54 protein-coding genes, 1 tRNA gene and 3 pseudogenes are annotated in these 44,779 nt (G+C 66.4%); 30 read left to right on the top strand and 28 right to left on the bottom strand.

The annotated features are described in order from the left end of the window. Window positions 1-24: 24 nt before the first annotated feature. The 6 genes from AO501_RS24260 to pgm form a co-directional block, all read right to left on the bottom strand. Entirely contained in the window at window positions 25-264 is a 240-nt protein-coding gene (locus AO501_RS24260) for a hypothetical protein (RefSeq protein ID WP_055580134.1), read from the bottom strand. A 12-nt stretch (window positions 265-276) separates the two neighbouring features. Next, window positions 277-975 (bottom strand): DUF433 domain-containing protein, encoded by a 699-nt coding sequence (locus AO501_RS24265; RefSeq protein ID WP_055580135.1) that lies wholly within the window; start codon window positions 973-975, stop codon window positions 277-279. Window positions 976-1,218: 243 nt separating this feature from the next. Beyond that, window positions 1,219-1,482 (bottom strand): helix-turn-helix domain-containing protein, encoded by a 264-nt coding sequence (locus AO501_RS36280; RefSeq protein WP_082658821.1) that lies wholly within the window; start codon window positions 1,480-1,482, stop codon window positions 1,219-1,221. Window positions 1,483-1,657: 175 nt separating this feature from the next. Continuing rightward, window positions 1,658-2,749, bottom strand: a complete 1,092-nt coding sequence (locus tag AO501_RS24270; RefSeq protein WP_055580136.1) for a tyrosine-type recombinase/integrase — start codon at window positions 2,747-2,749, stop codon at window positions 1,658-1,660. Window positions 2,750-2,826: 77 nt separating this feature from the next. Continuing rightward, window positions 2,827-2,899, bottom strand: a tRNA-Ala gene (locus AO501_RS24275). Window positions 2,900-3,045: 146 nt separating this feature from the next. Beyond that, complete coding sequence (gene pgm / locus AO501_RS24280; protein ID WP_055580137.1) at window positions 3,046-4,689, bottom strand: phosphoglucomutase (alpha-D-glucose-1,6-bisphosphate-dependent); 1,644 nt, start codon at window positions 4,687-4,689, stop codon at window positions 3,046-3,048. 80 nt (window positions 4,690-4,769) lie between these two features. Here pgm and crcB (AO501_RS24285) point away from each other — a divergent pair, with 80 nt between their 5' ends. From crcB (AO501_RS24285) to AO501_RS24295, 3 genes are read left to right on the top strand one after another with little or no spacing between them, the layout of a single operon-like run. Beyond that, the gene (crcB, locus tag AO501_RS24285) at window positions 4,770-5,165 is read left to right on the top strand and encodes a fluoride efflux transporter CrcB (protein ID WP_055580138.1); all 396 of its coding nucleotides are present in this window, start codon (window positions 4,770-4,772) and stop codon (window positions 5,163-5,165) included. After that, the gene (gene crcB, locus AO501_RS24290; RefSeq protein ID WP_055580139.1) at window positions 5,162-5,530 is read left to right on the top strand and encodes a fluoride efflux transporter CrcB; all 369 of its coding nucleotides are present in this window, start codon (window positions 5,162-5,164) and stop codon (window positions 5,528-5,530) included. The genes crcB (AO501_RS24285) and crcB (AO501_RS24290) overlap by 4 nt, the downstream gene beginning before the upstream one ends. Next, window positions 5,527-6,624 (top strand): DUF190 domain-containing protein, encoded by a 1,098-nt coding sequence (locus AO501_RS24295; RefSeq protein ID WP_055580140.1) that lies wholly within the window; start codon window positions 5,527-5,529, stop codon window positions 6,622-6,624. The genes crcB (AO501_RS24290) and AO501_RS24295 overlap by 4 nt, the downstream gene beginning before the upstream one ends. Here AO501_RS24295 and AO501_RS24300 read toward each other — a convergent pair. Both AO501_RS24300 and AO501_RS24305 read right to left on the bottom strand, forming a co-directional pair. Beyond that, window positions 6,618-7,481, bottom strand: a complete 864-nt coding sequence (locus tag AO501_RS24300) for an LLM class F420-dependent oxidoreductase (protein WP_055580141.1) — start codon at window positions 7,479-7,481, stop codon at window positions 6,618-6,620. The two genes, AO501_RS24295 and AO501_RS24300, sit on opposite strands and share 7 nt — an antisense overlap. Before the next feature lie 39 nt (window positions 7,482-7,520). Beyond that, entirely contained in the window at window positions 7,521-8,438 is a 918-nt protein-coding gene (locus tag AO501_RS24305) for an HpcH/HpaI aldolase/citrate lyase family protein (RefSeq protein ID WP_055580142.1), read from the bottom strand. Between the two features lie 173 nt (window positions 8,439-8,611). Between AO501_RS24305 and AO501_RS24310 the strand changes: the two genes are divergently transcribed. From AO501_RS24310 to AO501_RS24320, 3 genes are all read left to right on the top strand, one after another. Beyond that, window positions 8,612-9,079 (top strand): SRPBCC family protein, encoded by a 468-nt coding sequence (locus AO501_RS24310; RefSeq protein ID WP_055580143.1) that lies wholly within the window; start codon window positions 8,612-8,614, stop codon window positions 9,077-9,079. After that, window positions 9,072-10,874 (top strand): sulfatase-like hydrolase/transferase, encoded by a 1,803-nt coding sequence (locus tag AO501_RS24315; RefSeq protein WP_055580144.1) that lies wholly within the window; start codon window positions 9,072-9,074, stop codon window positions 10,872-10,874. The genes AO501_RS24310 and AO501_RS24315 overlap by 8 nt, the downstream gene beginning before the upstream one ends. A gap of 102 nt (window positions 10,875-10,976) precedes the next feature. Beyond that, the gene (locus tag AO501_RS24320; RefSeq protein WP_055580145.1) at window positions 10,977-12,380 is read left to right on the top strand and encodes a flavin-containing monooxygenase; all 1,404 of its coding nucleotides are present in this window, start codon (window positions 10,977-10,979) and stop codon (window positions 12,378-12,380) included. 23 nt (window positions 12,381-12,403) lie between these two features. Here AO501_RS24320 and AO501_RS24325 read toward each other — a convergent pair whose 3' ends face one another. After that, the gene (locus tag AO501_RS24325; protein WP_055580181.1) at window positions 12,404-12,826 is read right to left on the bottom strand and encodes a DUF5994 family protein; all 423 of its coding nucleotides are present in this window, start codon (window positions 12,824-12,826) and stop codon (window positions 12,404-12,406) included. A 247-nt stretch (window positions 12,827-13,073) separates the two neighbouring features. Between AO501_RS24325 and AO501_RS24330 the strand changes: the two genes are divergently transcribed. Together AO501_RS24330 and AO501_RS24335 are read left to right on the top strand one after the other, a co-directional pair. Beyond that, window positions 13,074-13,307, top strand: coding sequence for a hypothetical protein (locus AO501_RS24330; RefSeq protein ID WP_055580146.1), 234 nt, complete (start codon window positions 13,074-13,076; stop codon window positions 13,305-13,307). Between the two features lie 20 nt (window positions 13,308-13,327). After that, window positions 13,328-13,822 carry a nitroreductase family deazaflavin-dependent oxidoreductase gene (locus AO501_RS24335; RefSeq protein ID WP_055580147.1) on the top strand — a complete coding sequence of 165 codons (495 nt, stop codon included), beginning with the start codon at window positions 13,328-13,330 and terminating at the stop codon, window positions 13,820-13,822. On the opposite strand, the gene AO501_RS24340 is transcribed toward AO501_RS24335, so the two are convergent. Beyond that, entirely contained in the window at window positions 13,803-14,360 is a 558-nt protein-coding gene (locus AO501_RS24340) for a TetR family transcriptional regulator (RefSeq protein ID WP_055580148.1), read from the bottom strand. The genes AO501_RS24335 and AO501_RS24340 overlap by 20 nt on opposite strands. A 105-nt stretch (window positions 14,361-14,465) precedes the next feature. Between AO501_RS24340 and AO501_RS40805 the strand changes: the two are divergent. Beyond that, window positions 14,466-14,568: pseudogene (locus tag AO501_RS40805) on the top strand (SDR family mycofactocin-dependent oxidoreductase); the annotation flags it as partial. A 45-nt stretch (window positions 14,569-14,613) separates the two neighbouring features. Continuing rightward, a complete protein-coding gene (locus AO501_RS24345) occupies window positions 14,614-15,816 on the top strand; it encodes a cytochrome P450 (RefSeq protein WP_055580149.1) in 1,203 nt (400 codons plus the stop codon). A gap of 4 nt (window positions 15,817-15,820) precedes the next feature. On the opposite strand, the gene AO501_RS24350 is transcribed toward AO501_RS24345, so the two are convergent. Then, on the bottom strand, window positions 15,821-16,645 hold the full coding sequence (locus AO501_RS24350; protein ID WP_055580150.1) for an LLM class F420-dependent oxidoreductase: 825 nt from the start codon (window positions 16,643-16,645) through the stop codon (window positions 15,821-15,823). Between the two features lie 82 nt (window positions 16,646-16,727). Here AO501_RS24350 and AO501_RS24355 point away from each other — a divergent pair, with 82 nt between their 5' ends. Beyond that, on the top strand, window positions 16,728-17,147 hold the full coding sequence (locus AO501_RS24355) for a PPOX class F420-dependent oxidoreductase (RefSeq protein WP_055580151.1): 420 nt from the start codon (window positions 16,728-16,730) through the stop codon (window positions 17,145-17,147). Here AO501_RS24355 and AO501_RS24360 read toward each other — a convergent pair. After that, window positions 17,144-17,542 (bottom strand): DUF4267 domain-containing protein, encoded by a 399-nt coding sequence (locus AO501_RS24360; RefSeq protein ID WP_055580152.1) that lies wholly within the window; start codon window positions 17,540-17,542, stop codon window positions 17,144-17,146. The genes AO501_RS24355 and AO501_RS24360 overlap by 4 nt on opposite strands. Window positions 17,543-17,588: 46 nt before the next feature. On the opposite strand from AO501_RS24360, the gene AO501_RS24365 reads away from it, so the two are divergent. From AO501_RS24365 to AO501_RS36285, 3 genes are read left to right on the top strand one after another with little or no spacing between them, the layout of a single operon-like run. Continuing rightward, a complete protein-coding gene (locus AO501_RS24365; protein ID WP_055580153.1) occupies window positions 17,589-18,476 on the top strand; it encodes an SPFH domain-containing protein in 888 nt (295 codons plus the stop codon). A gap of 37 nt (window positions 18,477-18,513) precedes the next feature. Then, entirely contained in the window at window positions 18,514-20,235 is a 1,722-nt protein-coding gene (locus AO501_RS24370) for a patatin-like phospholipase family protein (protein WP_055580154.1), read from the top strand. Window positions 20,236-20,264: 29 nt separating this feature from the next. Beyond that, on the top strand, window positions 20,265-20,867 hold the full coding sequence (locus AO501_RS36285; RefSeq protein WP_197419940.1) for a DUF732 domain-containing protein: 603 nt from the start codon (window positions 20,265-20,267) through the stop codon (window positions 20,865-20,867). On the opposite strand, the gene AO501_RS24380 is transcribed toward AO501_RS36285, so the two are convergent. Next, window positions 20,868-21,803, bottom strand: coding sequence for a TIGR03619 family F420-dependent LLM class oxidoreductase (locus AO501_RS24380; RefSeq protein WP_055580156.1), 936 nt, complete (start codon window positions 21,801-21,803; stop codon window positions 20,868-20,870). Between the two features lie 107 nt (window positions 21,804-21,910). Here AO501_RS24380 and AO501_RS24385 point away from each other — a divergent pair, with 107 nt between their 5' ends. Beyond that, window positions 21,911-22,327, top strand: a complete 417-nt coding sequence (locus AO501_RS24385; RefSeq protein ID WP_055580182.1) for an arsenate reductase ArsC — start codon at window positions 21,911-21,913, stop codon at window positions 22,325-22,327. Between the two features lie 8 nt (window positions 22,328-22,335). Here AO501_RS24385 and AO501_RS24390 read toward each other — a convergent pair whose 3' ends face one another. Next, window positions 22,336-22,695, bottom strand: a complete 360-nt coding sequence (locus AO501_RS24390; RefSeq protein WP_055580157.1) for an Rv2640c family ArsR-like transcriptional regulator — start codon at window positions 22,693-22,695, stop codon at window positions 22,336-22,338. Between the two features lie 102 nt (window positions 22,696-22,797). On the opposite strand from AO501_RS24390, the gene AO501_RS24395 reads away from it, so the two are divergent. The 8 genes and pseudogenes from AO501_RS24395 (at window position 22,798) to AO501_RS24425 (ending at window position 28,697) form a co-directional block, all read left to right on the top strand. Next, complete coding sequence (locus AO501_RS24395) at window positions 22,798-23,232, top strand: ArsI/CadI family heavy metal resistance metalloenzyme (protein ID WP_055580158.1); 435 nt, start codon at window positions 22,798-22,800, stop codon at window positions 23,230-23,232. Beyond that, window positions 23,229-24,173, top strand: coding sequence for a TauD/TfdA family dioxygenase (locus tag AO501_RS24400; RefSeq protein WP_055580183.1), 945 nt, complete (start codon window positions 23,229-23,231; stop codon window positions 24,171-24,173). The genes AO501_RS24395 and AO501_RS24400 overlap by 4 nt, the downstream gene beginning before the upstream one ends. Further along, window positions 24,170-24,589 (top strand): metalloregulator ArsR/SmtB family transcription factor, encoded by a 420-nt coding sequence (locus AO501_RS24405; protein WP_082658818.1) that lies wholly within the window; start codon window positions 24,170-24,172, stop codon window positions 24,587-24,589. The genes AO501_RS24400 and AO501_RS24405 overlap by 4 nt, the downstream gene beginning before the upstream one ends. Next, window positions 24,586-25,641, top strand: a pseudogene (arsB, locus tag AO501_RS24410) (ACR3 family arsenite efflux transporter); the annotation flags it as partial. The gene AO501_RS24405 and the pseudogene arsB, both read left to right, overlap by 4 nt. Before the next feature lie 20 nt (window positions 25,642-25,661). Continuing rightward, on the top strand, window positions 25,662-26,426 hold the full coding sequence (locus AO501_RS24415) for an LLM class F420-dependent oxidoreductase (protein WP_055580161.1): 765 nt from the start codon (window positions 25,662-25,664) through the stop codon (window positions 26,424-26,426). Between the two features lie 87 nt (window positions 26,427-26,513). Continuing rightward, complete coding sequence (locus AO501_RS24420; RefSeq protein WP_055580162.1) at window positions 26,514-27,080, top strand: hemerythrin domain-containing protein; 567 nt, start codon at window positions 26,514-26,516, stop codon at window positions 27,078-27,080. A gap of 7 nt (window positions 27,081-27,087) precedes the next feature. Continuing rightward, window positions 27,088-27,222: a hypothetical protein gene (locus tag AO501_RS40350; protein WP_269435189.1), complete on the top strand. Its 135-nt coding sequence runs from the start codon at window positions 27,088-27,090 to the stop codon at window positions 27,220-27,222. Between the two features lie 20 nt (window positions 27,223-27,242). Then, window positions 27,243-28,697 (top strand): protein adenylyltransferase SelO, encoded by a 1,455-nt coding sequence (locus AO501_RS24425; RefSeq protein ID WP_055580163.1) that lies wholly within the window; start codon window positions 27,243-27,245, stop codon window positions 28,695-28,697. Here AO501_RS24425 and AO501_RS24430 read toward each other — a convergent pair. After that, entirely contained in the window at window positions 28,673-28,900 is a 228-nt protein-coding gene (locus tag AO501_RS24430; protein ID WP_055580184.1) for a hypothetical protein, read from the bottom strand. The two genes, AO501_RS24425 and AO501_RS24430, sit on opposite strands and share 25 nt — an antisense overlap. A 55-nt stretch (window positions 28,901-28,955) precedes the next feature. Between AO501_RS24430 and AO501_RS24435 the strand changes: the two genes are divergently transcribed. Next, window positions 28,956-29,381: a GAF domain-containing protein gene (locus AO501_RS24435; RefSeq protein ID WP_371934966.1), complete on the top strand. Its 426-nt coding sequence runs from the start codon at window positions 28,956-28,958 to the stop codon at window positions 29,379-29,381. Here the strand turns inward: AO501_RS24435 and AO501_RS24440 are convergent. The 3 genes from AO501_RS24440 to AO501_RS24450 form a co-directional block, all read right to left on the bottom strand. Beyond that, the gene (locus tag AO501_RS24440; protein WP_055580165.1) at window positions 29,378-30,307 is read right to left on the bottom strand and encodes a DUF808 domain-containing protein; all 930 of its coding nucleotides are present in this window, start codon (window positions 30,305-30,307) and stop codon (window positions 29,378-29,380) included. The two genes, AO501_RS24435 and AO501_RS24440, sit on opposite strands and share 4 nt — an antisense overlap. Window positions 30,308-30,371: 64 nt before the next feature. Next, window positions 30,372-31,364 (bottom strand): tocopherol cyclase family protein, encoded by a 993-nt coding sequence (locus AO501_RS24445; protein WP_055580185.1) that lies wholly within the window; start codon window positions 31,362-31,364, stop codon window positions 30,372-30,374. An 86-nt stretch (window positions 31,365-31,450) separates the two neighbouring features. Then, on the bottom strand, window positions 31,451-32,128 hold the full coding sequence (locus tag AO501_RS24450; RefSeq protein WP_156452761.1) for a TetR/AcrR family transcriptional regulator: 678 nt from the start codon (window positions 32,126-32,128) through the stop codon (window positions 31,451-31,453). 92 nt (window positions 32,129-32,220) lie between these two features. On the opposite strand from AO501_RS24450, the gene AO501_RS24455 reads away from it, so the two are divergent. Genes AO501_RS24455 through AO501_RS24465 form a run of 3 tightly spaced genes read left to right on the top strand, consistent with a single transcriptional unit; the run spans window position 32,221 to window position 35,408 of the window. Continuing rightward, on the top strand, window positions 32,221-33,249 hold the full coding sequence (locus tag AO501_RS24455) for a Rieske 2Fe-2S domain-containing protein (RefSeq protein ID WP_055580166.1): 1,029 nt from the start codon (window positions 32,221-32,223) through the stop codon (window positions 33,247-33,249). Then, window positions 33,246-34,325 (top strand): dihydrodipicolinate reductase, encoded by a 1,080-nt coding sequence (locus AO501_RS24460; RefSeq protein ID WP_055580167.1) that lies wholly within the window; start codon window positions 33,246-33,248, stop codon window positions 34,323-34,325. Before AO501_RS24455 ends, AO501_RS24460 begins: the two co-directional genes overlap by 4 nt. Continuing rightward, complete coding sequence (locus AO501_RS24465; protein ID WP_055580168.1) at window positions 34,326-35,408, top strand: dihydrodipicolinate reductase; 1,083 nt, start codon at window positions 34,326-34,328, stop codon at window positions 35,406-35,408. It abuts the gene before it with no gap. On the opposite strand, the gene AO501_RS24470 is transcribed toward AO501_RS24465, so the two are convergent. Genes AO501_RS24470 through AO501_RS24485 form a run of 4 tightly spaced genes read right to left on the bottom strand, consistent with a single transcriptional unit; the run spans window position 35,385 to window position 38,972 of the window. Continuing rightward, window positions 35,385-35,831 carry a universal stress protein gene (locus tag AO501_RS24470; protein ID WP_055580169.1) on the bottom strand — a complete coding sequence of 149 codons (447 nt, stop codon included), beginning with the start codon at window positions 35,829-35,831 and terminating at the stop codon, window positions 35,385-35,387. The genes AO501_RS24465 and AO501_RS24470 overlap by 24 nt on opposite strands. A 44-nt stretch (window positions 35,832-35,875) precedes the next feature. Beyond that, window positions 35,876-36,886 (bottom strand): NADP-dependent oxidoreductase, encoded by a 1,011-nt coding sequence (locus tag AO501_RS24475; protein WP_055580170.1) that lies wholly within the window; start codon window positions 36,884-36,886, stop codon window positions 35,876-35,878. Continuing rightward, a complete protein-coding gene (locus AO501_RS24480; RefSeq protein ID WP_055580171.1) occupies window positions 36,883-37,848 on the bottom strand; it encodes an LLM class F420-dependent oxidoreductase in 966 nt (321 codons plus the stop codon). The genes AO501_RS24475 and AO501_RS24480 overlap by 4 nt, the downstream gene beginning before the upstream one ends. Then, on the bottom strand, window positions 37,845-38,972 hold the full coding sequence (locus tag AO501_RS24485; protein ID WP_055580172.1) for an acyl-CoA dehydrogenase family protein: 1,128 nt from the start codon (window positions 38,970-38,972) through the stop codon (window positions 37,845-37,847). Before AO501_RS24485 ends, AO501_RS24480 begins: the two co-directional genes overlap by 4 nt. Before the next feature lie 80 nt (window positions 38,973-39,052). Between AO501_RS24485 and AO501_RS24490 the strand changes: the two genes are divergently transcribed. Both AO501_RS24490 and AO501_RS24495 read left to right on the top strand, forming a co-directional pair. After that, on the top strand, window positions 39,053-39,514 hold the full coding sequence (locus tag AO501_RS24490) for a winged helix-turn-helix transcriptional regulator (protein WP_055580173.1): 462 nt from the start codon (window positions 39,053-39,055) through the stop codon (window positions 39,512-39,514). Window positions 39,515-39,565: 51 nt separating this feature from the next. After that, on the top strand, window positions 39,566-40,006 hold the full coding sequence (locus AO501_RS24495; protein WP_055580174.1) for a hypothetical protein: 441 nt from the start codon (window positions 39,566-39,568) through the stop codon (window positions 40,004-40,006). A gap of 11 nt (window positions 40,007-40,017) precedes the next feature. Here the strand turns inward: AO501_RS24495 and AO501_RS24500 are convergent, their stop codons facing one another. The 5 genes from AO501_RS24500 to AO501_RS24520 all read right to left on the bottom strand — a co-directional run bounded on the left by AO501_RS24500 (window position 40,018) and on the right by AO501_RS24520 (window position 43,471). Continuing rightward, entirely contained in the window at window positions 40,018-40,407 is a 390-nt protein-coding gene (locus AO501_RS24500) for a VOC family protein (RefSeq protein WP_055580175.1), read from the bottom strand. 78 nt (window positions 40,408-40,485) lie between these two features. Further along, window positions 40,486-41,376 carry a lytic transglycosylase domain-containing protein gene (locus tag AO501_RS24505; protein WP_082658820.1) on the bottom strand — a complete coding sequence of 297 codons (891 nt, stop codon included), beginning with the start codon at window positions 41,374-41,376 and terminating at the stop codon, window positions 40,486-40,488. Between the two features lie 139 nt (window positions 41,377-41,515). Beyond that, window positions 41,516-42,079 (bottom strand): VOC family protein, encoded by a 564-nt coding sequence (locus AO501_RS24510; protein ID WP_055580176.1) that lies wholly within the window; start codon window positions 42,077-42,079, stop codon window positions 41,516-41,518. 3 nt (window positions 42,080-42,082) lie between these two features. Continuing rightward, window positions 42,083-42,577: an LppP/LprE family lipoprotein gene (locus AO501_RS24515; protein ID WP_055580177.1), complete on the bottom strand. Its 495-nt coding sequence runs from the start codon at window positions 42,575-42,577 to the stop codon at window positions 42,083-42,085. A gap of 105 nt (window positions 42,578-42,682) precedes the next feature. After that, a complete protein-coding gene (locus tag AO501_RS24520; protein ID WP_055580178.1) occupies window positions 42,683-43,471 on the bottom strand; it encodes a spirocyclase AveC family protein in 789 nt (262 codons plus the stop codon). A gap of 146 nt (window positions 43,472-43,617) precedes the next feature. Here AO501_RS24520 and AO501_RS24525 point away from each other — a divergent pair, with 146 nt between their 5' ends. Continuing rightward, complete coding sequence (locus tag AO501_RS24525; RefSeq protein ID WP_055580179.1) at window positions 43,618-44,262, top strand: TetR/AcrR family transcriptional regulator; 645 nt, start codon at window positions 43,618-43,620, stop codon at window positions 44,260-44,262. Between the two features lie 19 nt (window positions 44,263-44,281). On the opposite strand, the pseudogene AO501_RS38425 reads toward AO501_RS24525, so the two are convergent. Next, window positions 44,282-44,779, bottom strand: a pseudogene (locus AO501_RS38425) (hypothetical protein); the annotation flags it as partial.

Here is a 44,779-nt window from a genome sequence, read left to right on the forward strand (position 1 = left end):
CCCATCTTCGGAAGACCTCGACCCCTATCCCGACAACGACGCGCCGAGCACCCCTACACCCTCATCTGCGAAGAGCCTGATTAGGACCCACCCGTTATCACCCACAATTGGAATCCATTCAGGATCCTCGATACCCTCGGGTAGCAAGTCGTCAAGCGGCTGGGCGGTGAAGCGCGCAGTGTCGCGCCGGATAGTGGACATTCCCTTGCCCAGCCTCTGCAGGTTTTCGTCCACGACGTAGACGACGTCCTCGACAGCAACCATTGTGGGCTCCGCCTATGCGGCGAGCCGATGCTTGTCTGCGTAATTAATAGCAGCGCGCACTTGAGCGATGCTCAGCCCGTAATCGGCAGCGAGATCCTCGACTGACTCGCCAGCTTTATTCATCCCAGCAATGGTCGCCACAGCGACTCGGCGTCCCGCGATTGTGGGCTGACCGCTCAGCCGCTGTGGGTTGATCACAATTTCGGGAAAATCTTCATCAGCCGGCAGCTCGGCGACGTAGCTTTCCCCGCGCTCATCGATCCCGAGTCTCGCCCTTTCGATAAGTGGCCAACCGTCGCCCAGCAGCATTTGACCAGTCCGCACAACCATCTGTGCGTCATCGAGTCCCACTTCGGCGCCGCCAATAACAAGGTCAGTCGCCTCCGCCGATAGGTAAGGGCGCAAATGAGCTAGCGGATAATCGATTTGATAAGTGTCGCGAAGGGCTTGAATAGCTGAGCGTAGCCGCCGCGTCTTAACCTGCTCGCGAAACTCAGCAATGATCCGCGCTTCCACGAATTCACCCCACGTCACCCATTCGGTGTCCCGCGCCTCCACTCGAAGAATTGGCTTATAGTCGACTCCACCCCGCTCGTACCCGTTGATCCACCGTTTCGCCGTCCCGTTCCGCAACCCGATGATCCGATCGACCTCGGCGTACAGATACACCTCTCGGTCCAGCATTGGTATAGCTACCACGCGCGACAGCATGACACACAAGTAGCACCCGGTTCCGACACGCGGCCCAACGTGATCTCAGGCACTTCGTTAGTCCGCGCCTCCGACACCGAGCGGATCACTGCAGCGGCAAACCCGGGCATGCCCACCGGCTCACGTCAAATAATTTGCCCGCACCCTCTACGCCGGGCGGCGTTGCCAGCGGCTAGGTCCGGACGAGGCGCTGCCTGTTCGCCCGACGCGAGAACAAAAGTCGTCACCTCCGCGCGTCCGCTCTCACGACGCGAAGCGACGACGACTTGTTTCGGTCAGGCCTGACGAATTCACATCGGGAGGCTCACACTCCGCCGAAACCTTCTGCGGCACAACACGAAACATCTCGACAGCACTTTCGATGTCGCCGAGGGTCATCCGCCACTTCCTACCGACTTTTCGCCCTTGTAGCTTGCCCGCCCTCAGTTGAGCGGCCAACCATTTCTCCGACACGCCGCCGATTCGCTGGGCGGCCTCGGCAAGATCATATGTCAGCGGCCCAGTCAAGATGGATCCCGTGTCTTTATGAAACCTGTTGCGAGACACGCTGTCCTCACACGAACCGAATGACATCGATTGCCCAAGAGCGTAATCGATGCCGAGAGTTCCATGCATCTACGCTAAGCCCTGGATTCGCTTAACGCGACATCGCTCGCGAACCAATTTTCCGCGCCAGGCGACGTCACGTGGTGGACGTACGCCCGATCTCCAATCGAACGCTGATGGCACTGGCGGCCGCCTGCGCGCTGCGGCGGTCCAGGTGCCCGTACGTCCCCACGGTGGTCTCGATCGACTCATGCCCTAGATGTTGCTGCACGACAGCCAGCGGCACGTTATCAGCGATCATCCACGAGGCACAGGTGTGCCGCAGGTCGTGAATCCGAGGCGTCTTGCCGAGCGCCGCCCGTTTCACGGCCGGCGCCCACACCCGTCGAGTGAACCCCTGCGCGCGAACGTAGTCTCCGACCCGATTAGTGAAGAGCCACTCGCCGGAGTAGTCCAGCTTCGCAAGGGCACTATCGGCGACGTTGATGGTGCGCACGGATTTAGCCGACTTGGGCGGTCCAAGTCTGACGCCCTCGTCATCCGCCTTCCAGGCCCGGGATATTCGCACAGTGCCTTGCGCACGGTCGACGTCGTCAGGTCGCAACGCGGTCGCCTCGCTCCACCGGGCTCCGGACGCGACGAGGAAGGTTACCAACGGCCGCCAGTACTCGGTGACGGCATTGAGCAGGAGGGCGAATTCGGATTCGGTGAGGAACACCATCTCTCGCCGCTCCCATCGAGGCAGGCGCAGGCCGCGACACGGGTTGACGGAGATGTGGCCGCCCGCAACGGCCGCGTTCATCGCTCCGGATAAGAATCGCTGCTTGTTGGCAATCGTCTTGCCGGATGCACCTTGGTCGAACATTGCATTCACCCACAGCGCGATGTCATCACGGGATAACGCCGCCAGCGGCGTGACGCCCAAGACCGGCGCGATGTCGTTGGTCAGATAGGACCGATAGCGTCGTACGGTCCCGGGCTCGACGCCGGTCAGGTGGTCAATGTGATGGCCGATCCACTCTTCGACCGTCAGAATCGAGCCCGCACGTTCTGTCACAGCCATGACCTCAAGGGCCTTAGCCGGGCCCACCTGGTTGACCAGTTCCCGAAACCGGACCGCCAGCCCGTGGTCATCGAAAGACAGCGACGACTGCTTGCCGTCAACCCTGAAAAGCACCGATGTGTAGGAACTACCGTCTTTGCGGGTGCGCAGTCGAAGCGTCGCCATGCAGGCAGAATACGCCCGATGTTGACCGCTGTGTTGACGGGAGAATTAGCGAAACGCTGTGACCTGCGGTTTCTGGGTGGAGCTAAGGGGACTCGAACCCCTGACCCCCACACTGCCAGTGTGGTGCGCTACCAGCTGCGCCATAGCCCCAAGATGTCGTGCTCATCGAAGCTACACCACCAGCCACACGCGTTCAAAGTCGCTGCTGAGCGCAGTGATATCGCCGGCGATATCAAATCCGCAGACATCCCACCACCTGCAAGAAGGTACTGGTGTGACGTATGTGACGCCAAAAGCTACCCGATCACGGAATTGACCAGCTCCCGGGCCACGGTCTGCACTTCCGCCAGGTGCTCCGCGCCGAGGAACGACTCGGCGTAGATCTTGTACACATCCTCTGTCCCCGACGGCCGCGCAGCGAACCACGCGTTGGCCGTGGTCACTTTGAGCCCACCCAGCGGCGCACCGTTGCCCGGCGCCGTCGTCAGCTTCCCCACGATCGGCTCCCCCGCTAACGACGTGGCGGTGACCTCCGACGCTGACAACCGCGCCAGCCGGGCCTTCTGATCGCGGTTGGCGGGCGCGTCCACCCGGGCGTACACCGGTGCGCCGTACGCGCCCGTCAACTGCGCATACCGCTGTGACGGCGTCAGACCCGTCACCGCCAATATCTCCGAGGCCAGCAGCGCCAGGATGATCCCGTCCTTGTCGGTGGTCCACACCGAGCCGTCGCGCCGCAGGAATGACGCCCCCGCCGACTCCTCACCCCCGAACCCGATGGTGCCGCCGATCAGCCCGTCCACGAACCACTTGAATCCGACCGGCACCTCGACCAGTTCCCGGCCGATGCCCGCCACCACGCGGTCGATGATCGAGGAACTCACCGCCGTCTTGCCGACGCCCACCCCCGCCGGCCACGACGGCCGGTGGGTGTACAGCCGGTGGGTGTACAGATAGTCGATCGCCACCGCCAGATAGTGGTTCGGGTTCAGCAACCCCCCGTCCGGAGTGACGATGCCGTGCCGGTCGGAGTCAGCGTCGTTGCCGGTGGCGATCTGGTACCGATCCCGGTTGGCGATCAGCCCCGCCATCGCGTCCGGCGAGCTGCAATCCATCCGGATCTTGCCGTCGTGGTCCAGCGTCATGAACCGCCACGTCGCGTCGACCAACGGGTTGACCACGGTCAAGTTCAGACCGTGCCGATCGGCGATCGCGCCCCAGTAGTCGACGCTGGCCCCGCCCAACGGATCCGCGCCGATGCGCACACCCGCCGCGCGGATCGCGTCGATGTCGACCACATTGACCAGGTCGTCGACATAGGCACTCAGATAGTCATGGCGCTGCACCAGACCCAGAGCCCGCGCCAACGGCACCCGCCGCACCGAGGACAAATCCCGCAGAATTTCGTTGGCGCGCTTGGCAATCAGGCCCGTGGCGGCACTGTCGGCGGGACCGCCGTTGGGTGGGTTGTACTTGAAGCCCCCGTCTGCCGGCGGGTTGTGTGACGGCGTGACGACAATCCCGTCGGCCAGCCCCTCGGTGCGGCCCCGGTTGTAGGTCAGGATGGCATGGCTGATCGCCGGCGTCGGCGTATAGCGGTCCCTCGAATCGACAACGGCCACAACGTCGTTGCCAGCGAGCACCTCCACCGCCGACACCCAGGCCGGCTCTGACAACCCATGCGTGTCGCGGCCGATGAACAACGGCCCGGTGGTCCCCTGGGCCGCGCGGTACTCGACGATCGCCTGAGTCGTCGCCAGGATGTGCGGCTCGTTGAACGCACCCTTCAGCGCCGAACCCCGATGACCCGAGGTGCCGAACACCACCTGTTGTGCGACGTCGTCGGGATCGGGCGTGATCGTGTAGTACGCCGTCACCAGGTGCGGCAGGTCGACGAGGTCTTCGGGCTGGGCCGGCTGACCGGCTCGCGGGTTGGCCATGGTGACCAATTCTGCCCGCAAGCCCCAACACGTTTTAGGCTGCGTAGGCGCACAGTTGGCAGACCGGAAGGAAACAGCCCGTGGCACGGCCTGACTATCGCGAGTTGGCGGCCATCTTCGCCGGCGGTGCGCTCGGTTCGCTGGCCCGAGCCGCCCTGGCCACCCTGGCCGTCCCCGATCCCGGGCGCTGGCCCTGGCCCACCTTCGTGGTCAACATCCTCGGCGCGTTCCTGGTGGGCTACTTCACCACCCGACTGCTGGAACGACTACCCCTGTCGAGCTATCGGCGCCCGCTGCTCGGCACCGGATTGTGCGGTGGCTTAACCACTTTCTCCACCATGCAGGTCGAAACCATCAAGATGGCCGAACACGGTCACTGGGTGTTGGCCGCCACCTACACCGTCGTCAGCATCGTGCTGGGACTCGTGGCGGTATACCTGGCCACCGCCCTGGTACGCCGGGTGCGCATCCGATGACGACGGCCCTGGTCTGGCTCGGAGTCATGCTCATCGGCGGCATCGGTTCGGTGACGCGGTTTCTGGTGGACCGCACGGTGGCTCGGCGGGTGGGCCGCCCGTTCCCCTACGGCACGCTGACCGTCAACATCACGGGCGCGGCGCTGCTGGGGTTCCTCACCAGCCTGGCGCTGCCCAAGGACGTGTCCCTGCTGATCGGCACCGCGTTCGTGGGCGCCTACACCACCTTCTCCACCTGGATGCTGGAAACTCAGCGCCTCGGCGAAGAACGCCAGCTGCTGGCGGCGTTCGCCAACATCGCCGTCAGCGTTCTACTCGGACTGGGCGCGGTGCTCGTGGGACAACGGATCGCGGGGCTGATATGAGCGAGAAGAGCCTGAAGCTCACCGCCTATTTCGGCGAGCGGCAGCGCGCCGTCGGCACACCGCGGCGCTTCCTGGCCGACGAAATGCTGGACCTCTTCGGGGCACGCGGCGTGGCGACGAGCGTGATGATGCGCGGAGTCGCCAGCTTCGGGCCCACCGGCGGCCTGCACAGCGACGTTTCGCTCAGCCTGTCCGAGGACCCACCGGTGACGATCGCCGCCGTCGACGTCGAATCCAAGATCCGTGGCCTCGTCAACGACGTCACCGCCATGACCGGCCATGGGCTGGTCACACTCGAACGTGCGCGCCTGATCACCCGCGACAGCGGCACCGACGCGTTCAGCGAAATCGACAGCAGAACCGGAGACGGCGCCAAGCTGACCATCTACGTCGGCCGGCAGGTGCGCGTCGCCGGAAAACCGGCCCACCTGGCCGTCTGCGAGTTGCTGCACCGCCACGGATTCGCCGGCGCCACAGTGCTTCTCGGTGTGGACGGCACCGCGCACGGTCAGCGAGAGCGGGCCAGGTTCTTCGGCCGCAACGTCAACGTGCCGCAGATGATCATCGGCATCGGGCTGCCTCCGCAGGTGTCGGCCGCCGCCACCGAGCTCGCCACTGTGTTGCCCAACCCGCTGCTGACCATCGAGCGGGTACGGCTGTGCAAACGCGACGGCGAATTGTTCGCCCGTCCACAAGAGCTTCCGCCCACCGACAGCCAGGGACGCACACTGTGGCAGAAGCTGATGGTGCACACCGCCGACGGCGAACGCGATGACGGGCAGCCGATCCACCGCGCGATCGTGCAACAACTGATGCGCTCCCGCACGGCCCGGGGAGCGACCGTGCTACGCGGCATCTGGGGCTTTCATGGCGATCATAAACCGCACGGCGACAAGCTTTTTCAGCTCGCTCGCAAGGTGCCGCTGATGACCATCGTGGTCGACACCCCCGATGCGATCGCCCGCAGCTTCACCATCATCGACGAGCTGACGGCCCGCCACGGACTGGTCACCAGCGAGATGGTCCCGGCGGCCACGTCACTGGACGGCACGCCGCGCGCACCTGAGACGCCGCTGGCCGAGTACGACTACTGAATCCATTCGTCTGCCAGAGTCGAAATCCATTCGGGCACAGCGTCGGCACTGTCCGGTGGCGCCTGCACCAGTACCAGCTCGTCGACGCCGAGCTCGGCCAACGCACCGGCATCGGCTGCCCGGGGTGCTGCCAGGGCCACTGCAACCCGCACGCCCGCCCGGTCACGACCCGATTCCTCGAGCAACTTCTCGAGCCGGCCGATCCGGTGCCGAACCTCGTCGATCCCGTCGAGGTTGAAGCCGTACCAACCATCGCCCCAAGCGGCGACACGGCGCAGCGCGGCGTCGCTGTTGCCACCGACCACAATCGGGATGCCTTTTTCGGCAACAGGTTTGGGATTAACCCGGATCGAGTCGAAGGCGACGAACCGCCCAGCGAAGGACGCGACGTCCTCGCGCCACAGCGTGCGCATCGCGGCGACGTATTCCGCGGTGCGCGCAGCGCGTCCTTCGAACGGCACCCCGAGTGCCTCGAACTCCTCCCGGGACCACCCGACGCCGATGCCCAGCGTCAGCCGGCCGCCGCTGAGCCGGTCCAGACTGGCCGCCTGTTTGGCCACGATCACCGGGTTGTGCTCGGGTAGCAGCAGCACACCGGTCGCCAGCCGGATCCGCGACGACGCGGCCGCGGCGAAGCTGAGCGCGATCATGGGATCCAGCCAATCCGCCTCCGCGGGAACGGCAATCGCGCCGCTGTCGGAGTACGGGTAGCGGGACGTGGAGTCGTCCACCATCACGACGTGTTCGCCGGCCCACAGCGTGGCAAACCCGTGGTCCTCGGCCGCCGAGGCCACGGCGTCGATCACCGTCCGGTCAGCGCCAGGCCCGATTCCCAACGCATGCAATCCCAGCTGCATGCAGCGATCCTCTCACCTGCGGACCGCGGGCACGATCGATCAGTAGTGGTAGGTGTCCGAGGGAGCCGGCGAGTGCACCTGTTCGTCCTCGAATTCCGACGCCACGATCCCGTAGGACCGGGCCAGGTCGAGGATCTTGGTGGCGCGGGCGATACGGGGCAGGTCCGACCCGTTGCGGATCTCTCCCCCGTCCCGCTCGAACTCAGCGAAAAACTCTTTCGCCCAACCGATTTCGTCCTGCGACGGGGACAGGCCCTCGTTGACGACGGCGCACTGGTCCGGCGACAGGCAGATCTTGCCGGTCATGCCGAACTCGACGGACACCGCGGTCGCCTCGATCAGCTTGAGCGGATTGGAGCCGATGGTCGGGCCATCGATCGCGCTGGGTAGGCCCGCCGCCTTGGCGGCGATGGTGAACCGCGACCGCGCGTAAGCCAGCGTGGCCGGCTCTTCGCCGAAGCCGGTGTCACGCCGGAAGTCGCCGATGCCGAACGCGAGCCGGAAGGTGCCCTTGGCCGCCGCGATCTCGGTGATGCGCTCGAGTCCGCGGGCCGTTTCCACCAGCGCGACGATCGGCACGTTAGGCAGGCGCTTGGCGGTCTCGGTGACGTGGTCGACCGATTCGACCATCGCCAACATCACCCCGCCGACCGGGGTATCGGCCAACCGCGCGAGGTCGTCGGCCCACCAGGGCGTGCCGAAGCCGTTCACCCGAACCCAGTCGTTCTTGTCGGCGCCCAACCACCGCACCACGTTGTCGCGGGCACTCACCTTGTCTTTGGGCGCCACCGCGTCCTCGATGTCGAACACCACGATGTCGGCGCGCGAGTGCGAGGCCGCCTCGAATCGGTCGGCGTGCGTGCCGTTGACCAGCAGCCAACTGCGGGCCAGAACCGGATCGATGCGTGAGCCGACGTCGGCGGGATCCGTCGCGTCGAAATTCGCTTGGTCATACATTGCGTGCTCTGCCGCCTTCTCGTGCCGGTCGGTGTCGGACTAGTCGCCCATTACCGTAGCGACACCCGCCACGAAGCAACCAGACCTCCCCTTCATCGCGGACGCGCGTGAAAAAGCGCTGGTAGCGGGTGTGCGCGCGCCGCTCGGCCCGATCGGCCGACAGGACTGGCGTCATGGTGTTGGATGGCGGGGTGGGAGATATCAGCCGCAGTCGGACCATAGCGGCGCAGCCGCAGGCGATTTGGGATGTCCTCGCCGACTTCGGAGCGCTGAGTTCCTGGGCGGACGGCGTCGACCACTCGTGCATCCTCAACCACGGGCCCGACGGCGGGCCGCTGGGCACCACCCGCCGGGTTCAGGTGGGGCCGAACACCTTGGTGGAGCGGATCACCGACTTCGATCCGCCCGTGACCCTCGCCTACGACATCCAAGGACTGCCGGCCCGGTTGCGCCGGGTCGCCAACCGCTGGACACTGCGCCCGGTGGGTGCCCAGACCGCCGTCGCCCTGATCAGCACGGTCGAGGTCGGGACCGGTCGGCCGGCCCGCATGGCCGAATGGGTGGCGCTGCGGGTCCTGGCCAAGCAGTCCGATGCGCTGCTGGCCGGCCTGGCACAACGAATGGAGAACGCGCATGTCTGACCGCCCCGACATCGTCATCGTGATGACCGACGAAGAGCGGGCGGTGCCGCCGTACGAATCGGACGAACTCCTGGCCTGGCGACAGCAGACGCTGACCGGCCGGCGCTGGTTCGACGAGCACGGCGTGAACTTCACCCGGCACTACACCGGCTCGCTGGCCTGTGTGCCGAGCCGTCCGACGATCTTCACCGGCCAATACCCCGACCTGCACGGGGTCACCCAGACCGACGGCATCGGCAAGCGTTTCGACGACTCGCGGCTGCGCTGGCTGCGCGCCGGCGAGGTGCCGACGCTGGGCAACTGGTTCTGCGCGGCGGGATACGACACCCACTACGACGGCAAGTGGCACATCTCGCACGCCGACCTCGAGGACCCGGCGACCGGCGGGTCGCTGGCAACCAACGATGACGACGGCGTCGTCGACCAGGCAGCGGTTCAGCGCTACCTCGACGCCGACCGGCTCGACGCCTACGGCTTCTCGGGCTGGGTTGGCCCCGAGCCGCACGGCGCCGGGAACGCCAACAGCGGCTACCGCCGCGACCCGCTGATCGCCGATCGGGTGGTTGCCTGGCTGGAAGACCGCTACGCCCGCCGGCGTGCCGGCGACGCGGCCGCCCAACGCCCGTTCTTGCTGGTGGCCAGCTTCGTCAACCCACACGACATCGTGCTGTTCCCGGCCTGGGTGCGGCGCAGCCCGATCCAGCCCTCCCCGCTGGACCCGCCGCAGGTGCCGCCGCCGCCCACCGCGGATGAGGATCTGTCCACCAAGCCGGCCGCGCAGATCGCCTTCCGCGAGGCCTACTACTCCGGGTACGGCCCGTCACCGGCCATCAGCCGGTCTTACAAGCGCAACACGCAGCGCTACCGCGACCTGTACTACCGGCTGCACGCCGAGGTGGACACACCGATCGACCGGGTCCGCCGGGCGGTCACCGACGGCGGCTCCGACAATGCGGTGCTGGTGCGCACCTCCGACCACGGTGACCTGCTCGGTGCGCACGGCGGGCTGCACCAGAAGTGGTTCAACCTCTACGACGAGGCCACCCGGGTGCCGTTCGTGATCGCCCGCATCGGTGCGAACGCGACCGGGGCGCGCAGCGTGGCGGCTCCGACGTCGCACGTCGACCTGGTGCCGACGCTGCTGGGCGCGGCCGGCGTCGACGTCGAAGCGGTGGCGAAACAACTAGCCGAGTCGTTCTCCGAGGTGCACCCGCTGCCCGGCCGCGACCTGATGCCGGTCGTCGACGGCGCGCCCGCCGACGAGGACCGCGCCGTCTATCTGATGACCCGCGACAATGTGCTCGAAGGCGACACCGGCGCTTCCGCGCTGTCCCGCCAACTGGGCCGCGACGTGAATCCGCCTGCGCCGCTTCGCATCAAGCTTCCGGCGCACGTGGCTTCCAACTTTGAGGGCCTGGTCGTGCGGGTATCGGACGAGGACGGCGGGTCGGGGCATGTGTGGAAGCTGGTTCGCACCTTCGACGATCCGGCCACCTGGACCGAACCCGGTGTGCGGCATCTCGCGGCCAACGGGATCGGTGGCGAGGCCTATCGCACCGACCCGATCGACGACCAGTGGGAGCTTTACGACCTGACCGCCGATCCCGTTGAGGCACAAAACCGTTGGACCGACCCCGACCTGCACGAGTTGCGGCAGCACCTGCGGATGCAGCTCAAGCAGGCCCGGGCGTCGTCGGTGCCCGAGCGCAATCAGCCGTGGCCGTACGTCAACCGGCAGCCTCCGACTGGTGAGTCCGAGGGTCTGGTGCGCCGGGTGCTGGGGCGCTTCAAGTAGGGCCGTTCGCCGAGATCGCCACAGGGTTCGCGCCGGCGTGCGCATCGCGACCAAGGGTGCAATCTCGCCGATCCGAGGGCGCGGTGTGGGACAGTTCCCTCTGTGCCAGACAGCGTGGCGGTGATCGGGGCCGGTCCCGGCGGGCTCGTCGCGGCGCGCTGGCTACTGGCGCAGGGCTTCGACCCGACCGTTTTCGAACAGGCGCCGACGCTCGGTGGCCAGTGGGCAGGCCTGCAAGGCAGCAGCGGCGTGTGGCCGGCGATGCACACCAACAGCAGCCGGATCGTGACCGCGTTCGGCGACCTGGCACCCGAGGACGGCCCGGCCTACCCGTCGAATCACGACGTCCTCGCCTACCTGCACCGCTACGCCGACATGTTCGAGGTCACGCCGCGTATTCGGTTCGGCACGCGTGTCGACCGGCTCCGGCAGGTGAACAGGGGCTGGCTGCTTCGCCACTCCGGCACCGACGAACGTTTCGATCGCGTCGTCGTGGCCCCCGGCCGGTTTCATGTGCCGGCTATCCCGAATGTTCCTGGGCTGGCAGGCTTTTCCGGCTATCTCGGTTGCGCGTCCACCTATCACTATCGCGGGCCTGCGCGTTACCAGGGTAGCCGTGTGTTGGTCGCCGGCGGTGCGATCAGCGCCCTCGAGGTCGCGACGGAGCTCGCCCAGAGCGGTGCCGCTCAGGTGACGGTGACGCAGCGACGGCAGCGCTACGTCCTGCCGAAGTTCGTGGCCGGCGTGCCGTCGGATCACCGGATGTTCACCCGCTACCACGCCTTGGCCGGCGAATCGCTACCACCGGACGAATTCGACTGCCTGATAGAGCAATTGGTGATCGATGCCGGCGGAAACCCGGCGGACTACGGGGCACCGGCACCCGATCCGTCGATCGCCGTGGCCGGCCTCACCTTGAACGACGGGTATCTGCCGCTGGTCGCCGCGGGCCGAATCACGTTGCGGCCGTGGATAACATCGGTCACGGAATCGCGCGTGACCTTCGCCGATGGACATGCCGAGGAGTTCGACGCAATCCTGTTCGGCACCGGCTACCGGCTGAGCCTGCCGTTCCTCGATGAGGCCATCAAGGCGGTGCTCAACGCCGGCAGTACCTCCTTCGACGCCGACCGCTACACCTTCCACCCGGATCTGCCCGGGTTGGCGTTCGTGGGTCTGTGGGATCAGTCCGGCGGCTACTTCGTGCCACTGGAGCTTCAGGCCCGGTGGATCGCATACACCTGGGGCGGCGCGATCCCCGCTCCGGCCGAGCCCATCCGGCGGATCGAAGCCGGCGGAGGCAAGACACGCATGGACCGCGTCGCGCTGACCTTCGCCCGCGCGGCCGGAGTGGAGCCGCAGCTGGACAACTGGCCGCAATTGCGGCGCGCGCTGCTGTTCGGGCCGCTGGCACCGAGTTCGTTCCGGCTCGAAGGCCCCGATGCCCGACCCGACGCGCCAGAGCAATTCGCCCGCGACGCCGCCGCGTTCGGGGCGATTACGTGACCTGAGCCCGGCCGGCCCGCAATTCAGGTGGTCGCGCGTTGCTGGCGCGCCGCGTAGAGGATCGAGCCTGCGGTCTGGAACGGCACCGTGTCGCGGTGGGCGGTGGCGATGGGCAGGTCGGCGGCCCGGCGCAGCATCATCAACGCCAGCGTGCCGTTGGTGGAGTACGGCACGATCAGGACGTTGGCCAGCGCGTCGGCACCCGTCACCGTCATCACGTGCTGCTGCTTGTGCTGCCAGCCCTGCCAGTTCAAGTCGGGCGGTCGTTGCAGCGGCGGCCAGTTGACGGCGATGTTCGTGATCTCACCAAGTCGCGCCCGCAGCGCCAGGATGAGCTCGGGTAACTCAACGCCGATCCGGTCGGTCCGTGGCCACCAGGCCCCGTCGATGTCATTGCCCAGCTCGTTCGCCAGAGTGAGACGTATCGGGGTGGACTGGCGTCGCATCCCCAGCGAAGGGTTGACGGTGCTCACCGGGGCTCTTCCTTCATGCTCGGCATCGTCCGTCCCGCGGGTGCGGGACGACGGAGGAATCGCATTGCCCTGAGGCACGGCCCGTAGCTGGCTACTGGTCACCATCGCTGACAACGAAAAGGCTCGCGCCTGACGCTACGCCACCACCCGGGCACTTCCACCGCGGGCCATGAATAGGGATCGGCGACGATCACCTGCGCACATAGTGGAGGATGGGTGCATGCCCACAGACAATTGGTGCGATGCACCCGAGATTCATCCATCGGAGATCCGGGTAGGTGACACCATTGGCACGGTGGACTCCGAACATCTCCCTTACCAGGTCAAGATGATCAGTACCCCGCAGGCCGGATCGACGAGGTGGACCTTTTTCGGTCGCGACAAGAACGGCCGGGACCACTCCAGCACCTTCCGGGAAGGCCAACTGGTTCGCCGGTACGCCAAGGCGTCGTAAACAAGGGACCGATAAGTCAGATGCCGAAATTTTCGCTGCCCGAAGAAAAACCCGAGGGCCTGGCCTCTCCGGCGACGGCCAAGATCATCAAGTACTCGGCCAAGGCGCACGTGGCGGTCTTCAAGCTGACCAACGGCCGCATCGGCAACAAGTGGCGCATCGGCGCCGGCTTCGACAAGCCGGTGCCGACCCTGCTTCTCGAGCACCGGGGCCGCAAATCGGGAAAACTGTTCACCACTCCCCTGCTCTACATGCGCGACGGGGACGACTTCGTCATCGTCGCCTCGCAGGGCGGCCACCCCAAGAATCCGCAGTGGTACTTCAACCTCGTCGCCAACCCCGACACCCGTATCCACGTGAAAGGGCAACGCAATCTTGAGGTTTCGGCGCATGTCGCTTCGCCGGAGCAGCGCGCCGCGTTGTGGCCGCGGTTGGTCGATCTCTACGCGGACTTCGAGAAGTACCAGCGGTGGACGGACCGGGAGATCCCGGTGATCATCCTCTCGCCGCGTTAGCGGTCAGCCGGAACAGGGCGCGGTCCAGCGTCGGCAGGATCTCGGTGATCGGGATTTCTCCGGCGGCGAAGCGTGCGACCAAACCGTATGCGAGGTTGGACACGATCGGCGGCAGCTCCTCGACCAGATCCGGTTCCGCACCTGCGAGCACGGCCATCGCGGCGGGTATCACCGCATCCAGACCGCGGCTGACGAGACGTTGCCCACCCGGCGCCGACCGCGCGCGGAAGTAGGCGCGCAACATGTCGGGATGACGTTCCCAAGGCTCGAAAATGGTCCGGAAAACCTTCGTCAGGCCGTCGTATACGGATTCGCCGGGTTCAGGTGTCTGCGAGGCCAGACCGGCATACCGGTTCTCGTCCATCCAGCGTTGCAGGGCGGCCAGAATCAACGCGTCCCTGGTGGGGTACCGCTTGTAGATGGTGGTCAGCGAGGTGCGCGCACGCTTGGCGACTTCGCGCAGTTGCACGGCGTCATAGCCCTCGGTTTCCAGGATCTCGACGACGACATCAAGGATGGGGTCGGATTCCTCGGTCACAACCTCAGCGCTAACCACGTCCGCCCTTGCCTCGAGTCTTGCCCTAACTCAGTAACGGAGTTACTGTACCGGGAGTAACGAGGTTACTCAACGAGGAGGGTGCCGATGCCCGGCCGAGTGGCAGGCAAGGTCGCGTTCGTCACCGGCGCGGCGCAGCGGCCAGGGCCGTAGCCACGCCGTACGACTGGCGCAAGAAGGCGCCGACATCGCCCGTGGACGCGGGAAGTTGCCTGAAGTAGCGAAAGGACCCGCCGTGACCATCACTTCGGACACCGACGTGTATTACGACCCCTACGACGTCAACATCACCGCCAACCCCTACCCCACCTTCGCCCGGCTGCGCGACGAGGCACCGCTGTATTACAACGAGCGCTACAACTTCTGGGCGATCTCCCGGCACGCCGACGTCGAGAAGGCGCTGTCGGATTGGGAAACGTTCTCCAACAGTCGAAGTGACATCCTGGAGCTGATCCAGTCCAAGTTCCCGATGCCGCCGGGTGTGATGATGTTCGAAGACCCGCCGACACACACCGTGTTGCGCGGGGTCATGTCGCGGGTCTTCACTCCGCGCCGGATGGCCGCTATCGAGGACCAGATCCGGGCCTACTGCGTCCGGTGCCTGGATCCCCTGGTCGGCTCGGACGGTTTCGACATCATCGCCGAACTCGCGTCCATGATGCCGATGCGCGTCATCGGCATGCTGCTGGGCATTCCCGAGGACGACCAGATCGGGGTGCGCGACGCCAACGACGCCAATCTGCGCACCAAGCCCGGCACGCCGATGAAGGTGGCAGACCCGGACTCGATTGCCGACGGGCGCATCTACGCCGACTATGTGGACTGGCGCGCCAAGAACCCGTCCGACGATCTGATGACCGCGTTGCTCAATGTCGAGTTCGAGGACGAGAGTGGCGTGACACGCAAGCTGACCCGCAAGGAAGTCCTGCACTACACCCAGGTCGTCGCCGGCGCCGGTAACGAGACGACGGGCCGGCTGATCGGCTGGCTGGCCAAGGTGCTCGCCGAGCACCCCGATCAACGCCGGGAAGTCGAGCAGGATCGTTCCCTGTTGACGCGCGCGGTGGATGAGACGCTGCGGTTCGAGCCGACCGGCCCGCACGTCGCCCGCTACACCATCCGCGATTTCGAGGCCTACGGCACCACCGTCCCGGCGGGCAGCGCCGTCCTGCTTCTCTTCGGGTCCGCGAATCGGGATCCGTTGCGCTACAGGGATCCTGACACTTTCGACCTGCACCGGGACAGCATCTCGCACCTGACCTTCGGCAAGGGCGTGCATTACTGCCTGGGGGCCAACCTGGCCCGGCTGGAAGGCAGGGTCGCCCTCGACGAACTGCTGAACCGGTGGCCCGAATGGAACGTCGACTACGACAGCCTCAAGCTCGCGCCGACGTCGACGGTGCGTGGCTGGGAGCGGCTGCGCATCGTCTTCGCCTGAAACGTCAAGCTAATCCAGCGATCCCGGCCAGCTCGTCCAGGCTTCGCAACGACTCGTCGCGCGGCGCTGTCTCCAGCCCGAGCAGAACCCGCTCCACCCCCAGCGGCCCGTAACCCTCCAGGGTCTGGGCCGTGGCGTCACCCCACTGGCAGACGGTCACCGGAACGTCGGGACCGGCGATCGCACGCAGCTCCTCGAGCGGACCCGCCAGCAACTCCGGCGTCGGGGTTATCGCAATCCATCCCGCGTTCAGCGCCGCGATCCGCTTGAAGCTCGCCGGACCGCCGCCGACGTAAATCGGCGGATGAGGCTTGCTCACCGGCTTCGGCCAGCTATAGATCGGGTCGAAATCGACGTGCTTCCCGTGGAATTCGGCCTCCTCCCGTGTCCAGATCTCGATCATCGCGCGTAGCCGTTCATCGGAGACCCGGCCACGTACCGCGGGATCGACGCCGTGGTTGGCGACCTCCTCGCGCAGCCATCCCACGCCGACACCGAAGATGAATCGGCCGCCCGACAACAGGTCCAAAGACGCGACTTCCTTGGCAGTCACGATCGGATCCCGCTCCGGGACCAGAGCGATTCCGGTGCCCAGCAGCAGAGTTTCGGTGGTGACCGCCGCCGCGGTCAACGCCACGAACGGGTCCAGCGGTCGATAGTACTTCCGGGGAATCGGGCCACCGCTGGGAAAAGGGCTGTCATGGTTGACGGGGATGTGGGTGTGCTCGGCAAGAAACAGCGAATCAAAGCCGCGCTGCTCGAGCGCGCGGCCCAGCTCGTCGGGCCTGATGCCCTCGTCGGTGCTAAAAGTCAGAACCCCGTAGCGCATGTCGTTCCCTCTCGCCGCGTCCACTCTGACGTGAAGACCTCCTGGTGGGAATTAATTCCTGACCGCGGCGGTAGAACAACGCATGAAGCTCAACGACGCGGCACGTGAACTGATCGGCAAGGGCGCCGACGCCACCCTGGTGACCCTCAATCCCGACGGCAGCCCCCAGGTGAGTGTGGTGTGGGTTGCGCTGCAGTCGACGCCGGACGGAGACGAACTCGTCACCGCCCATCTGGCCGAACACAAGAAGGTGCGCAACGTCCGCAACGATCCCCGCGTTGCGGTCACCATCGTCTCGACCGATGACCCGCACGGCGACATGCGGCCGTACCTCGCGATCAACGGGACGGCACGCATTGTCGAAGGCGGTGCGCCGGAACTGTTGCGCGAACTCGCGCAGACCCTGTCGGACCCGGCCGTGTTCCCGCCGGCCGGTGCACCGCCGGGATTCCTGACGCGCATCCGCATCGACAAGGTCGGCGGAATCGGTCCCTGGAGCTAATCGGCCGCGGGCGGTAGCTCAGCACGCTTGGCCGGACGCGCCGCACCCCAAAGTCCCACTCCGACACCGACAATCGCGCCACCGAGGCCGATGACCTGTTGTGGGCGCGTCAAGTCGTGATGCACGCTCACCCCACCAAGCAGGTCGGCCGCGTCCGCTCCACCGGACGCCAAGAACCAGCCGCGGGTGTTCTTGCCGCGCAACGCGGCCGTGGCAAGCAACCCGCCGATCAATGCGTCGCGGTATCCCATGGAGCGCAACAGCAGTCGCGCTTGCGCGTCCGGCTGGTGCGGAGTGCCCCAGAGCCGGTTCGCACGGTCGGGGTCGACGAGGAACGAGATCCCCGACGCGAGTCGGATACTGCCGGCAATGAGCGCGGCACGATCGATGGCCATGGCGGCAGCTTAGAGTCTTCCCACACCACAGGAAAAGGAGTCCGGGATGACGTGGCAGATCGTGATGTTCGTCGTGAGCCTGATCGTGGCCGGCGTTGCGGCGCTGGGCTGGCTGATAAGCCGGGAGGACAAGGCCCGCAGCCGCCGCAGGACGGTGGTGTTCGGCGCGCTGGCGACCGCAGTCCTCTTCTTCCTCCTGGGTTGTTTCACCATCGTCGGTACCCGCCAGATCGCGATCGTCACCACGTTCGGCCGGCCCACCGGGGTGAGTCTGAACAACGGATTTCACGGCAAGTGGCCGTGGCAGATGACCCACCAGATGGACGGTGCGGTGCAGATCGACAAGTACGTCAAAGACGGCAACCACGACGAGCGCATCATGGTGCGCCTGGGCAACCAGTCCACCGCCTGGGCGGACGTCAGCATCCGCTGGCAGCTCAAACAACACGCCGCGCCCGAACTTTTCCAGCAGTACAAGACATTCGACAACGTGCGCGTCAATCTGATCGAGCGGAACCTGTCCGTGGCGCTCAACGAGGTGTTCGCCGCGTTCAACCCGCTGGACCCGCAGAACCTCGATGTCTCGCCGTTGCCCAATCTCGCCAAGCGCGCCGCCGACCTGATGCGCAAGGATGTGGGCGAACAGGTCGACATCTTCGACATCAACGTGCCCACCATCCAGTACGACCAGGGCACCGAGGACAAGATCAACCAACTCAACCAGCAGCGCGCGCAAACTTCGATCGCGGTCGAGTCTCAGCGCACGGCCGAGGCTCAGGCCAAGGCCAACGAGATCCTGTCGCGCTCCATCAGCAACGACCCCAACGTGGTCGTCCAGAACTGCATCACCGCCGCGATCAACAAGGGCATCAGCCCGCTGGGTTGCTGGCCTGGCACCACCGCCATGCCCACGGTCCCCGTCCCCGGACGGTAGGCACCAGCGGGAGCCACCCATGAGAGGGTGGTTCCTCATGGAGATCCCGTTCGCCGACATAGTCCGCGGCCGATTCGGTGCCCGCAGGGGTCACCGAGCGCCCGCGTTCGACCTCGTGCCGGCCCTCGAGGACATCGAGGACGACGAGACCAAAGCCACCGATGCCGCCCTGGACACCGTCGACCTGCCGTCGGCGGACCCCGCCCTGCTGTTGCAGAAGATGGAAAACCGGCTGGTGCGCAACCACCTGGCCAACCCTGACGTACTCAGCGACGAGCAACTGCGCAGACTGCGCTACATCCTGAACTTCGCCCGGCTGGCCGACTTCGAACCGGGGGTGGCGGGCCCGGGTGGCACCCGGGGCCGTGGGGACATCTCGGTCGGCGCGGAAATCGGACCGTGGCGATCCAGGGTCGTCGATGCGTTGTTCGCTCCGTTGCGCGAGGAACCCGACCAGGTCAAGGCGTTGACGGCGGCACGCGAGGTGTTGGCCGGCCTGGCCGACGACCAGGACGACCAGCGACAGGTACTCATCGATCGCCACCGCAATGACTTCTCGTCCGCCGAACTCGACGCCGAGGTGGGCTACAAGAAGCTCGTCACCGTGCTCGGCGGCGGTGGCGGCGCCGGCTTCGTCTACATCGGCGGTATGGCGCGCCTGTTGGAAGCCGGCCAGGTGCCCGACTACATGATCGGCTCGTCGTTCGGGTCGATCATCGGCAGCCTGGTCGCCCGCGAACTTCCGGTGCCGATCGAGGAGTACGTGGCCTGGGCCAAGACGGTGTCCTACCGCGCCATCCTCGGGCCCGAGCGGGTGCGGCGCCGCCACGGGATGGCCGGCCTGTTCGCGCTGCGGTTCGACCAGTTCGCGCACGCCCTGCTCAGCCGGGAAGACGGCGAGCGCATGCGGATGTCGGATCTGGCGATTCCGTTCGACGTCGTGGTCGCCGGAGTTCGCCGGCAACCGTACGCGGCGCTGCCCTCACGGTTTCGCCGCCCCGAGCTGGCGGCTTTACAACTTCGCTCACTTCCCTTCCGCCCCATCGGAATCGGGCCATTGGTGGCGGCCCGCATGTGGCAGGTCTCGGCGTTCATCGACCTGCGGGTGGTCAAGCCGATCGTGATCTCCGGCGACGATCCGGCACTCGACTTCGACGTCCTCGACGCGGCGTCCTTCTCCTCGGCGATTCCCGGTGTGCTGCACCACGAGACGAGCGACGCACGGATGCTGCCACTGCTCGAGGACCTGTTCGCCGAGCGGGATATCGCGGCGCTGGTCGACGGCGGCGCGGCCAGTAACGTACCCGTGGAGCTGGCCTGGAAGCGCGTGCGCGACGGCAAGATCGGCACCCGCAACGCTTGCTACCTGGCGTTCGATTGCTTTCATCCGCAATGGGATTCGCGACATCTGTGGCTGGCCCCGATCCTGCAGGCGATCCAGCTGCAGATGCTGCGCAACCTGCCCTATGCCGACCATCTCGTCCGCTTCGAGCCGACCCTGTCGCCGATCAACCTCGCCCCGTCCACCACCGCGATCGACCGCGCCTACCGGTGGGGGCGCGCCAGCGTCGAGCGGGCGATTCCGGTGACATCGGCGTTGTTGTCGCCGACCTGGTGGGTGGGCGACACGCCCGCGGTTCCCACCGCGCACCCGCAGGAACACGCCAAGTCGGTGGCATCGTCGATGAGCTCGGTGATGGCGGCGATTCAGTCTCCGAGCGGTCGCCTGTCCCGCTGGCGCAACCGCCACCTGACCTGAGACGGTCCGCCCGGACTACCATGACCCCCATGGTCGACCGGGTCGGAGGCGCCGACTACAACGCGGGCGAGACGGCAGAGTCGGCAAACCTGGCGTGGTCAAGCGGCAACGAGCTGCCGGACATTCAGGACAGTGCGTCGGCGCCCGGCAGCCGGGCGAATCCCGCCGCAGTCCCCGAAGAGGCCGAGGTCGACCAGTCCTGGACCACGGCGTGGACCCGAGCCGCCACCGTCCTGCTCATCTGTCTGGCCCTGGCCGTGGTGATTGTGGTCGCGGGCTGGTTGATGCACAAGAACAACACGTCCGAGACAGCCTCGGAGCCGACGCGAACAACGGCCGCGCCGGTGACCACCACGGCACCGGCCACCACCACCGTCTCGTCCACGGCGGACCAGGACAGCCGGTACATCGCCGCGCTCAACGACAAGGGCATCCAGTTCGCCAACCCCGAAGCCGCCGTCTTCAACGGCAAGACGGTGTGCCAGAACATCGGACAGGGCATGACGGTGCAAGAGGTGGTCGCGCAATTCCGTTCCAGCAGCCCGGACTTCGCGGCCCACGCCGAGGACTTCGTCGCCATCTCCGTCCGGGCCTACTGCCCGCAGTACAGCAAGCTGGTCGCCGCGATCTGATCAGTCGGTGACCTTGCGGAAGGCGCCGACCAGGTCTGCCAGCATCTCCTGGGCCCGCCCGGGATCGGAGGGCACCGATCCCGAGAATCGGATGTCGGTGGCGCCGTCTGCCACGATGCGCGGGACCACCGCAACCGAGGCATCCACATCGATCCGGCGATCGGCGCCTCTGACCAGGACCGCCGAACCCTGCACCCGGAGTCCATCCGGGTCTGCACCCGTGTCGGCGATCGCGCGCTTCATCGCCGGGATCGCGCCTTGGAGATCGGTGATGGCCGGGCCCCACGGGATCCAGCGCATTCCGAACCTGCTCAACCGCTTGGCGACGGCCGGATTGACGGTGCCACTCACCCAAATCGGAATTCCATTGGGCTGCATCGGTTTTGGCATCTGATGGATGCCGTCGAACGACAGCTCCGGCGAGCTGTAGACGCCCCGCCGCTCCGTCCACAGCGCCTGGCACACCTCCAGCGTGTGGTCGAGCAGGCGACCGCGACGCTCGAACGGCAAGCCGGCGGCCTGGTACTCCTCGCGTTGCCAACCGATTCCGACACCCAGATCGATCCGTCCGCCGGACAGCACATCCATGGTGGCCAACTGCTTGGCCAGTACGGCCGGCCGTCGCAGCGCGGCCAGCAGCACCGACGTTCCCAGCCTGATCCGGGTGGTGGTCGCCGCGATCGCGGTCAGCAGGATGAGGGGTTCCAGCCACTGGCCGTCGGGTCCGGTCGGTTGTCTGCCACCCGTGGTGCCTCCCACCGCCGGATCGGCGTAGGCGTCCAGGTTCTCGCCGAAGACGACGTGGTCGGACACCACGACGCGATCGACTCCGGCTGCGTCCATGGCGCGGGCGGTTTCGACGGTGGCATTCCAGTCGGGGTTCGGGTCGTCGCTGAAGTTGCGCAGGTACACCGTGAGTTTGGGACGATCCGTCATATGCCAGTACCGATCACTCACCGAGTATCGCGGACGCGATGGGCTACTCCGGCAGCCACCGCCGGATTGACCGCCGATTCGATCCCTATCAATATAGATGTATGTCGATGAGTCCGAAGCCGTCCGTGCTGTTCGTGTGCGTCCACAACGCCGGCCGCTCCCAGATGGCCGCCGGGTTTCTCGCGACGCTGGCCGGTGACGCCGTCGAGGTGCGCTCGGCGGGCAGCGCGCCGGCCGACGCGGTCAATCCCGCCGCGGTACAGGCCATGGCCGAGGTCGGCATCGACATCTCCACCCAGAACCCGAAGATCCTGACGACCGATGCGGTTGCGGCCTCCGACGTCGTGATCACCATGGGCTGCGGGGACACCTGCCCGTTCTTTCCCGGCAAGAGCTACCGCGACTGGGTGCTCGAGGACCCCGCCGGCAAGGGCGTGGAAGCGGTGCGGCCCATCCGCGACCAGATCGAGGCCCGTGTCAAAGACCTCATCGCCGAGCTGCTGCCCGATACGGCGAGACGCTGAAAGTCGTTCTAGGAACAGCAGTCCGGATCGAGGACCCCGACCAGCGCAGCCACCGCGGCGCGGTGCGGGCGGTGATAGACGCTGGTTCCGCGCCTGGTCGATTCCACCAGGCCGGCATTTCGCAATTGGTTCAGATGATGGCTGACCGTCGACTCGCCCACCCCGATCGCCGTCGCCAACTCCCCACTGTTGCATCCGTCGCCTGTGGCACCGAACAGCAACGACATGATCTTCACCCGCGCCGGATCGGCGAGTGCCTTGAGTCGCAGCGCGATCTGTAAGGCGTCGTCGTCGGTCATCGCTCCGGCGGCCACCGGCGCACAACACACCGGCGCGGAGATGTCGATCACCGGCAACGCTTTGGGCATGAACTCATGATGCCACAATGTTGACATATATCGAAAAGGTGGCATGCTAGGCAGCAGCACATTACTTCGACATATGTCGCAAAGGTCACCAGGAGGCATGCCATGTCCCGTATTCAGTTGGCCCTCAACGTCGATGACATCGACGAGGCCATCGCGTTCTACTCCAAGCTGTTCAACACGGCGCCGGCCAAGGTCAAGCCGGGCTATGCCAACTTCGCCCTCGACGAGCCGCCGCTGAAGCTGGTCCTGCTCGAGAACCCCGGCCAGGGCGGCACACTCAACCACCTCGGCGTGGAGGTCGACTCGACCGACGAGGTACACGCCCAGATCGCCCGCCTGACCGCCGAGGGACTGTTCACCGAAGAGGAGTTGGGCACCACCTGCTGCTTCGCCAAGCAGGACAAGGTGTGGGTCAACGGTCCGGGTGGGCACCGCTGGGAGGTCTACACGAAGCTGGCCGACTCGGACACCTTCTTCGCCCCGGAGCCGGCTGCCGAAGATGCCGGTTGCTGCGGCGCAGAGGCGACGGCACGGTGAGACCGGCGGTCCACGGGCCCTCGGTGTGGACGCCGCGTGATTTCCCCCAGGAGGAGCTCTGGTCGTTCGACCTGTCCGATGACGATCGACAGGCATTGATCGCCTATGGCCGGGGTGGCGAAATGGGTGATCTGGCAGAGTATTTCCGACCTGCCGTGCAGCCCTGGGCCGAGCTGTTGACCCACGGACCCGGCTTCGTCCGGGTGCGGCGATTTCCCATCGACGCACTCACCGAAGCCCAGACCGAGCGTGCGTACCTCGGCCTGGGCAGGCTGCTGGGTGAGCCGGTCGGCCAGGACCGAGACGCCAACGTCATCACCCACATTCGGGACGAACGCCTGCCCGCAGCCCCCGGGGTGCGCAAGTACCGGACAAACCTGCGTCAGGATTTCCACAGCGACGGCTCGGACATCGTCGGGTTGCTTTGCCTGCATCCGGCCAAGGCCGGTGGTGAGTCCAGAATCGTCAGCGCGCACGCCGTCTACAACGAGATGCTGCGGTGCGCTCCGCATCTGGTGGACGTGATGTATCAGCCGATGCCCTGGGATCGCAACGAGGAGCAAAGCGCCGGCGAGCCACCGTTCTTCGAGCTACCACCCATCACCGACATCGACGCGACCCCGCGACTGTTCTTCATCGCCTGGTATATCCGCGATTCACAGCGCCACCCCGAGGCGCCTAGGTTAACCGAAAAGCAATGTGCAGCACTAGATCTGGTTGAGTCCATCGCCAACGACCCGGCCTTCCACATCGAGATGCGGTTCGAGCCCGGAGACGTCCAACTGCTCAACAACACCGTCGTCCTGCACTCGCGGGAGGCCTACACCGACGAAGAATCCCCCGCAGCGAGGCGGCATCTGTTGAGGTTGTGGCTGAAAACCGCCACGGCGACCACTCATCAGATGTTGCGCGGCGGAGTGCCACGACAAAACCGCGGATGAGCTTCCTTGCCGAAGTATTCGATGACTGTCAATATCGACGAGTGTCAAAGTACCGCCCGTCTGTAGCCGACAGTTGCTGCGAGGCCACCCCACTGCTCGTCGAACCCCTGTCGGCCGAGGATGCGGCCGAGCTCGCCGTGAAGCTCAAAGCGCTGGCCGACCCGGTCCGACTCCGGCTGTTCAGTGCGGTGGCGAGCCGAGCCGGTGGCGAGGCCTGCGTCTGTGAGGTGTCCGAAGGTCTTGCCGTCTCGCAGCCGACCATCTCTCACCACCTCAAGGTGCTGCGCGAGGCCGAATTGCTCACCTCGACGCGCCGCGGGTCTTGGGTGTACTACGCGGTCGTACCGGGGGCGGTGCACGTCCTCTCGGCAGCCCTCGGGGTCCACCACGACATGGCCTCGGGAGCGCCGGCATGACGGACGGCCCCAAGCTCTCCACACTCGACCGATTCCTCCCGGTATGGATCGGTATCGCCATGGCCACCGGCCTGTTGCTCGGCCGCTGGGCACCGGGGCTGAACACCGCCCTGCAGAAGGTGCAGATCGACGGGATATCGCTGCCGATCGCCCTGGGCCTGCTGATCATGATGTATCCGGTGCTGGCCAAGGTGCGCTACGACCGCCTCGACACCGTCACCGCCGACCGCAGGATGCTGGTCAGTTCGCTGCTGCTGAATTGGGCGCTCGGACCGGCACTGATGTTCGCCCTCGCCTGGCTGCTGCTGGCGGACCTGCCCGAGTACCGCACCGGCCTGATCATCGTCGGACTGGCCCGCTGCATCGCCATGGTCATCATCTGGAACGACCTGGCCTGCGGCGACCGCGAGGCCGCCGCCGTGCTCGTCGCTCTGAACTCGATCTTCCAGGTGCTCATGTTCGCCGTACTCGGCTGGTTCTACCTGTCTGTGCTGCCCGGCTGGCTGGGCCTGTCCCAGACCTCGATCTCCACGTCTCCGTGGCAGATCGCCAAATCCGTTCTCATCTTCCTGGGCATCCCCCTGCTCGCCGGTTACCTCTCCCGCCGGTTCGGCGAACGGGCCAGGGGCCGCGACTGGTACGAGACGAAGTTCCTGACCACCGTGGGCCCGTGGGCCCTGTACGGCCTGCTGTTCACCATCGTCATACTCTTTGCGCTGCAAGGCGATCAGATCACCAACCGGCCGTGGGACGTCGCGCGCATCGCGCTTCCGCTGCTGGCCTACTTCGCCATCATGTGGGGCGGCGGCTACCTACTGGGCGCCACGCTGGGCCTGGGTTACGAACGCACCACCACGCTGGCTTTCACCGCCGCCGGCAACAACTTCGAGTTGGCCATCGCCGTCGCGATCGCCACCTACGGCGTCACTTCCGGGCAGGCCCTCGCCGGTGTCGTCGGACCTCTCATCGAAGTACCGGTGCTGGTGGCACTGGTCTACGTGTCACTGGCTCTGCGTCGCCGTTTCCCGCTGCGGGGTCGAACCGGCGATTCTCTGGAGCATGCTTGACGTCGATGGTGAAAATCGGCGTGCAGATACATCCACAGAACACGACCATGGCCGACCTGCGCGCGGCGTGGCAGGCGGTCGACCGGCTCGGGGTGGACAGCCTGTGGACATGGGACCACTTCTTCCCCCCGCTGTACGGCGCGCCCGACGAAGCCCACTTCGAGGGCTGGCAGGTTCTGGCCGCGATGGCAGTCACCGCGCCGAACGTGTCTCAGGTCGGGATGCTGGTCACCGGGTGCGGCTACCGCAATCCCGACCTGCTCGCCGACATGGCCCGCACCCTCGACCACTTGTCGGAGGGTCGCGCGGTGTTGGGCATCGGGTCGGGCTGGATGGACCGGGACGAAATCGAATACGGCTATCCGGTGCGCACGCCGGCTCAACGACTGGATCTGCTCGCCGAAACGTTGCCCCGCATCCGACGGCGCCTTGCCGTTTTACAACCGGGACCACTCGGTCCGTTGCCGATCCTGATCGGCGGCAACGGAGAACGACGCACGCTGCGCCTGGTGGCCCAACACGCCGACATGTGGAACGGTTACGGCGACGCCGACACGATCCGGGCCAAGAACGAGGTCATCGATCGGTGGTGTGACGAGGTTGGGCGCGACCCGCGCGAGATCGAACGCACCGTGTGGATCGAGCGGGCCGACCCCGACCTGATGACGTCACTGGTCGAAGCCGGGGCCGAACACCTGATCCTCGGGCTGCGTGCGCCCTACGACCTGGACGAAGTGAAACGCCTGGTGGAACGACGACCGGAGTTTTAGCACCCAGTTGCCCGGGTATGCGCCGAACAGCGGTGCACAGCCCCCCGCCCGCACTTTCCGAGCCCCCTCACCGGAGGTTTATTCGCTATGCCCGAAATGATTGTTGAAACACCCGAAGAAGTCATCGCTTTCCTCAAGGCCCAGCACGACCTGATCGAGGACATGTTCGACCAGGTGCTGCTCGCATCGGATCCGCAGGCCCGCGAGAAGCCGTTCGTCGAGCTGCGTCAGCTTCTCGCGGTGCACGAGACCGCCGAGGAGATGTTCGTGCACCCGCGGGCGCGGCGCGAAGTGGATGCGGGCGACGCGATCGTCGACAGTTTGCTGGCCGAAGAGCACTCCGCCAAAGAGCAGTTGTCGAAGATCGAGGGGCTCGAGATCACCTCGCAGGAGTTCATCGACGAGTTGACGAAACTGCGGGAAGCCGTGCTGGCCCATGCCGAGCATGAAGAACTCGAGGAGTTCGAACAGTTGCAGGCCGACATGGGCTCCGAGGAACTCAAGCGGCTGGGCACCGCGGTGAAGCTTGCCGAAGCCATTGCACCGACCCGGCCGCACGCCGGGGTGGAGTCGGCCAAGTTGAACTTCGCGGTCGGCCCGTTCGCGTCGATGCTCGACCGCGCCCGTGACCTGATCAAGCAAGCCGTCAGCTAGGAGCAACATGAGTCACCCCGAAACACCGGACGATCGGGAAGAGACCACCGAAAGCAGCGACGACAGCGTCGTCTCGCCACCCGCCTACCCCGCGTACTCCACACCCCCGCCGGAAGGTTTGGCCATCAACGAGGACGGTTGATTCTCCGTAGTGTGTGACAAGTGAGCGTTACCCCCGACATCACCATCACCCTGCAGGGCCGCTTCGCCGGCGAGCTACCCGAGATGGCGGTTCCCTGGCAGGCCGAAGTGCCACCCGAGGCACGGTTGCTGGTGCTCAACGAGCCGCTGGCCGGCGAGCTGGGCCTGGAAGCGAGCTGGCTGCGCAGCCCCGACGGTCTGCGGTTCCTGGTGGGCAACCTGGTGCCCTCCGGCGCCGCGCCGGTAGCCCAGGCCTACGCCGGGCATCAATTCGGCGGCTACGTGCCGCGGCTCGGCGACGGGCGCGCCCTGCTACTCGGCGAACTCACCGACGCCGACGGGCGGCTGCGCGATCTCCATCTGAAGGGTTCCGGGCGCACCCCTTTCGCTCGCGGCGGCGACGGCCTGGCGGCCGTCGGCCCGATGCTGCGCGAGTACATCATCAGCGAGGCGATGCACGCACTGGAGATCCCTACGACCCGGTCGTTGGCGGTGGTCGCCACCGGCCGTCCGGTGGCACGCGAGACGATGCTGCCCGGTGCCCTGCTGGTGCGCGTGGCGAGCAGTCATCTCCGGGTGGGTAGTTTTCAATACGCTTCCGCCACAGGCGATCTCGGCCTCCTGCGCCGACTGGCCGACCACGCCATCAGCCGCCACCATCCGGAGGCGGCACAGGCCGAGAATCCCTACCTCGCACTGTTCGAAGCCGTCGTCGCGGCGCAGGCGTCGCTGGTGGCGCGATGGATGATGGTCGGGTTCATCCACGGGGTGATGAACACCGACAACATGACGATCTCCGGGGAGAGTATCGACTACGGGCCGTGCGCGTTCATGGAGGCCTACGACCCGGACACCGTTTTCAGTTCGATCGACGCCTGGGGCCGCTACGCCTACGGCAATCAGCCGACGATCGCGGCCTGGAACCTCGCCCGGTTCGCCGAGACGTTGCTGCCGTTGCTCGGCGAGGATGTCAACGAGTCAATTGCTTTGATAGAGCACGCTTTTGACGGGTTCCACGCCTACCACTCCGCGTGGCTTTCGGGTATGCACGCCAAGCTCGGCGTGGCCACCGACGTCGACGCCGTGTTGCCGTTGCTCGACGAGTTGCTGCCCATGCTGCAGGAGAGCCACGTCGACTTCACCTCGTTCTTCCGTCACCTCGCCTCGGCCGCCCGGGGCGACGACGAACCGGCCCGGGGACAGTTCGTCGATCCCGCCCGCTTCGACGAGTGGGCGCGGCGCTGGCGGGCCCTGGGACCCGACGCCGACGCGATGGACCGGGTCAATCCGATTTACATCCCGCGTAACCATCTCGTCGAGGAAGCACTGACGGCGGCGACCGACGGTGACCTCGGTCCGTTCGGCCGGCTGCTGGATGCGGTCAGCGAGCCGTACACCGAACGGCCCGGGCTGCAGCGGTACGCGTCACCCGCGCCCACGGACTTCGGTGTCTACCGAACCTTCTGCGGCACCTGAATATTGGAGTTCTCCCGGGTGCTCGCCGTGATTCCGATCGCGATCATCACGTCGATGTAGGTGATGAACAGCCCGGCCCAGTACGCCCACTTCATCTGCGGGTCCGTCGGCGCGGCAAAGAAGATGATCAAGAAGATCGGGCCGACGATGCCGCATACGAACACCATCGCCTGGATGATGAGGTAGCGCTTGAACGTGGACATCGTCAGGAGCATATCGCGCACAATGGGCGATGTGGCCGATGTCTACCGCGCTCCAATGCGATCTCGCAGCAACACCATCGACCCGCGCGCCACGTCCGAACGCGCCCGTCGGTTGGGCCTGTGCGGATTCGGACAGCTGGCGGCGAATCCGGCGGAAGAGGAACGTCTGGCCCGTCGGGTGGACCGGTTCGCCGCTGCGGCCGACGGCTCCTTCGTGTGGACGCGCGACCCGGACGAACTGTTCTGGCTCGGCCGGCTCGACGGGCCGTATTTCCGTGACGATGACGACGGCGCCGTGGCCGTCGATCTGGTGCACGTGCGCCGCTGCACCTGGCTCCCTGAGCCGCTACTGGAGCCCGAGGTGCCCGGCGCGGTCGTCGCGACGTTCCGCCGCGGCGGCCGCAACTTTCAGCAGACCCATCACCAGTCGGTCGGCCGGCAGACCCAACAGCTCTGGGACGGGCGGCGGCCCGGGTCCTAAGCCTTGGAGCGCGAGCGCCGAATCCGCTGGAACGCGGCCACGACGGCCAGCACGAGCGCTCCGACCACCGAGCCGACCACAGCGGACGCCGCCGTATTGACCAACCAACCCAGGACGCCGCCCAGCGCCGCCACCGCATGATGCGCCCACTGCTCGGCGTGGTGCACCAGCCCGTACGGCGTGTGCCAGCCGAGGTGATCAGCGCCCATCAGCAGGATGTGACCGCCCACCCAGAGCATCGCCACCGTTCCGACCACCGACAGCACCGAGAGCAGTTTGGGCATCCCGGCCACCAGGGCACGGCCCACGGCCCTGCCGACGCGGGACGAAGTCTGGGCGAGATGCAGGCCGACGTCGTCCATTTTCACGATGCCCCCGACGACGCCGTACACCGCGACGGTGATCACCAGCGCAACGATGAGCAGGATCACCAGCCGCGGCACGAACGCCAGGCTGGCCACTTCGTTGAGCGCGATCACCATAATCTCGGCGGACAGGATGAAGTCGGTGCGGATCGCGCCGGCCACCACGTGACGCTCGTTGTCCGGCTGCTCGTCGCCGTCGCCGTGCCCGCGCAGGCTGCTCCAAACCTTCTCGGCGCCTTCGTAACACAGATAAGTCGCCCCGAGCATCAGGATCGGGCTGAGCAGCCACGGCGCGAACTGACTGAGCAGCATGGCGCCGGGCAGGATGAACAGGATCTTGTTACGCAGCGATCCGAGCGCGATCCGCTTGATGATCGGCAACTCACGCTCGGCGGAGATTCCGTCGACGAACTGCGGCGTCACGGCCGTGTCGTCGATGACCACACCGGCGGCCTTCGCGGTCGCCCGTCCCGCGGCGGGCCCGACGCCGTTGAGCGAGCCGGCGGTCAGTCGCGCGAGCGTCGCCACATCGTCGAGAAGGCCGAACAGACCCGCGCTCATCGCGTCTGCCTCATGGCGTTGCAGCGTACCGGGCTGCGCCTGATTCGGCTCGTCGCTGCGTCCATCAGGAAGGCCGGCTGCCGACCTCGAGGCCGGCCAATGTCGAAGTGCCCTCGAAGATCACACGCCCCCATTCACGCACCCGGCAGTGCAACGTGCCGGCCAGATATTCGTAGTCGGTGTCGATGTTGCGGCGCTCGGCCGGCAGGGGTACGGGCAGCACGTGCGGTCCGTCCGGCGTGCCACGGCCCTCGAGTTCGACGCGGTACCGCACGGTGCGGGCATCGATGTGCCAGCGGTCGACGTCGCAGCTGGAAGACACGAGCGCCGGTGGAGTAATCCGGATCACTCGATCACCCAGTCGCACAACGACTCCGGTGACATCGCGGTTGAGCGGACCCAGCTCGAGCAGACCGCCGGAGAACGCCACCGACACGTCGGCGTCGCCGAAGTCGTGAGCCTGTCCCCACCACCAGCGCAGCGGGAAACCGGCTCCCCAATTTCGTTCGCAGTACAACCTGGCGCCGGTGAATTCCCAACGCTGGTCTTGATGGGTCACTGTGCCGGAAGCTCTGCCCCCCAGCCGATAAGGGTGCCAATACTGATTGAGAAACGGCACCGACGAGAAAACTCCACCGCCGCCAAATGGTTTGGGCCACCGATAGACATCGTGAAATTTCAGGTCGACTGCGGTGTCGCCGAGAACCATCCGGAGCCGCTCGCCGCCGGCATCGATCAGATTGCCACCAGACTCCGCCTGCACACTGAACCGCGCCTGACTCGCCGTGACACCGTCGACCGCGGCCGAGCGCACCACCCCGCCGGGATGCAGCGCTATCGCGGCCGTGGACCAGTCGCCGTCGGACTGTCGGTTGGCGCTGCACAGGGCAACCACCACCCGTCCCTCGTCCTGGTCGGAGAGCCGCCAGAACCAGCCTTCCATCTCGGTCCCGTGCGACGGGACCGGATCGCCGAACGGCACGTCGGCGCCGGTTCGGCGGTAGAGCGACACGAGCCCCGGAACCAGCCCGAGCCCAGCGCGTGCTGCAGAACTCACGACATTCACACCAGCTTTGGTACCCCACACCCTCCTCATTGAACCTGCTGCCGTTCGGCCGGCGGTCCCAGTCACCGAGCGTGACCTCAGGGTTGCGAATCGGCCAGATTTCCACCCTGACGACACGCTCGACGAACCGGGGCGGCCGACTCCGCCAGATAGGCCACGATCGCGTTGGTCAACCCCCGCCGCGCCTCGTCGAGGTCGGCGTAGCTGCCGAGCTGCCGTTCCGAGACAAGGCCGCGCATCGCACCGGGGATCAGCGTGGCAATCTCGCGCACCCGCTGCGGATCGACCTGCAGATCGGCGAAGGCCTTCTGACAGGTCGCATGCCAGCCCTGCCCCCACGACCGCAATTCCGCGGCGGTGTGCGGGTAGAGCCGGTCGAGCTCGCCCGGTTCCCTCGGCAGCGCCGCGCGCAGGTTCTCGATCGCCCGCGAGTCGGGGGCGGTCAGGCCGTCGTACAGCGTGTCGATGATCTCCGCGACCCGCTCCTGCAACGACGCCCCGGTGTCGGGATTGGCGAACACGTTGGCCCGCCGCTGCGCAGTGTGGTGCAGCACCGCGGCCCAGAACCCGTCGGCGTCCCCGAACTGGTATTGCACGGTGCCCCAGGTGACGCCGATCTGCTTGGCGATCCGGTTCGCCGAAACCGCTCCGGGGTCTCCGGATGCCAGGGCGGTCACCGCGGCCTGCAGCATCGCCTCCCGCGTGGCCAGGCCCCGCTTGTTGGCCCTGCGATTCGCGCTGTCCGCCACTGCCATGCCGGAATCCTAACGCGGCGGCACAGGTTTCGTTGACTCATCTATGACTTTTTCATAGAGTGCTTGATGATCGGACGGAAAGGACCGCGTGCATGGCCAAGCCGCCTTTGTCGATGAAACCTACCGGCTGGTTCCAGGTTGCGTGGTCCGATGAGATCGGCATAGGCGACGTCCACTCGATGAAGTACTTCGACCAGGAAATGGTGGCCTGGCGCGCCGACTCCGGCCGGCTCACCGTGATGAACGCGTACTGCGAGCACCTCGGAGCGCATCTGGGCTACGGCGGCAAGGTCGTCGGCGACGTGCTGCAGTGCCCCTTTCACGGCTGGCAGTGGAGTCAGCAGGGCCGCAACGTCTGCATCCCGTATCAGGACCGGCCCAACAAGGGCCGCCGCATTCGCACCTACCCGGTGGTGGAGCGCAACGAGTCGGTCTACATCTGGCACGACATCGAAGGCCGGGCACCGTTTTTCGAGGCCCCCGACATCTTCGCCGACTTCGCCGACGGCCGCGGGCGTGCCGATTACTACCCACAGCAGCGTTTGTTCCGCGAAGGCCTGGAGTTGCATCCGCAGTACGTGCTGGAGAACGGCGTCGACTTCGCCCACTTCAAGTACGTGCACAACACGCCGATCGTGCCGATCTTCACCCGGCACGACTTCGACGAGCCGGTGTCCTACGTCGACTTCACCATCACCTTCGAGGGCAACGACCAGCAGAGCATCGAGGACGTCAAGAGTGGCGTCGAGGCCATCAACGGCGGCCTGGGGGTAGCCGTCACCAGGAGTTGGGGCATGGTCGACAACCGCACCATCTCGGCGATCACCCCGGTCGACGAGCGGACGTCCGACGTCCGCTTCATGGTTTACATCGGCAGGGTTCCCGGCAGGGACGACGAGCGCGCCGAAGGCAAGGCCCGCATGTTCGGTGAGGAGATCATCCGGCAGTTCACCCAGGACGTGCACATCTGGGCGCACCAGCGGTATTCCGACCCGCCGGCGCTCGCGAACGCCGAGTACGAGGGGTTCACCGCGATCCGCAACTGGGCCAAGAAGTTCTACCCCGATGTAAAGGGCGGCACCGCCGCCGAACTCAGCAGCTCCGGAAAGGCACAACCATGACGTCCCCGATCAAGGTCTTCCAGGTCGCCACCGGCAACGTGGGTTCTGAGATGATCAAGCGCATCGCGACGCATCCCGACCTGGAATTGATTGGGGTGCACTGTTACTCACCGGAGAAGGTCGGGCGCGATGTCGGCGAACTGGTCGGGTTGGCACCCAACGGCGTCGTGGCGACCGGCAGCGTCGAGGAGATCATCACCGCCAAGCCTGACGTGCTGACCTTCCACGGCGTCTTTCCCGACGAGGATCTGTACGTGAAAGTCCTTGAGGCAGGAATCAATATCGTCACCACGGCGGACTGGATCACCGGTTGGCACCGTGATCGCAACCATCCGCACCACTCCGGCAAGCCCGTCACCCAGCTGCTGGCGGAGGCTTGTCACAAGGGTGGCTCCACGTTTTACGGGACGGGCATGAACCCCGGAGTCAACCAGATCCTCGGTGTGGTCTGTTCAGCCGATGTGGCCGAGATCGAGAACGTCACCACCATCGAGTCGGTCGACGTGTCGTGCCACCACTCCAAGGACACCTGGATCGAGGTGGGTTACGGACTGCCCGTGGATGATCCGTCCATCCCGGGCAAATTGGAGAAGTACACGCGCGTGTTCGCCGACAGCGTGTTGATGATGGCCGACTGCTTCGACCTCACGCTCGACGAGGTCAAATTCGACTACGAATTGGGCGCCTGCACCAAGGACGTCGACCTGGGTTGGTACACGCTGCCGAAGGGTTCGCTGGGTGGCAACTACATCAAGTACCAGGGCATGGTGGACGGCGTGCCCAGGGTCGAGACACACCTGGAGTGGCAGATGACCCCGCACACCGACCCCAGCTGGGATATCAAGGGCTGCTACATCACTCAGATCAAGGGCGACCCGTGCATCTACAACAAGCACATGATCTTCCCCAAGCCCGGCGTCGATCTGTCCAACCCTGACAACTTCGCGTCCATCGGCATGACGGTCACCGGGCTGCCGGCGCTCAATTCGATCAGGTCGGTCGTCGCCGCTCCTCCGGGTCTACTCACCAGTGCCGACCTGCCGTTGCGCGCATTCGCCGGCCGCTTCAATATCTAGATGCGCCGAATCATTCTCTGGGGCACCGGCGCGGTGGGCCAGGAAATGCTGACCACCGTCCTCGACCACCGCCCCGACCTGCGCATCGTCGGTGCCCGGGTCTACTCCGCCGAGAAGGACGGCGTGGACGTCGGCACCCTGGCCGGACGCGACCCCATCGGTGTCACCGCCACCACCGACGTCGCCGAGATTCTGGCTCTCGACGCCGACTGCGTGCTGTATACGCCGCGCAACGCAAACCTCGACGAGGTGTGCGCGCTACTGGCAAGCGGGAAAAACGTTGCCACCACTGCGTTCCTGTTTCATCCGCGGCGCCTCCCGCCCGCCGACCGGGACCGGTTGGCGGCGGCCTGCCGAGCCGGTGATGCCTCCGTGCACGGCAGCGGTCTCAATCCCGGCAACCTGTCGGGGGTCCTGCCCCTGGCGTTGTCAGGAATGAGCCGCACCATCGACAAGGTCACCCTGCAGGAGCGCGCCGACTGGTCGGTGTACGAGAGCACCTCGATCACGTTCGACAACATGGCTTTTGGGCAGCCGGTCGATCAGATCAGTCCCACCGCAAGCGAATTCCTCGCCTTCAACAGCTCGATCTTCGAAGAGCAGGTCTGGTTTCTCGCCGACGAGTTGAACGCCGGCATCGACGAGGTAGTCGCGGCGGTGGAAGCGGTGCCCGCCCAGAGCGACCATCAGATCTTCGAGCACCTGCTGCGCGCCGGAACCACCGCCGGCCAGCGGTGGACGTGGTCCGGGCGTCGCGGCGAACAGACGCTCATCGAGATCGAGACATTGTGGACGGTGGGCGGTGAGTATCCCGGGCATTGGCCCAAACCCGAGCATGGATGGACGCTGACCATCGAGGGCGACCCGTCCATGCGAGCCCACTTCTTCGCGCTGGCCAGCTTCACCCGGTCCGCGACCATGGCCGAGCACGTCCGCTCGGCCAGTGTCGCCACCGCGATGCAGGTGCTCAACGCCGTGCCGGCAGTCTGTGCCGCGCCGCCCGGGTTCGCCACGAGTGCCGGATTGCCAGTTATCCGCAGCTACACCGGTTTTGGCAACTCAGTCGTCGGTCTCGACGACTAACACCTCGGTCTTCGCCTTACGCTCGACCGCTTTGGGAACCGAACCGATGACCTTTCCGACGATCGAACTGGTCCCGACGTTGCCCACCACCAGCAGGTCGGCGTCGACGTCTTCGGCCAGCTGCACCAGCGCGTCCACCGCAGCGCCTTCCACCGCACGCTCCTCGACGTCGGCGGCACCGGCCTCTTTCGCCCGGTCGGCGGCGGACCGCAGCATGTCGTAGACCGGGGCATTGCCCCGGGTTCGATACTCGACGGTGCGAGCCTGGTCGGGATCGGTGCCGCCCCGATCCTCATCCAGATATGCCGACGCGACGATCAACTTGGCACCCGACTCCGCTGCGATTTTCGCCGCCCGGTCAACGGCACGAAAAGACGTGTCGGACCCGTCGGTCCCGACCACCACGACCTGGTATTTGCCCATGGAAGATAACTAGCCGCCATCGCCCCAAATCAAACCCCTCGGCGTCAGGAACCCAGCGCCAGAATGAGTTTGCCGGTGTTGTCGCCGCGAAACAGCTTCAGCAGGACCTCGGGGAAGTCGCCGACGCCTCCTTCGATGATCTGCTCCCGCGAGCGCAATTCGCCGCTGCGCAGCCAATCCGCCAGCTGCACAACACCTTCGCGGTAACGGTCGGCATAGTCGAAGATGACGAAGCCGGTCATCGAGGCGCGGGCGACCAACAGCTGCATGTAGTTCGCCGGGCCGCGCAGCTCGTCGCTGGCATTGTATTGCGAGATCGCGCCGCAGATGACGACGCGCGCGCCACGGGCCAGCCGGGACAGCGCCGCTTCCAGGGTCGCTCCCCCGACATTGTCGAAGAAGACGTCGATGCCGTCGGGCGCGTGTGTCTTGAGCTGCCCGCGCAGATCGCCGGCCTTGTAGTCGATGGCGGCGTCGAAGCCGAGTTCCTCGACCAGCCAGCGGCATTTTTCCTCGCCGCCCGCGATGCCGACGGCCCGGCAACCTTTGATACGGGCGATCTGACCGGCGATGCTGCCCACCGATCCGGCGGCGCCGGAGACGACGACGGTCTGGCCTGGTTGGGGCCGGCCGACGTCGAGGAGCCCGAAATAGGCGGTCAAACCGCTGATGCCCAGCGCGCCGAGGTGCACCGGGGCGGGCGCCAGCGTGGTGTCGACGGGGGTCACGTCGCGGCCGTCGGAGACCGCGTAGCGCTGCACCCCGAACGTTCCGAATACCTCGTCGCCGTCCGCGAAATCCGGGTGCCGCGACTCGATGACCCGCCCGATGGCGCCGGCTCGCATCACCTCGCCGATCTCCACCGCCGGCACGTACGACCGGCCGGCATTCATCCACGTCCGCATTGCCGGATCGACCGACAGGTACTCGACCTGCACCAGGAACTCGCCCTCCGCCGGAGCCGCGGCGGGTTCATCGTTGATCTGCCAATCGGAGACCTTCGGCAGTCCGACCGGACGGGCGGCCAGCCGGCACACGGTATTGGTGAGCGTCATGGCATCTCCTGACTCAACGCGGTGAGAACCCGACGGCCGCCGGCATCCTCTGCTGTGCCGGGCACCGCTGCGACACAGTCGGCCCCCGCCTCCCGGTACTCGCGCAGACGCTGCGCGATCCGGTTCGCAGACCCCAGGGCGCACACCGTATCCAGCAGCTCGACGGGAATGGCGGCCGCCAGATCGCGGCGGGAGGCACCGGCGCGGGCCCGCTGCACCAGTTCGCCGAAACCCAACGCGCTGAACATCTCTCCGTAGCCGGGCGGTGCCAGATAGACGCCCAGCTGACCGGCGAGTTGCGCGTGCGCGGCGGGACCGGGATCGAGCGCGACCGGCACCCAGACCGTGAGCCGCGGGGCGGGGCGGCCCGCCGCGGCATGGTCGATGGCTTGACGCACCTGGGCCACGCGCCCGGGCGAGGCGAGGTTGAGCACCACTTCATCGGCCTGTCGTGCCGCCAGCGCGATCATGCCAGGACCGAACGCGCCCAACGCGATTCGCGCCTCCGGAACCGGGTTGCGCAACCGGAAACCATTGCTGCTGACGTGCCGGCCGTGGTAGCTGACGCGCTCGCCGGCCAGCATCGGCCGCAGGCATTCGATGGTCTCCCTCATGACGGGGACGTGGTGGGCCCAGCCGCGGTTGTGCCAGCCGGTCACGATGGCCGGGCTGGAGGCTCCCAGGGCGAGGTCGACGCGGTTGCCGGTGAGGGAGGCCACGGTGCTGACGCCGAGTGCGAGAGTCACCGGGCCACGCACACCGACGGCCAATGGTCCGATCTTCAGCGGCAACTCCGAGGCGCGCAGCCCGATCGCGGTCGCCAGAGCGAACGCATCGTAGGTTGCCATCTCCCCGACCCAGAGGGCATCGAACCCGGATTCCGACACCGTCCGCGCGATCTCCAATGCCTCGCAGTCCGGCCGGTCGAGCCAAAACGGAAGGACGACTTCGAGTTTCGTCACAGCATCGAGGTGTCGGCGTGCTGGTCGAGCAGCAGGCGACCGGGCAGTTCGCGGGATGCCTCGTTCACCTGGAAGTGAGCGGTGGCGGTGAACGCGTCGCGGAACCGGCGCTGCAGCGGCGACGTGTCGTAGATGGCGGTGCCGCCCGCCAGGTCGTACATGGTGCGCACCACGTCGGCCGAGGTACGTGCGGCGTGGGTGGCCGCCAGGCGCAACCGGTTGCGCAGGGCAACGGGTACGGGTTCGGGTTCCTGGCTTGCCTGCCAGGCGGTTTCGGTCGCCTCGTAGTACAGCGCGCGGGCCGCAGCCAGTGCCGACTCCGCCGTGGCCACCGCGGCCTGGGTCGCCGGGCGCTCCGCCAGGGTGCGCGTCGACCCCAGTCCCTTCTTGCCACCGGCCAACTCGACGAGGTCGTCGATCGCGGCGCGGGCATTGCCCAGCGCGGCCGCGGCGACCGACAGCGCGAAGAACCCGAACACCGGGAATCGATACAACGGCCGGTCCACCGCCGGCCCGTCGAACACCGAGAACACCCTGTCGGCGGGGACGAAGACCTCGTCGGCGACGGTGTCGTGGCTGCCGGTGCCGCGCAGGCCCAGGGTGTGCCAGTTGTCGAGGACCCGCAGATCTTCTTTGGGCAGCGCGACCACAGCGGGCACTCGGCTCTCATCGACGAAACAACCCGCAAACAGCATGTCCGCGTGCGTGATTCCGCTGCAGAACGGCCAGCGCCCCGACACGATCACGCCGCCGTCGACCGTCTTAGCCCTGCCCCGCGGCGCCCACACCCCGGCCGCGACACCCTTCCCGCCGCCGAACATCTCGTCCCTGGGCGCATCCGGGAGGTAGGCCACCAGCAGCGCACTGGTGATCGCGATCGACACACACCAACCTGTGGCCGCGTCGCCGCGCGCGATCGCCTCGGCACACCGCAGGGCCGTCGGCGGTGACAGTTCGAGTGCGTCCACCTCGCGCGGCATGGTGGCGCGCAACATGCCGGCCTCGTTGAGACGGGCGACGAGCTCGGGCGGCAGCCTGCGCTCCCGATCGATCTCGGATGCCGACTCGCGGGCCGACAGGGCGATCTTCTCCGCGAGGACCTCGGGGGTGTCTGCGTGATTCATCGGCGGCTCCCGGTGGTGATGACGGTGCAGACAAGTTATCACGTGCGGTTCAGTTATTGAACCGGTACAGTGACTGAACTATGACGGCCGCCGATCTGTCCCACCGCTTCCAAGGGGAATCGGTCGGCCGGGCGCTGGAGTTGGTCGGCGAACGGTGGACGCTGCTGATTTTGCGCGAGGCGTTTTTCGGGGTGCAGCGCTTCGGCCAACTCGCCCGCAATCTCAGCATTCCGCGGCCCACGTTGTCATCACGCCTGCGAATGCTCGTCGATGCGGGGCTGCTTGAACGGGTGCGCTATTCGCAGGATCCGGAGCGTTACGAGTATCGCCTCACCGAGGTGGGGCACGACCTTTTCGGCGCCGTCGTGGTGTTGATGCGGTGGGGCGACGAACACCTGCCGAACCCGGACGGACCGCCAATTGTGTTGCGGCACCAGGCTTGTGGCGAGGTTGCGGACCCACGGCTGATTTGCGCCCACTGCGGCGGGGAGATCACCGCGCGCAATGTGACGCCCGAAGCGGGCCCTGGATTCTCTGCCTGAAACGCGATAGCGCGCGTGATATCAGAGTAGGGTCGGCGCCGAGGAGGCGACATGGTCCGCGCAGCAGTCACTTTGGCGGGGTTGATGTTGTTCGCCGCCGGTGGAGTGCAGTCTGCATCGGCCGACCCTAATGGTCGTCAATACGTCCGGACCCAGTCCGGTGCGGTCCGGTGCATCGTCATCTCGGCCGAACTGAACGACGGTGACTCGATGGTCACCTGCGAACACGGGCCGGGCTTTGCGCAGGCACCGGTCGGTCCGTACGGCGAGCACTTCGACGAGGCCGTGATCCGCGCGTCGGGCGCCTTCAGCTGGAACAACGCCAACCTCGGTGGCGGCGGGACACCGCAGAACGATCTGGTGCTGAACTACGGTCAGACGTACCACGTTCTGGGCTGGACGATCGTTCCGAGTAGCGACGGCACCCGCTTCACCAATGACGGCACCGGCCACGGCATGTTCGTCAGCATCGATAACGTGAAGTCGTTCTGACGGCACGCGGGTCAGCCCGTCAGTTGCGCGATCTGGATCAGGTTTCCACAGGTGTCGTCGAGCACCGCGGTGATCACCGGGCCCATGGTGACCGGTTCCTGAGTGAAGCGCACACCGAGGCCCGTCAACCTCTCGTATTCGGCTCGGGTGTCGTCGACGGCGAACGACGTGAAGGGAATGCCGTCGGCCACCAGCGCCTCCTTGAACGGCCTGACCGCTGGATGCCCGTCGGGCTCGAGGACAAGTTCGGTGCCGTCGGGGTCTTCCGGTGACACGACGGTGATCCAGCGGGCCTCGCCCATCGGGATGTCGGCCTTGGTCGCGAAGCCGAGAACCTCGGTGTAGAACCGCAGCGCCTTGTCCTGGTCGTCGACGAGGATGCTGGCCAGATTGATTCGCATGGTGATCCCTTCCCCCGGTTGAGCCGTCCGTGACCGTCCGTCGCGGCGGCGCGGTGTGTGGCTATTTGCCTGTCACGGTCACTGCGGGTGCGCTGCCAGGTAGTCGCCCACCGGGATCCGCTCGGAGGCCAGGTACCCGACGGGCAGCAGCACGTCACCCGAGGTGGTCAGGTAGTAGACGTCCCACCGGTGATAGCCGGGGAGGACGGCCGGATCGGCGGCGATCGCGGCGGCATAGTCCTTGACCGCTCCGACGTAGTGGCTGGAGTGGTTGTAGCTGTAGATGGCGCTGTCCCGATTGCCGGCGAAGCCGTTGGCGGCGAGCATCCGGCCGGCCGCCATGATGCTGTCGCGCGGTGAGTGGATGTCGCCGCCCTCGGCGTAGGAGGCGAAGGTTGAGGGCAGGAACTGCATCGGCCCTTGCGCGCCGGCGGTGCTGACACCGTTGATGCGGCCGAAGTCGGTTTCGACCATGTTGATCGCGGCGAGATAGTTCCAGTCGACGCCGCTCGCCGCCGCGGCGGCCTGGTAGTCGCCGACGAGTTCGCCGAGCGGAGCGGGCGCGTCGATACGCCACGCGGGCAACGTGGGTTTGGCCTCTCCCGCGTTCAGCGCCATGAGGTGGTGTCGCGCGTCGACATTGAGGTCGTAGATCCCGACCAGCGATGCGGGAATGACGGGCCGCACGACCGACTCCCACTCGGGGTGGCGTCCGATGGCGCGGTAGGCCGCCTGCTGACGCAGCGCGGCCGCCTGCAACACGGCATCCGACGACGACGGGTCACGCAGGGCCTGCTCATCGGCGACCAGGTCGCGGGCCAGCAGCGCCGGGTCGGCCGCCAGCGCGGGTGCCGCGGGGCGCGGGGCGGCGGACGCTTGCCAGGGCGAAACGGCCGCGGCCAGTACCACTAAAAATGCTGCGCTACAACGTGTTCCACGGCTCAGCAGATTCCAGCGGCGAACGTCCATGATGTCGACCTCAACGCGTTCAGCGAGCCGGCGTCGTCGGCTCGCGCGGGCATTCCGCCCTACATCTTGTCCGCCGGGTACCCACCGGGCCAAAGCGGGGTCACTCTCTTGCCGCGCGAAGGCTGGTCGCCGACGGCGCTTATCCGAGCAGCAGTTCCCGCACGTTGAGCTGCGGACAGGTATTCGCCCAGGCTCGAGTGACGAGTTCGGATTCCAGGGCGCCCGCACGCAATGCGGCGAGCATGGCATCCGGGTCGAACGACGGGCCGATCGGGTCGGCGCCGTATTCGTCGCCACGCATGTACGCCGTCGATTCCGCTGGAGTCGCGAAGTTGTCGATCTGTAGTTCCACCATGTTGGAATCAGGGTCCCGGTAGTAGATCGATGTCGTCACACCGTGTTGCACAGGCACGTGCGGGCGAATGTCGTTCTCCTGCAATGCCTCATATTTCACGAGCAGGCTGAGTAGATCAGGGAAGGTGTAGGCGGTATGCGCCAGGCCCACTGTCGTCGGGGTGCGCGGGGTCGGGTCAGGAAGCTCAACGATCGCCAGCCGGTGATGCTCGTCATCGAAAGTCAAGAAGCAAAGGAACTCGATTTCGAAGACCACATGTGCGTCGAGCACTCGGATGTACCAGTCACGCAGTGCGGGCAACTGGCCGGTCTGCAGCACGAAGTGGGCGAGCTTCTTGTCGGGCCCCATCGCTCACCAGGCAGGCGCCGGGTCCAGCATCGCGACGTGGTCGTTCTGCCACTGGTACCGCACGGTGGTGATCGGTCCCGGACAGGCCGTGCAGACCTCCCTGCCGTCCTTGTAGTCGAGCGCGACGGTGTCATCTGTCGTCTTGGCCGCGTTGACGGAGGTGAACGCGTACGCCTTCAACGTGGCCACGCCCGCGTAGCTGCCTTTGTGGAACAACAACGCCAGGTCGGGCGAACTGCCGGTGGCGCCGACGACGGTGATGATGACCGTCGACAGCGTCGCGCACGGGTTGTAGTTGCTGCTCGGATCGAAGCTCTTGACATTGTGATCCCACGCCGAGCCTTCCGGTAGCGCCGGCAACGAGCCGAGCGCCGTTTCGATCTGCGGCGCGTTCAGATTCACCCCGCACGTCGGCGTCGGATCGGCGCGGGCGGGCGATGCCAGCGGGTTCAACACACAGAGCGCGGCGACAAGCGCGCTCAAGACAACTGCTCGCATCGAAACACTGCCTCCCTGTCGGCTGCAGTCAATCGTCGCGCTGTTTCAATCCCGGCTGGTAGGACCGCTATGACATTGTGTCGAAGAAGTGACCAACGCGACCGGTCACCGCGCAGGCTGGTTCGGCACGCCGGGGAACAACTGCTCGGTCGAGCCCGACGTCACCCAACCGCCCAATTTGGTCACCACGTGGGGCGCGAATACGGCCCCGTACATCAGGTTTCCGACGATCACCACCGCGACGATGGACAGCAGCGCGGACTGCCGGGACCCCGTCGTCTTCCGGTCGGCCCATGCCTCGATGACGTTGCGGCCTTCGGAATCGGTGCGTCCCAGCAGGTAGGTGAACACCATCATCTGCACGCCCATCGCCAGCGAGTCGTAGATCGGGTATTGATGCCTGGTCCCTTCGAAGACGGCGAGTCCAGGTATCACATAGCCGTAGTAGAAGACTCCGAGCCGGGCGCCGATGAACGCGTTGAAGACGAAGGCCCAGCAGAAGCCGACGACGAGGCCGACCGTGAGGAGTGTGAGGGGCCTTCTCCAGCCGAACCGCCTGCTGATCCGTTGCCCGAGCGCTGCCCCGATCGTGGCCGGCAGCACGAAGTATCCGATGTAGCCCACGGGCACAGACGACGGCAGCCCACCCCAGGTCATGTTCAGTGGCCACCATGCCGGCATCCGCGGCAGCGCCGGCGGGAACTGTGCATACATCGCCCAGTCGTATGGCGCCTCGATCCAGGAGAACGAGATCGCCGAGATGCAGAGCAGCAGCAGCGGATGCAGCCGACGGCGACGGATGCTCAGATACACGCCGGCCGCGGTGAAAGCGATGCCGCTGCCCCAGCCGAAGATGACGGCGCCCGTCAGCAACGGGGTCAGCCCAGAGCTCATCGCCGGGCTTCGGGGTCGAAGTAGATGACCACGCCATAGATGACGGCGATCAGCCCGAACAGCGTGCCGAGCATGATGACTGCGCCCACGATTAATAGTGGACACTATCTTAAGAGCGCGGTCAAGCGCGACTATCGTCAAAGACCGTGCCCCCGCGCCCAATTGAGCAGAGACCGGCCGCAGCGCGCAGAGCCCGCGGCGAGCCGCGGCGGCTACTACTCGACGCGGCCCGGGAGTTGTTCGCGCGCAAGGACTACCGCAGCACCACCACACGTGAGATCGCCGCGGCCGCCGGTGTCACCGAATACCTGCTGTTCCGTAACTTCGGTTCGAAGGCCGGCCTTTTCCGCGAAGCCCTGGTTGCTCCGTTCACCAGTTTCGTCGAAGAGTTCGGCCGGACCTGGCAGCAGGTGGTACCCGAGGAAACCGACGAAGACGAGCTGGCCCGCCATTTCGTCGGACAGCTCTACGACGTGATCGTCGAACATCGGGGCCTGCTGCTGACCCTGGCCGCGTCGGAGGCCTTCAGTGAGGAAGAGATCGCCGAAGCCGGCATCGGCGATATCCGGGCGGCCATCGCGGTGCTCGGAAAGATCAGCACCGAAGGCATGCAGTTACGTGGTCTGCGTTCTGCCCGTCCCGAGCTGCCGGCGCACTCCACGGTGGCAATGATCGTCGGCATGGTCGCGTTACGTTCAGCGTTTTTCGGCGACCACCAACCGTCGCGCGACGCGATCGTCGACGAGCTGGTGCAGGCGAGCCTGCACGGGTTCCTGCACCGGCACAGGTGAATTCGCGGCAGGCGTGACTCTAGCTCAGCAGCCCGGGCGACCCGTTCAGACCGTTGACACCGATCCGCGGCCCGGCCGCGCCACCCTTACCGCCGGCCCCGACAGTGCCTGGGGCAGCGGTGTCCCCACCGTTGCCGCCGTTACCGCCGTTGCCGATCTGCCCGGCGCTGCCGCCCACGCCGCCGGTTCCGCCGACTCCGTTGACGCCGGTGAGTTCGGGGGCGTTGCCGCCCGCGCCTCCGGCGCCACCGAAGCCGATGATCCCCGGCGCCGCGCCGCCGTTGCCGCCGCTGCCGCTGACCGCCAGGACGCTCACGCCGCCGGAACCGCCGGCACCTCCGATCCCGTTCAATGTACCGGCCCAGCCGCCGTTACCGCCGTTGCCGCCGATGCCAATGAGACTGAGCCCCCCGGCCCCGCCGGCGCCGCCGGAACCGCTGAACAGTGCGTTGCCGCCGGTCCCGCCCACACCGCCGGTGCCGTTGCCGGTCACTCCGCCGGCGGGACCGGCGGAGGG

This window comes from Mycobacterium gordonae (assembly GCF_001417955.2).
In the GTDB taxonomy this organism is placed as follows: domain Bacteria; phylum Actinomycetota; class Actinomycetes; order Mycobacteriales; family Mycobacteriaceae; genus Mycobacterium; species Mycobacterium gordonae_B.

Coding starts and splice junctions, on each gene's coding strand:
- AO501_RS24415 (WP_055580161.1), top strand. CDS start 25,662: ATGGTGAAAATCGGCGTGCAGATACATCCACAGAACACGACCATGGCC.
- AO501_RS24435 (WP_371934966.1), top strand. CDS start 28,956: ATGCGATCTCGCAGCAACACCATCGACCCGCGCGCCACGTCCGAACGC.
- AO501_RS40350 (WP_269435189.1), top strand. CDS start 27,088: ATGAGTCACCCCGAAACACCGGACGATCGGGAAGAGACCACCGAAAGC.
- AO501_RS24490 (WP_055580173.1), top strand. CDS start 39,053: ATGACGGCCGCCGATCTGTCCCACCGCTTCCAAGGGGAATCGGTCGGC.
- AO501_RS24395 (WP_055580158.1), top strand. CDS start 22,798: ATGTCCCGTATTCAGTTGGCCCTCAACGTCGATGACATCGACGAGGCC.
- AO501_RS24325 (WP_055580181.1), bottom strand. CDS start 12,826: ATGCGACGCCAGTCCACCCCGATACGTCTCACTCTGGCGAACGAGCTG.
- AO501_RS24260 (WP_055580134.1), bottom strand. CDS start 264: ATGGTTGCTGTCGAGGACGTCGTCTACGTCGTGGACGAAAACCTGCAG.
- AO501_RS24505 (WP_082658820.1), bottom strand. CDS start 41,376: ATGGACGTTCGCCGCTGGAATCTGCTGAGCCGTGGAACACGTTGTAGC.
- AO501_RS24370 (WP_055580154.1), top strand. CDS start 18,514: ATGGAGATCCCGTTCGCCGACATAGTCCGCGGCCGATTCGGTGCCCGC.
- AO501_RS24510 (WP_055580176.1), bottom strand. CDS start 42,079: ATGGGGCCCGACAAGAAGCTCGCCCACTTCGTGCTGCAGACCGGCCAG.
- AO501_RS24495 (WP_055580174.1), top strand. CDS start 39,566: ATGGTCCGCGCAGCAGTCACTTTGGCGGGGTTGATGTTGTTCGCCGCC.
- AO501_RS24365 (WP_055580153.1), top strand. CDS start 17,589: ATGACGTGGCAGATCGTGATGTTCGTCGTGAGCCTGATCGTGGCCGGC.
- AO501_RS24265 (WP_055580135.1), bottom strand. CDS start 975: ATGCTGTCGCGCGTGGTAGCTATACCAATGCTGGACCGAGAGGTGTAT.
- AO501_RS24350 (WP_055580150.1), bottom strand. CDS start 16,645: ATGCGCTACGGGGTTCTGACTTTTAGCACCGACGAGGGCATCAGGCCC.
- AO501_RS36285 (WP_197419940.1), top strand. CDS start 20,265: ATGGTCGACCGGGTCGGAGGCGCCGACTACAACGCGGGCGAGACGGCA.
- AO501_RS24360 (WP_055580152.1), bottom strand. CDS start 17,542: ATGGCCATCGATCGTGCCGCGCTCATTGCCGGCAGTATCCGACTCGCG.
- AO501_RS24405 (WP_082658818.1), top strand. CDS start 24,170: ATGAGCTTCCTTGCCGAAGTATTCGATGACTGTCAATATCGACGAGTG.
- pgm (WP_055580137.1), bottom strand. CDS start 4,689: ATGGCCAACCCGCGAGCCGGTCAGCCGGCCCAGCCCGAAGACCTCGTC.
- AO501_RS24295 (WP_055580140.1), top strand. CDS start 5,527: ATGAGCGAGAAGAGCCTGAAGCTCACCGCCTATTTCGGCGAGCGGCAG.
- AO501_RS24310 (WP_055580143.1), top strand. CDS start 8,612: ATGGTGTTGGATGGCGGGGTGGGAGATATCAGCCGCAGTCGGACCATA.
- AO501_RS24420 (WP_055580162.1), top strand. CDS start 26,514: ATGCCCGAAATGATTGTTGAAACACCCGAAGAAGTCATCGCTTTCCTC.
- AO501_RS24460 (WP_055580167.1), top strand. CDS start 33,246: ATGACGTCCCCGATCAAGGTCTTCCAGGTCGCCACCGGCAACGTGGGT.
- AO501_RS24385 (WP_055580182.1), top strand. CDS start 21,911: ATGAGTCCGAAGCCGTCCGTGCTGTTCGTGTGCGTCCACAACGCCGGC.
- AO501_RS24485 (WP_055580172.1), bottom strand. CDS start 38,972: ATGAATCACGCAGACACCCCCGAGGTCCTCGCGGAGAAGATCGCCCTG.
- AO501_RS24315 (WP_055580144.1), top strand. CDS start 9,072: ATGTCTGACCGCCCCGACATCGTCATCGTGATGACCGACGAAGAGCGG.
- AO501_RS24330 (WP_055580146.1), top strand. CDS start 13,074: ATGCCCACAGACAATTGGTGCGATGCACCCGAGATTCATCCATCGGAG.
- AO501_RS24455 (WP_055580166.1), top strand. CDS start 32,221: ATGGCCAAGCCGCCTTTGTCGATGAAACCTACCGGCTGGTTCCAGGTT.
- AO501_RS24440 (WP_055580165.1), bottom strand. CDS start 30,307: ATGAGCGCGGGTCTGTTCGGCCTTCTCGACGATGTGGCGACGCTCGCG.
- AO501_RS24465 (WP_055580168.1), top strand. CDS start 34,326: ATGCGCCGAATCATTCTCTGGGGCACCGGCGCGGTGGGCCAGGAAATG.
- AO501_RS24470 (WP_055580169.1), bottom strand. CDS start 35,831: ATGGGCAAATACCAGGTCGTGGTGGTCGGGACCGACGGGTCCGACACG.
- AO501_RS24430 (WP_055580184.1), bottom strand. CDS start 28,900: ATGTCCACGTTCAAGCGCTACCTCATCATCCAGGCGATGGTGTTCGTA.
- AO501_RS24335 (WP_055580147.1), top strand. CDS start 13,328: ATGCCGAAATTTTCGCTGCCCGAAGAAAAACCCGAGGGCCTGGCCTCT.
- crcB (WP_055580139.1), top strand. CDS start 5,162: ATGACGACGGCCCTGGTCTGGCTCGGAGTCATGCTCATCGGCGGCATC.
- AO501_RS24355 (WP_055580151.1), top strand. CDS start 16,728: ATGAAGCTCAACGACGCGGCACGTGAACTGATCGGCAAGGGCGCCGAC.
- AO501_RS24500 (WP_055580175.1), bottom strand. CDS start 40,407: ATGCGAATCAATCTGGCCAGCATCCTCGTCGACGACCAGGACAAGGCG.
- AO501_RS24300 (WP_055580141.1), bottom strand. CDS start 7,481: ATGCAGCTGGGATTGCATGCGTTGGGAATCGGGCCTGGCGCTGACCGG.
- AO501_RS24515 (WP_055580177.1), bottom strand. CDS start 42,577: ATGCGAGCAGTTGTCTTGAGCGCGCTTGTCGCCGCGCTCTGTGTGTTG.
- AO501_RS24305 (WP_055580142.1), bottom strand. CDS start 8,438: ATGTATGACCAAGCGAATTTCGACGCGACGGATCCCGCCGACGTCGGC.
- AO501_RS24450 (WP_156452761.1), bottom strand. CDS start 32,128: ATGGCAGTGGCGGACAGCGCGAATCGCAGGGCCAACAAGCGGGGCCTG.
- AO501_RS24390 (WP_055580157.1), bottom strand. CDS start 22,695: ATGCCCAAAGCGTTGCCGGTGATCGACATCTCCGCGCCGGTGTGTTGT.
- AO501_RS24475 (WP_055580170.1), bottom strand. CDS start 36,886: ATGACGCTCACCAATACCGTGTGCCGGCTGGCCGCCCGTCCGGTCGGA.
- AO501_RS24520 (WP_055580178.1), bottom strand. CDS start 43,471: ATGAGCTCTGGGCTGACCCCGTTGCTGACGGGCGCCGTCATCTTCGGC.
- AO501_RS24380 (WP_055580156.1), bottom strand. CDS start 21,803: ATGACGGATCGTCCCAAACTCACGGTGTACCTGCGCAACTTCAGCGAC.
- AO501_RS24270 (WP_055580136.1), bottom strand. CDS start 2,749: ATGGCGACGCTTCGACTGCGCACCCGCAAAGACGGTAGTTCCTACACA.